The following is a 54,505-nucleotide window of genomic DNA, read 5'->3' as shown; positions in this document are numbered from 1 at the left end:
GACCCTGGCCTCCACCACCTTCCAGAACTACTTCCGCCTGTACACCAAGCTGTCCGGCATGACCGGTACCGCCGATACCGAGGCGTTCGAGTTCGCGCAAATCTATGCCCTGAACGTGATGGTCATCCCGCCGAACAAGCCGCTGGCGCGTAAGGATCACAATGACCTGGTGTACCTGACCGCAGACGAGAAATACGCCGCGATCATCGCCGACATCAAGGAAAGCATGAAGCTGGGGCGCCCGGTGCTGGTGGGTACTGCCACCATCGAGACCTCCGAGCACATGTCCAACCTTCTGCAGAAGGAAGGCATTGACCACAAGGTGCTCAACGCCAAGTACCACGAGAAGGAAGCCGAGATCATCGCCCAGGCCGGTGCGCCGGGCGCCCTGACCATCGCCACCAACATGGCCGGCCGTGGTACCGACATCCTGCTGGGTGGCAACTGGGAAGCTGAAGTGGCTGCGCTGGACAGCCCCACCGCCGAGCAGATCGCCCAGATCAAGGCCGACTGGCAGAAGCGCCACCAGCAGGTGATCGAGTCGGGTGGCCTGCATGTCATCGCCTCCGAGCGCCATGAATCGCGCCGTATCGACAACCAGCTGCGTGGCCGTTCGGGCCGCCAGGGTGACCCGGGCTCCAGCCGCTTCTACCTGTCGCTTGAAGACAGCCTGATGCGCATCTTTGCCTCCGACCGGGTGAAGAACTTCATGAAGGCGCTGGGCATGCAGTCCGGCGAGGCCATCGAACACCGCATGGTCACCAACGCCATCGAGAAGGCCCAGCGCAAGGTAGAAGGGCGCAACTTCGACATCCGTAAACAGCTGCTCGAATACGACGACGTGGCCAACGAACAGCGCAAGGTGATCTACCACATGCGCAACAGCCTGCTGGCGGCCGAGAACGTGGGCGACACCATCGTCGAATTCCGCAAGGAAGTGCTGGACGCTACCATCAGCCAGCATATCCCGCCGCAATCGCTGCCCGAGCAGTGGGACGTGGCTGGCCTGGAGGCGTCGCTTGCCAGTGATTTCGCCATGAAGCTGCCCATCCAGCAGTGGCTCGACGAGGACGACCACCTCTACGAAGAAACCCTGCGCGAGAAGTTGCTCAACGAGATCACCACCGCCTACACCGAGAAGGAAGACCAGGCGGGTATCGACGCACTGCGTACCTTCGAGAAGCAGATTCTGCTGCGTGTACTGGACGACCTGTGGAAGGACCATCTGTCCACCATGGATCACCTGCGCCACGGTATCCACCTGCGTGGCTATGCCCAGAAAAACCCCAAGCAGGAGTACAAGCGCGAGTCGTTCACCCTGTTCCAGGAACTGCTCGAGTCGATCAAGCGCGACGCCATCCGCGTACTGTCGCACGTTCAGGTTCGCCGCGAAGACCCGGAAGAAGAAGAGGCGCGTCTGCGTCGCGATGCCGAAGAGCTGGCCAGCCGCATGCAGTTCGAACATGCACCGGCGCCAGGCCTGGAAAGCGAGCAGTTGAGCGAAGAGGGTGCTGAGGTGGCCGTGGCCACTGCCCCTGTGCGCAATGACCAGAAGCTGGGCCGCAACGAGCCATGCTGGTGTGGCTCGGGCAAGAAGTTCAAGCACTGCCACGGCCAGATCGAGTGACCTGACCGGTTCGCTGCAGGCTGAAACATCCGGGGGCCGCTTTGCGGCCCTCTCGCAACACAAGGCCGCTGCTACAGGAACCGCGACAATCCTGTAGCAGCGGCCTCGTCTTTCGATATCAACTCTATTGTCTAGGAGCGCTCTAATGGCTGTTGGTCTTGGTCCTCTGCCCACCCTGCACCCGGTTCCGGGTTTTGAACTCGGTATCGCTTCTGCCGGCATCAAGCGCCCAGGGCGCAAGGATGTGGTGGTCATGCGCTGCGCCGAAGGCTCCAGCGTAGCGGGCGTGTTTACCCTCAACGCGTTTTGCGCAGCCCCGGTGATCCTGTCCAAGCAACGCGTGCAGGGCACCGTGCGCTACCTGTTGACCAACACCGGCAATGCCAACGCCGGCACCGGCGCGCCGGGCCTTGCCGCCGCCGAACGTACCTGCGCCAAGCTGGCCGAGCTGGCGGGTGTGCCGGCCGAGTCGGTGCTGCCATTCTCGACCGGTGTAATCGGTGAGCCGCTGCCTGTAGAGAAGATCGAAGGCGCCTTGCAGGCTGCCCTGGACAACCTGTCGGAAAACAACTGGGCTGAAGCCGCCACCGGCATCATGACCACTGACACCCTGCCTAAGGGCGCCAGCCGCCAGTTCCAGCACGAGGGCGTCACCGTCACCGTGACCGGCATCAGCAAGGGTGCAGGCATGATCCGCCCGAACATGGCGACCATGCTTGGCTACATCGCCACCGATGCCAAAGTGGCACCGGCAGTGCTCAAGGACCTGATGCTGGACGGCGCCAACAAGTCGTTCAACCGCATCACCATCGATGGCGACACCTCGACCAACGACTGCTGCATGCTGATTGCCACTGGCAAGGCCAACCTGCCGGAAGTGACCGAAGCCAGCGGTGCACTGTTCGAAGCGCTGAAGAAGGCCGTGTTCGAGGTGTGCATGGAAGTGGCCCAGGCCATCGTGCGTGACGGCGAGGGTGCCACCAAGTTCGTGACCGTGCAGGTGAATGGCGGCGGCAACCACCAGGAGTGCCTGGACGTCGGTTACGCGGTGGCCCACTCGCCGCTGATCAAGACTGCGTTGTTTGCCTCGGACCCGAACTGGGGCCGTATTCTCGCCGCCGTTGGCCGTGCCGGTGTGCCGGCGCTTGATGTGAGCCTGATCGATGTCTACCTGGACAGCGTGTGCATCGCCAGTCAGGGCTGCCGTAGCCCAAGCTACACCGAGGACCAGGGTGCCAAGGTGATGGCTCAGGAAGAAATCACCATCCGCATCGAACTGGGCCGCGGCCAGTGCAATGAAACCATCTGGACCACCGACCTCTCCCACGAGTACGTGAAGATCAACGCCGAGTACCGTACCTGATACAGCCGGGGCTGCCTGCCGGCCCCGCCATTTCAACGCCAAAAGGAGCCGAACCATGGGCTTTCTTCAACACAGCGTGCCAGCCTTGAACCCGGTGGAGCGTAAGCGGTGAAACGGATTCATGTTGTAGCCGCCGTGATTCGTGGCCTGGATGGCCGCATCCTGATTGCACGCCGCGCCGATACCCAGCACCAAGGTGGCCTTTGGGAGTTTCCGGGTGGCAAGGTGGAGGCGGGTGAAAGCGTCGAGGCGGCGTTGGCCCGTGAGCTCAACGAAGAGCTGGGCATTCGGGTGACGCGTTCGCGCCCCCTGATCAAGGTCAGCCACGACTACCCCGACAAGCACGTGCTGCTGGAGGTTCGCGAAGTCGATGCGTTCGAGGGCGAACCCCATGGCGCCGAGGGCCAGCCGCTGGCCTGGGTGGCACCGCGGGACCTGGCCCAGTACGACTTCCCGCAGGCCAACAGGCCCATTGTTGCCGCTGCACGCTTGCCTGACCAATATCTGATCACCCCCGATGAGCTGGAAGTGCCGCAACTGCTCAAGGGCATTCAGAAAGCGGTGGCCGGTGGCCTGCGCCTGATCCAGTTGCGTGCACCGGACATGTACGACCCCAAGTACCGTGATGTGGCGGTGGATGCGGTCGGGCTGTGCGCCGGCAAGGCACAGTTGATGCTCAAAGGCCCGCTGGAATGGCTGGGCGACTTCCCTGCGGCGGGCTGGCACCTGACGGCGGCGCAGCTGCGCAAATATGCGCCCAAGGGCCGGCCGTTCCCCACCGACCGGTGGCTGGCAGCGTCCTGCCACAACGCCGAAGAGCTGGCCCTGGCGCAGCAGATGGGGGTCGACTTTGTCACGTTGTCCCCTGTACAGGCCACCCAGACCCACCCGGACGCTGCCCCGCTGGGCTGGGAGGAGGCGCAGCGGCTGATCGCGGCGTGCCCGCTGCCGGTGTACCTGCTCGGCGGCTTAGGGCCGGGTGAGCGTGAGCAGGCCTGGCAAGCCGGGGCTCAGGGGGTAGCCGGCATCCGCGCGTTCTGGCCTGTGGCCTGAACGGCGGCTCTCTGGTGTCAGCCTGCAGGCTTTTCGGCAGGCTGCCACAACACTTCGGCGACCCCCTGCCTGCGGCCAATGATTCGCGCTGCGACGAACAACAGGTCTGAAAGGCGGTTGATGTAGGCCAGCCCTACACCCTCCAGAGGCTCCACGGCATTCAAGTGTTGGCAACGGCGCTCGGCACTGCGTGCCAGGCTGCGACACACATGTGCCTGCGCCACCAACGCGGAACCACTGGGCAAAATGAAGTTCTTCAAAGGCCCCAGCTCGTCGTTCCAGGCATCGATGGCGGCCTCAAGGCGCAGCACTTCAGCCTGCGTCAGTGCCTGGTAGCTGGGCATTGCCAGCTCCCCACCCAGGTCGAACAGCCGATGCTGGCAGGGGGCCAGAACGCTGCTCACCTCATCCATCCCCAGCTCGGCCAGGCCCGCGAGCAATACCCCCAGCTGGCTGTTGAGGCTGTCCACTTCGCCGATGGCTTCGATGCGCGGGTGGTCCTTGGGCACCCGTCGGCCATCCCCAAGGCCGGTTTCGCCCTTGTCGCCGGTACGTGTGTAGATCTTCGACAGGCGGTAGCCCATGTCATTGCTCCGTGATGGCCGGCACGGGTGCCGGTTGGCCGAGGGGCAGGCGCAGGGTGAAACAGGTGCCCTGGCCGGGCGTGGAGTGCACCTCCATCTGCCCCTTGTGGTTGTTGGTGATGATGAAATACGACACCGACAGGCCCAGGCCAGTGCCCTGGCCGATTTCCTTGGTGGTGAAGAACGGCTCGAACGTGCGCTTGCGCACCGCCTCGGGCATGCCGACACCGTTGTCCTCCACCTGGATTTCTGCCCAAGGCGGCGCCAGCCGTGTGCGTAGGGTGATGCGCCCTGGCTCGCTGGGCTGCGGGCGCAGGTGGATGGCCTGGGCGGCGTTCTTCAGCAGGTTGAGCAGCACCTGCTCCAGCTCGTTGGCAGTGCAGGGCACCGGGCCGAGCGCCGGGTCGAACTGGCGCACGATGGCCTGGCCCTTGAAGTCGAAACCGATGGCCAGGTCGAAGTCGTTGCCGGCAATGTCTACCGCTTGGTCGATCAACGCTGGCAGGTCGCAGGGCGCCAGTTCGCGGTTGCTGCGGCGGCTGAAACTGAGCATGTGGGTGACGATTTTTGCAGCCCGCGCGCCGGCCTGCTGAATGCCATCGAGCAGCTGCGGCACTTCGCGGCTGTGCAGGTAGCGGTTGACGGTGGTCAGGTCGATGCCCAGTTCGTGCGCTTGTTCGAGGTTGCGCGGCAGCTCGGGCGACAGGCGCCGGCGGATGTTTTGCACGTTATGCAGGATGGCACCCAGGGGGTTGTTGATCTCGTGGGCCATGCCCGCTGCCAGGCCGCCGACCGAGAGCATCTTCTCCGACTGCACCATCATTTCTTCCAACGACAGGCGCTGGGTGATGTCATCGATACGGATGACCACCCCGCGGCCACCGCCCCCGGTCAATGGGTAGAAGGTGAGGGCGTAGTGGCGCGGTTCATCGCCTTTTTGCCAGGTGACACGCTCGATCTTTGCCACGCGGTGTTTTTCGACGGTTTCCTTGAGTTGCGGCAAAAACGGCTTGAGCGGCGCGAAGGCGATGAACACCGCCTGGTTCAGCGCCTCATCCAGGCGGGTGCCGGAAAGCGCGGTGGCTTCCTGGTTCCACTGGGTCACGTACAGCTGTTCGTCCAGGGCAATCAGTGCCGAGGGCATGGAGTCGATGATGCTGTTCAGGTAGTTCTGAAAGCCTGTGAGCTTTTTCTCGATCTTGCTGCGTACCTGAACTTCCAGTTCCAGCTTGCGGTTGGTGTGCCGGGTTTCCTCGGCCAGCCCCTGGGCCTGGTCGTAGGCATCCTGGAATTCGTCGCGGGCACGCTTGAGCTGCTGCTCGCGGGCCTCGATGCGCGAGAGCATGGTGTTGAAGGCGTCGGCCAGGCTGCCGATCTCGTCGTCGTTGCCTCGCCGGGCGCGCAGGGCGTAGCTTTCTTCGCGGGTAACCTGGCGGCTGAGTTCTTCCAACTGGTTGATCGGTTGGGTGATCAGCCGTTTGATCTGCCGGGCGATCACGATCCACAGCAGAATGCTGAACACCAGAATGGCCAGGCTGGCACTGAGCGTGCCGGTGTAGAACGCCATCGGCAGCTCGCTGCTGGCCACCAGCAACAGGTGCGCCGGGGGGCGGGCTTCGCGTGGCATGCGGATCAGCTGGGTGCTGCGAAACTCCATCAGGCGCCAGCCGTCGATGTTGCGGAAGCGTTTGGGCAGCGTCATTGGCTCGCCATGTTGCAGTTGCGCCAGCATGCGCCCGTCACTGCCGTAGACGGCGGCGGCGCGCAGCGGTGTGTAGCTGTCCAGCTCCTTGAGCAGGGCGTTGGCCGACTCGCTGTCGTCCCCTGCCTGGGCCGCGAGCTGTGGGTTGGACACCAGCCGGCCAATGGTCTGCAGCGCCTGCGGGGCCATGCTCTCTTGAGTGATCCAGTAGGCCGCACTGATGAAGGTGAGGTTGGCCACCAGCAGGATGGTTACCAGCAAGACCAGCAGGGCCGCCAGCAGCTTCTGCCCGACGGGCAGGTTTTCTAGACGTTGGCGCAAGGTCATGGGGCAGGCGGTATCCGTGTCAGGTTGAGGGGCTGGGTCAATTGCAGGGCACGCCCCGCGCACGCAAGTTATCGACCAGGCGCTGTTGCAGGTGTTCCAGCAGGGGCAAGGCCAGGCCGTGCCGGCTGGCTGCACGGCACGCGTGGCCGAGCAGGTAGTGCACCTCGGTTCGCCGGCCCGCTTGCACGTCCTGGTACATCGAAGAGTAGTTGGCGGCAGTGGCCAGGATCACGCGCTGCACGTCTTCGCCAAGCCCAAGCGCCGCCTGGGGCTGCCCGCAACGGTGCAGCAACTGCTGCAGTTCGGTACACAGTGCATCCACTTCTTCCAGGTGCCCCAACAGGCCGCCGTTGTTGCAACCGTACAGCACCGTCAGCGGGTTGATGGCGCAGTTCAGCGCCAGTTTGCGCCACAAGCGGGGGAGGATGTCCGGCGTCCATTCGGCCGGGATGCCCGCCCGCTGTACGTCCTCGAACCACGTTGCAGGCCTCGGGTTGCCTGGGTCTCCCAGCCAGTTGAACCCCTGCCCGGCGAAGCGCACCTGCCAGTCCTTTTCGCGGAAGGCGCCTTCGGTGCTGGAGGCGGAAATACAGCGCGCGTGGGGCACCTGCTCGGCGACCTCGTCCTGGCTACCCAGGCCGTTCTGCAGCAACACCACGTCAGCGCCTGGGGCCAGGCGCGCCGCGACGCTGGCCACGGCCGACGCAGCGTCGTAAGCCTTGCAGGCTACGAGCAGGCGGTGGATGGGGCCTGCTGCGTCTGCGGTTTCGCCCGGTATGGCATAACACCTGGCCTGGTCCTGCTCCGCCAGGGTGAGCCCGCCGGCCAGCTGGTAACTGCGCAGACGTTGACCATCACGCAAGACCAGGCGCACGGCAGTGCCAGCCCGCGCCAACCGGCAAGCCCACAGGCTACCCAGGCTGCCTGCGCCGAGAATGTGCCAGGTGCTGCTCATATGCGTTTCGCAACCCGTTATAATGAGCCCGCATTTTAACCATCAAACCCAGCGCGCTCCATCTTCAGCCCGAGCGCGCTTTTATTTCTGGGAGAACAACCATGCCTTCGTTCGACGTGGTATCGGAACTGGACAAGCACGAAGTGCAGAACGCGGTCGACAACGCCATCAAGGAACTGGACCGCCGTTACGACCTCAAGGGCAAGGGCAGCTTCGAGTTCAAGGACAAGGAGCAGACCGTCATGCTCACTGCCGAAGAAGAGTTCCAGCTGGAGGCCATGCTTGAAATCCTGCGCCTGGCCCTGGTCAAGCGCAAGATCGACGTGAAGTGCCTGGAAGCCAAAGACCCCTACCCATCGGGCAAGGAAAAGAAGCAGGAAGCCAAGTTCCGCGAAGGCATCGACAAGGACCTGGCGAAGAAGATCGTGGCCACCATCAAGGATGGCAAGCTCAAGGTTCAGGCTTCCATCCAGGGTGAGCAAGTGCGCGTCACCGGCAAGAAGCGTGACGACCTGCAGGAGGCCATTGCCCTGCTGCGTACCAAGGAATTCGACATGCCGCTGCAGTTCAACAACTTCCGCGACTGACTTCCCTTGCTGGAACCCCTGGCCGGTTGTGGCTGTCCATGGGGGCCGGGGCCGCTGAAAGGCTGGCGGCCCGGTGTATTGTGCAATCGCCGCTCGGCGTCAGGAGATGACTATGGATTTGAACGCTGAGGTCGATCAGCTCGTCCGCCAAACCGCCACCTGGATCCCGATGGTCATGGAGTACGGCAGCCGCCTGTTATTGGCGCTGGTGACCCTGGCCATTGGCTGGTGGGTTACCAACAAGGTCAGCGACCGGCTGGCCAAGCTCGTGGGCCTGCGGGTACACGACCCGGCACTGCAGAACTTCATCCGCACCTTGGCCAACATCGTGCTGAAGATCCTGCTGGCCATCAGCGTGGCGTCGATGATCGGCATCGAAACCACCTCGTTCGTCGCTGCCATCGGTGGTGCCACCCTGGCCATCGGCCTTGCGCTGCAGGGCAGCCTGGCCAACTTTGCCGGTGGCGTGCTGATTCTGCTGTTCCGCCCGTTCCGCATCGGCGACTGGATCGAGGCGCAGGGGGTGAGCGGTACCGTGGACAGCATCCAGATCTTCCACACCGTGCTGCGTACCGGTGACAACAAGACCGTGATCCTGCCCAACGGCACCCTGTCCAACGGCATCATCACCAACACCAACCGCCAGCCGACGCGCAAGGTGGTGTTCGACGTTGGCGTGGACTACGAGGCCGATTTGCAGAAGGCTCGCAATGTGCTGCTGGAGCTGGCCCAGGACCCGCGCGTGCTGGCCGACCCGGCACCTGTGGCTGTGGTATCCACCCTGGGTGACAGCTCCATCACTGTGTCGCTGCGCCTGTGGACCAAGACCTCGGACTACTGGGACGTGATTTTCATGCTCAACGAGCAGGCCCGTGACCGCCTCAAGGCCGAGGGCATCGACATTCCGTTCCCGCAACGGGTCATCCGCGTGGTGCAGGAAACAGCTGCGCAGTAACCCGGCATCGAGGGTGGGGCGCGCAATGGCCCCATCCTTTTACACTTGTTCACAGCAACATACGGGTATTTCTGGCATATAGCCTGACCCTTGCTGCCTACCTGATGCGCCATCATGAAGCCACTGCTCTATATAACCCCCCTGCGTGCCCTGTTGTTCGGCCTGACGCTGGCCCTGTTCGAGTTGCTGACGTACCTGGCCAGTGACGCCGTGATGCCGGCCATGCCGGTGGTGGTGGGCGAACTGAACGCCAGCCCTGAATACATCCCCCACGCCCTCAACCTGTATCTGCTGGGTGGGGTGGTGCTGCAATGGCTGATTGGCCCGCTGGCCGACCGCTATGGGCGCAGGCCGTTGCTGCTGGTTGGCTGTGCGTTCTTTGGCCTGGCCTGCCTGGGTACGTTCTGGGTGCATGACATCGGCCTGTTCAACCTGCTGCGGTTGCTGCAGGGCATTGGCCTTGGCTTTGTGGTGACGGTCAGTTACCCCGCCCTGAACGAGGCTTTCAGTGAGGCGGATGCGGTGCGCATGATGGCCTTGCTGGCCAATATCGCCTTGCTGTCACCGCTGCTTGGGCCTCTGGTGGGCACGCTGATGTTGCAGTGGCTGGACTGGCGCTGGCTGTTCGTAGCATTCGCCGTCGGTGCGGTGGTGGCGTGGTTGCTGCTGTATCGCCTGATGCCGGAAACCCTCGGGGTGGAGCGCCGCGACGGCTCGCGATTGGCGTTCACCCCCATTCACCTGTTGCCCCTGCTGGCAGGCTACGGCCAGTTGCTGGCCAACCGCCGCTTTGTCGCTGGTAGTGCTGCGCTGGGCCTGGTCGGCCTGCCGCTAATCGGCTGGATCGGGCTGTCCCCGGTGCTGCTGATTCATGACGAAGGGCTGAGCACCCTGGCCTATGCGCTGTGGCAGCTACCGGTGTTCGGTGGGCTGATTGCAGGCAACCTGATCATCAACCACATTGCCGATCGCTACCCGTTGCCTGCGCTGGTGCGCGGGGCGCTATGGCCGTACCTGGCAGGGTTGGGCCTGATGGTGCTGGCGACCTGGTACTGGCCGAGCGTGCCGAGCGTGGTGGCGGGGATGTCGTTGTATGCCCTGGGGTTGGGTGTGGCGAACGCGGTGCTGTACCGCATGACGTTGTTTTCCAGCGTGCAGAGCAAGGGGCTGGTATCGGCCATGCTGGGCATGATCACCATTGCCTTGCTGGGGCTGGGTGGCGCTGTGTTGGCAATGATCGGAGCGGGTGCCAGCCTGCTGCATTTTGCCGTGGCAGCCGGCGTAGCAGGGGGGCTGGCACTGTGGCCGCTCTGGTGGGTGATCGGGCGCGATTGAAACCACCCGATCTCACAGGCGGAAACCCCTCAAGCCGAACACCTGTATGCCCTCACTGCTCGGCTGGCTGTTTACCGCGGGCACTGTCCTGACGCCACTGCAGGGCGATCAGGATCAGGGTGGGTACCCCCAGCAGTGCGGTGATCAGGAAGAAATCGTGGTAGCCGAACTTCTCCACCATCACCCCTGAATAACCGCCGATCAACCGCGGCAACAGCAGCATGATCGAGCTGAGCAGCGCGTACTGCGTGGCGGAGAATTTCAGGTTGGTCAGGCTGGACAGGTAGGCGACGAAGGCCGATGTGGCCATGCCGGAACTGAAGTTGTCCAGCGAGATGGTCACCACCAGCATTTCGAGGTTGGGGCCCATGTCTGCCAGCATCACGAACAGGATGTTGGTCGCCGCCGAGGCCACGCCACCGATGAACAGGATCGGCATGATGCCGAAACGCACGATCAGCAACCCGCCAACACCCGCGCCCACCAGCGTCATGATCAGGCCGAAGATCTTGCTGACGCTCGCGATCTGGTCCTTGGTGAAGCCCATGTCGATGTAGAACACGTTGGCCATCACACCCATGACCGTGTCCGACATGCGGTACGTGGCGATCAGCCCCAACAGCAGCAGTGCCTGCCAGCGGTAGCGGGTGATGAAGTCGTTGACCGGGGTGAGCACAGGCGCAAGGCCTCGACGCCCCAGGCTCGACAGGCAGGCCCAGCTCAGCAGCACGTACAGGATCAGGCGCAGGAATGCCCGGTCTTCAAGCAGCAGGTCGAGCGGGCTGGTTTCGCCCGATATCACGCTTGACCAGCCGGTATTGAACATCTGCGTGAAACTGGCCGGCACCGACACCAGCAGGATGATCAGTACGAACACCGATGCCAGCTGGTGAGCCAGGCCGTAGCGCGCCGCCGACAGTTGGGTACGCATGGGCACAGGCGGCTCACGCATGACCAGGGTGGTGAACAGGGCCGGCAGCATCATCACTGCAAACATCACGTAGGTACCGGCCCAGGCTTTGTGCAGGTAGCTGAACCCGGTGGAGCCGAACCATTCGGCAAAAAACAGGGCGCCGGCCGTGGCAAGCAAGGCCGCTACGCGGTAGCCGGCCATGTAGCTGGCCGCCAGGGCCGCCTGGCGTTGGTCATCAGCGATTTCCAGGCGATAGGCATCCACGGCAATGTCCTGGGTGGCAGATGCAAATGCCACCAGCACCGCCAGCGCGATCAGCCACGACAGGTGCTGCTGTGGGTCGCACAAGCTCATGCCAACCAGCCCGATCACCACCAGTATCTGTGACAGCAGTAACCATGAGCGACGGCGGCCCAGGCCACCGAGCAGTGGCAGGCGCCATTGGTCGAGCAAGGGCGACCACACCCATTTGAAGGCGTAGGCCAGGCCGATCAGGCTGGCATAACCAATGGTCTCCCGGGCCACGCCCGCTTCACGCAGCCATACCGAGAGAGTCGAGAAAACCAGCATGTAAGGCAGGCCGGCGGCAAAGCCGAGCAGCAAAAGCACCAGGGTTGACGGGCTGGCATAGGCAGCGAGCGCAGCGCGCCAGGTTTTACGGGGCATGGACCAACATCTGCCTCAAGTTTTCCAGAACAAAGCGCGCACTCTAACCGCTGTGCTCCATCGGGCGCCAGCCATGGCGCGTCATATCCACACGATTGTTGGCCACATTCACGCCCTCGGCACGCAGCCTGGCCCGCTGTTCATCCCCCGAAGGCGTACCGGACGCCAGGCTAAGGCGCCCGCCTGCGCCCAGTACACGATGCCAGGGCAGGCGTGTGCCCTCGGGCAACTGCGACAGCGTGCGGCCCACCCAGCGCGCCGCGCGCCCCAGCCCAGCCAGCTCGGCCAACTGGCCGTAGCTCACCACCTTGCCCGGTGGCACTTGGCCCAGCACTGAATAGAGTGCCGTTCGTCGGTGTTCTGCAGTTTCAGTCATAAGTGCAGGGCTATCAGACATCGCGCCTTCTCTGGGCTGTAGATGAAACCGGACCGGCGGCATTACAAATGAGAGTGGAACTCAATGGCAAGCGTCGGGTCTGTCCTTGCTCCGGCCGGCGGTATCTGGATAATGCCCGGCTTTTCTCGCCAAATCGAACCCGTAGCCCGCTTATGTCTCTTAGATCCCTGTTGCCCTTGCTCGCCGCCTCACTTTGCGCCTCGCCCGCGTTGGCCGATACCGTCTGGATGAAGAACGGTGACCGCTTGAGCGGCAAGATCAAAGTTTTCGATGGCGGCAAGTTGCTGCTCGAAACGCCTTACGGCGGCGCCATCGCCCTGGACTGGAAGCAAGTAAAAACCCTGGAAAGCGACCAGGAACTGCTGGTCAAACAGGACGCCTACACCGGCGAGAAGGCCAAGTCACTCAAGGCCGCCGAGCCTGGCAAGGTGACCTTGGCCAATGGCGAGGCCCCGAAAACGGTGGAGCTTGCCAGTATCGAGCAGATCATGAAGCCCAAGCCGGTGGTCGAGGACCTGGTCTGGAAGGGTAACGTCGACGTCGCGCTGGATTACAAACGCGCCGAAAAAGACACCGACGATTACGACGTAGGTTTCAAGACCACCGCCCGCCACGGTCGCTGGCGGCATACGGCCGAAGGTGAATACAACCGTGAGACCAAGGACGACGTTACCACCACGGACAACTGGAGCGCCGAATATGCGCTGGACCGTTTCCTGACCGAGAAGTGGTTCTGGCAAGGGCGCCTGGAATACAAGCGTGACCATATCGAAGACTTGGCCCGTCAGCGCACCGTTGGTACCGGCCCGGGTTACCAGTTCTGGGACGACGAACTGGGTGCCTTCTCGCTGGGCTCGCTGCTCAACCGCACCGATTACGAGTACCAGGACGGTGGCAAGGACAACTTCTATTCCGCTGCCGTGAAGTGGGACTACACCCGCTACCTGATCGGCAAACGGGTGCAGTTCTTCACCAATGGCGAGCTGGCCAAACCCCTGGGCAACGTGGCCGACTACTCGCTGGATGCCGAGATGGGCCTGCGCTACAAGGTTACCGAATGGGCATCGCTCAACCTCAAGGCTGAAAAAGACATCATCACCGGCACCCGCGACAGCGACCTGGACAAGACCCGCTACACCGCAGGCTTCGGCGTTACTTGGTAAAGCGCCGTACGCTGCAGACCTGAAGGGAAGGGGCCATGCGATGGCCCTTTTTCTTGCTGCCCGAAGCTTGTAGCGTGTAAGGCTCCAACCCAGAGGAGTTAGCCGTGAGCCAGAATGCCATCCGTCCCGCCCGGGAATTGCTGCTCAAGGAATACCGTGGCGTGTTGTCGACCCATTCCAAGTCGATGCCCGGTTACCCCTTCGGTTCGGTGGTGCCGTATTGCCTGGACGCCCAGGGCAACCCCCTGATTCTGATCAGCCGCATCGCGCAGCACACCCACAACTTGCAGAAAGACCCCAAGTGCTCGTTGCTGGTGGGTGAGCGGGAGGCGCAAGACGTGCAGGCGGTTGGGCGCCTGACGGTAATGGCCCAGGCCCACAAGCTGCTCGACCAGGCTGCTATCGACGCCGCCGCACAGCGCTACTACCGCTACTTCCCGGATGCGGCCGATTACCACAGCGCCCATGACTTCGACTTCTGGACCCTGGTGCCAGTACGGCACCGCTATATCGGCGGCTTCGGTGCCATTCACTGGCTCGACCAGGTAACCCTCGCCAACCCGTTTGCCGGCCAGGCGGAGGCGGGCATGGTCGCGCACATGAACAGCGACCACGCCAACGCCCTTGCGCATTACGTGCAGCTTACCGGTTTGCCCAACGATGCCCCGGCCTGCATGGCCGGAGTGGACAGCGAAGGCATGCACTTGCGCATCGGCCAGGCGGTTCACTGGCTGCCTTTCCCGAGTATTTGCAATACGCCGACACAAGTGCGCGAGGCCTTGGTTTTGCTGGCCCGCGCCGACCAATGGCCAATCGCCTGCGATGCGCCTGCTTGAAAAACGGAGCACACGCATCCATCTGTTGGTCTTACTGGAAGGGTGTCTTCCGACGAGGAATGCTTTGATGCGTGTTTTTCTATTGCTGCTGCTTCTGTTCCCGGTGCTGGAACTGTTTGTTTTCGTGAAAGTCAGCGCTGCCATCGGCTTTTTCCCGGCCTTGCTGCTGATCATCGCCGGCTCCGCCCTGGGCGTACTGGTGATGCGCGTGGCGGGCTTGGCCACGGCGTTGCGTGCCCGTGAGAGCCTACAGCGTGGCGAGTTGCCAGCCGAGGACATGTTCCAGGGCATGATGCTGGCGGTGGGCGGTGGCCTGCTGCTCATCCCCGGTTTTATCAGCGACGTGCTCGGCCTGCTGTGCCTGCTGCCGTTCACCCGTCACCTGGCGGCGCGCAAGATGCGCGAACGCGCCGAGGCCCAGGCCATGCGCCAGCGAGCCTTTCAGGACGACCCGTTCCAGGCCCAGCCCCCCCGTGACGGCGGCCATCGGCCGAACGTGATCGAGGGCGAGTATGAGCGCCGCGATAAATAACCTGCCCCGGTGACACCGCTGTGAAGGGGTTGCGCAGCAGCCCCATGCCTGAACCTGCCTTGTACCGCCCCCCGGTAAAAAAATTTCCAACCCAAGCCTTGTAATCGAATTGGCCGACCTCATGTAGTGGACACCGCAAGGTTTCTGGTGGCAACACCAGACATTACTCAGGCGGTTCGCCCCGTGCGAGCGGCCTTCCGGCAACGCCGGACAGCATCAACCCGCCGGTGTCGACACCGGCCGATGAAAACCACAATTTGGGAGAGATCGACAATGAAGCTTCGTCCTCTGCATGACCGCGTCGTCATCCGTCGCAGCGAAGAAGAATCGAAAACCGCTGGCGGTATCGTCCTGCCGGGTTCGGCCGCTGAAAAACCCAACCGCGGCGAAGTCGTCGCTGTCGGCACCGGCCGCGTCCTGGACAACGGCGAAGTACGTGCGCTGGCCGTCAAAGTAGGTGACAAAGTGGTTTTCGGCCCGTACTCGGGTAGCAACACCGTGAAAGTCGACGGCGAAGACCTGCTGGTCATGGCCGAAAACGAAATCCTGGCCGTTGTCGAAGGCTGATTTCCCCCGACTTCCCGTTACTCCAAAGATTTTCAAGGATTAAACGATCATGGCTGCTAAAGACGTAAAATTCGGTGATTCCGCTCGCAAGAAAATGCTGGTGGGTGTCAACGTTCTGGCTGACGCGGTAAAAGCGACCCTCGGCCCGAAAGGCCGTAACGTGGTACTGGCCAAGAGCTTCGGTGCGCCGACCATCACCAAGGACGGCGTTTCCGTTGCCAAAGAAATCGAGCTGAAAGACGCCTTCGAGAACATGGGCGCCCAGCTGGTCAAGGAAGTCGCTTCCAAGGCCAACGATGCTGCCGGTGACGGCACCACCACCGCCACCGTTCTGGCCCAGTCGATCGTCAACGAAGGCCTGAAAGCCGTCGCTGCCGGCATGAACCCGATGGACCTCAAGCGCGGTATCGACAAGGCCACTGCTGCCATCGTTGCCGAGCTGAAAAACCTGTCCAAGCCTTGCGCCGACTCCAAGGCCATCGCTCAGGTAGGTACCATCTCCGCCAACTCCGACAGCTCCATCGGTGAGATCATCGCCGAAGCCATGGAAAAAGTCGGCAAGGAAGGCGTTATCACCGTTGAAGAAGGCTCGGGCCTGGAAAACGAACTGTCTGTGGTAGAAGGCATGCAGTTTGACCGCGGCTACCTGTCGCCGTACTTCATCAACAAGCCAGACACCATGGTTGCCGAGCTGGAAAGCCCGCTGCTGCTGCTGGTCGACAAGAAAATCTCCAACATCCGCGAGCTGCTGCCTGTTCTGGAAGCCGTTGCCAAGGCCGGTCGCCCACTGCTGATCGTTGCCGAAGATGTTGAAGGCGAAGCGCTGGCGACCCTGGTCGTCAACAACATGCGTGGCATCGTCAAGGTAGCTGCGGTCAAGGCACCTGGCTTCGGCGACCGCCGCAAGGCCATGCTGCAGGACATCGCTGTGCTGACCGGCGGCCAGGTTATTTCCGAAGAAATCGGCCTGTCCCTGGAAACCGCTACCCTGGAGCACCTAGGTAACGCCAAGCGCGTGATCCTGTCCAAGGAAAACACCACCATCATCGACGGCGCTGGCGCCGACGGCGAGATCGAAGCACGCGTCAAGCAGATCCGTGCTCAGATCGAAGAGACTTCCTCGGACTACGACCGTGAGAAGCTGCAAGAGCGCCTGGCCAAGCTGGCCGGCGGTGTTGCCGTGATCAAGGTCGGTGCCGGCACCGAAGTTGAAATGAAAGAGAAGAAAGCCCGCGTTGAAGACGCCCTGCACGCTACCCGTGCAGCCGTTGAAGAAGGCGTGGTACCTGGCGGTGGCGTTGCCCTGGTGCGCGCCTTGGCTGCCATCGTTGACCTGAAAGGCGACAACGAAGACCAGAACGTCGGTATCGCCCTGCTGCGTCGCGCTGTCGAATCGCCGCTGCGTCAGATCACTGCCAACGCCGGCGACGAGCCAAGCGTTGTGGCTGACAAGGTCAAGCAAGGTTCGGGTAACTACGGCTACAACGCGGCTACCGGCGAATACGGCGACATGATCGAGATGGGCATCCTGGACCCAGCCAAGGTCACCCGTTCGGCCCTGCAAGCAGCTGCTTCGATCGGCGGTCTGATGATCACCACCGAAGCCATGGTTGCAGACCTGCCGGAAGACAAGCCGGCAGCTGGCGGCATGCCTGACATGGGCGGCATGGGTGGCATGGGCGGCATGATGTAAGCCAGCCTTACCCCCAGCGGCACCCAATGCCCCGGCTCGCGAGAGCCGGGGCATTTTTTTGCGCGTTCAAAGGTGGGCTTACGCCGCGCCGCGCCCAATGGCTGGTACGTTGACGGGCCGGTGGCGGTAGAGAATCAGGTAGTACGACCCCAGGCCGATCAGCCAGCAGAACACGGCGGTCCACAGGTTGTGTGAGAGAAAGTGCGCGCCCTGCATCATTCGCCCGAGGGACAGCACCGACCCCGCCACGAACGCTACCGCCAGTGCCGCCCGTGCCAAGCGCGGTTTGCGGTCACGCAAGGCGAAGAACAGGGCGAACAGGCAGAAGCCGGTCGTGGCGTGACCGCCTGGCCAGCACAGCCCCGGCTTGTCGGTGGCAGGGCGGGGTTCCAGCAGTTTGCTGTAGGTTTCCGTGCCGCCGAATTGCGTGAGGCTCCACGGGCACTGTACCTGGGTGATCTTTTTAAGCGGTGTGACGAATGCGGTGGAAAGCCCCAGGGCCAGCACCAGGCAACCGAGTTCACGCCGCCAGCCGAACAGCCGCTTGATGAAGAAGCTGGCAGTGAACACAACCAGTGCCATTATCCCCATCACCATGACGCCCTGCTTTACCCGGTCATGCAGGATGTTCTCCAGCAGGTAGCTGTGGCGGCCGATGAACTGGCCCGAAGCGTTATCGAAAAACAACGTGGCCAGGTCCATGTCCACTGACGTCAATTCGAGCAGGATCAGCCCCAGCGCGGTGGCCACCGGGATGCCCAGGTACAGCCAGAAATTGATGGGACGGGGTACGGTTGCATGCTGCATGGCGGCTCCAGGGCGCGAGAAGGTCGCGCATTGTCTGCTGTCCGCTATCCTGCGTTCGTGAAGGATCGGTGAAAAAACCGTCAAGCAGCCTGAATGTGCGCCGGGGGTGGCACCGCCGCATCAGAGGCCGTAAGCTGCGCCTGCCGCGCACTACAGCGAGAAGCGCCGCACAGGAGACCCCAATGCGCATCCTTTTGGTTGAAGACAACCGCGATATCCTGGCCAACCTTGCCGATTACCTGGGCATGAAGGGCTACACCGTCGACTGCGCCCAGGATGGGCTGTCCGGCCTGCACCTGGCCGCCACCGAGCACTATGACCTGATCGTGCTCGACATCATGCTGCCTGGCATTGATGGCTATACCCTGTGCAAGCGTCTGCGTGAGGATGCCCGCCGCGACACGCCGGTCATCATGCTCACGGCCCGCGACCAGCTGGACGACCGCCTGCAAGGCTTCCGTTCCGGTGCTGACGACTATCTGCTCAAGCCTTTCGCACTCTCAGAATTGTCGGCGCGCATCGAGGCCGTGCTGCGTCGGGCCCAGGGAGGCGGGCGCCGTACCTTGCAGGTGGCAGACCTGAGCTACGACCTGGACACCCTCGAAGTCAGCCGCCAGGGCCGCTTGCTCAAGCTCAACCCGGTTGGCCTGAAACTGCTCGCTGTACTCATGCAGAAAAGCCCCCATGTGCTGCGCCGTGAAGTGCTGGAAGAAGCCCTGTGGGGCGACGATTGCCCCGACAGCGACAGCCTGCGCAGCCACGTGCACCAGCTGCGCCAGGTGATCGACAAGCCTTTCGAGAAACCCCTGTTGCATACCGTCCATGGCGTCGGCTATCGCCTCGCCGAGGGCCGCGATGGAGTTTAAGCAAAGTCTTGCCCAACGCATCATCATCGCCTTCGCGCTGATGAGCGCGCTGGTGGCCGGGGCGTTCGCCTTCGGTATCGTCTCCACCGTGCACCTGGTGGAGGAGCGGCTGATTTCCTCGGTGCTGGGGGGCGACCTGCAGCGCCTGCTGCGCATGGACAGTGTCAGTGACTGGAGCCACCGGCCCAGGCCTGACCAGCTGTTCTATTTCAGCGGCGGGCGTGACGACTTCGAGCTGCCCAAGGACCTGCGCCACCTGGACCGTGGTTTCCACGAGGTGTTTCGCGACCAGTTGTCCTATCACGCCATGGTCGAGATAGTCGACGGCCGCCGCTACGTGCTGTTGCAGGACCAGAGCGACTTCGAGGAGCGCGAGCGGGTGCTGTTCGCGGTGGTGGTGGTGGGCTTCGTGCTCAGCCTCGTGCTTGCAGTGATACTGGGCTGGTTGCTGGCCCGTCGGGTGATGGCGCCCGTGATCCGCCTGGCACGCCAGGTACGCCACCGGGACCAGTTGCTGGGGTTGGCACCGCCGCTGGCGCCAGACTACGCCGCCGACGAGGTGGGCCAACTGGCGGTGGCATTCGATGACACCCTGGGCCGCCTGCGCGATGCGCTGACCCGTGAACGGCTGTTTACCAGTGACGTCAGCCATGAGTTGCGTACCCCCTTGATGGTGCTAGCAACCTCGTGCGAACTGCTGATGGAGAACCCGGCGCTGGATGCCCGCTCACGCAGCCAGGTCGAGCGCGTGGCCCGGGCCACCGAAGAAATGCGCGAACTGGTCAAGACCTTCCTGATGCTGGCCCGTGCGCAGCGCGACGAAGGCGCGGTGGCATCCAGGGCGACCCTGCGCGAAGTGGGTGACGAGCTGATCGGGGTATGGCGCGACACCATTGAGCAGAAGGGCCTGACCCTGCACTACGAAGGCCGTAGCAGTGCCGGCCCGGTGCTGTATAACGCCACCTTCCTGCAATCGGTGATGGGCAACCTGTTGCGTAATGCGGCGCACTACACCGACGGCGGCTACATTCGCCTTACCCTCGAAGCCAGCGGGTTCACCGTTGAAGACAGCGGCGTGGGTATACCGGAAGAGCAGCGCGAGGCAATGTTCAAGCCATTCGTGCGTGGCGACGAGCGGCGTGGCGAGGGCCTGGGGCTGGGGCTGTCGCTGGTGCAGCGGATCTGCGACGACCAAGGCTGGCACGTGACCCTGACCTCGGCCCAGCCCCATGGCTGCCGGTTCCACGTTGACCTCAGCAGCACGGTAGCGAAAGGCGACCCTGATGTACTTTCGTAATAACCTGTAAGAAAGGTATTGGTCTACGACATAATTTTCACACCGGCATGACCTGATTCCTACGCTTGGCTGCCTAAGCTCGCGGCATTGGAATCAGGAGATGCCCGATGCGTAGCCCCATCAACCTCGAGTTTTCCCAGAAGTACGACAAGACCCACGCCCACGCGTACTTCTTGAAGCACCAGGACGGCCTTGCCCGCCGCTTGTCCCACAAGCGCGACGAGCAGCTGGCGCGCCGTGCACTGGCCCTGGCGGGTGAGCCTGGCCTGGTGTTGGACTTACCTTGTGGGGCGGGGCGCTTCTGGCCGCTGCTGGCCGAAAAAAACAACCGAATCATCATCGGCGCGGATAACTCCCAGGCGATGATCGACACTGCGTGCGCAGCACAGCCCCCTGAAGTGGTCGCGCGGGTACGGCCTTTGCAGACATCAGCATTCGCGATTGACCTGCCTGACAATTCGGTGGACAGCATTTTTTGCATGCGGCTGTTCCACCACATTGGCGAGGCATCTCACAGAAAGGTCATTCTCAAAGAGTTTCAACGTGTTACGCGTGACAGCGTGATCGTTTCACTCTGGGTTGACGGTAATTTCAAGGCTTGGCGGCGCAAGAAACTGGAGCGTCGTCGCAGCGCTGAAGTGACGCAGGACAATTATCAAAATCGTTTTGTGTTACCCGCTGAAACAGTAGAAGCAGAATTCGAGGCTGCCGGGTTCCGCATTCAGGAGCGTCTCGACTTCCTGCCGTTCTATGCGATGTGGCGCGTGTATGTATTGCGCAAGGGGTAGCTGCCAACGGGCAGCGGCCACCGACCTGCGCCAATTGGGCCGCCACTCGTCGCTGAACGATGCAGAATGGCAGACGTTGCTCTACTTTTACCAAGTGGCGTTTGGCAGCGCTGTCAAAGGGTTAGAGCAATGAAACTAGAAATAGCTCGAGCTTTGTTCCTGGTAGCGGGCCTGGCGGTGACCACCGTTGCAGTGGCTGCCTGGGAGCAGCCAAAGCTTGTGGTGTTCAGCAAGGCCGAGATGGCCGACCAATGCGCATTGCCGCGGCTGGTCAAGCCGCAGCAGGCGAGGGTGCAGCCGGATCACGACCTGTTGCTGTTCCTGTTCGGCATGCGGCAGGGGTTGCGGCCGTTTGGATGAGCCGGCGCCCTGTACTTACCCTGCCCCGCCGAGGGGGCATTTGAGGGGTGAGGCGTCGTTAGACCAGGTGCAGGTGGTTGTCCCAGAACCCCGACGGCAGGTTCATCGGCTGCGCCAGCGGCTCGGGCTTGCGGCAATCGTAGAAGCGGCAGCGTCCCTGCCCGGAAGTCACCACGAAACCGTCGTCGACCGCCCCGACCCCTGCGCAATCCGGCATAGGGGCATCCAGGCGCACTGCACCGCTGTCCAGGTCCCACACGAACAGGCGGTTGGCCCGCGGCGCGGTCAACGCCACCAGGCGCAGTTCGCTGTGGATGGCCACGCTGGCGGTGTACTGGGCCATGGCCTGCAGTTGCCGCTCTGGTACCGGAAAAGCCTGGAATGGCTGGCCCGGGCGCTTGATCGCCAGCAACTCGGCCGTTTCGGTAGCGTCGCCCATGAACTGCTGGCAGACGGCAATAGTGCCATCGCTGCCCACCGCCAAGTGGCGAACGCTGTTCATTTGCTGGGCCAAGGTTTCCTTGCTCAGCAAGGTACCGTCACGCTGCATCAGTACCAGGCTCGGCTGCATGGCGTCGAGGTTCATCTCCACCCGGCTTTCTGCCTCGGTCCGAATGCCGCCGTTGGCCACCACCAGGGTCTCGCCGTCTGGTAGCCAGGCCACCTCGTGGGGGCCAATGCCATGGGTGCTGAGTTCACCCGTGTGCACCAGGCGCTCGCCTTCGAAGCGGTACACACCCAGCACGCCACGCCCTGGGTCGGTGGTGTCGTTTTCGGTGGCGTACAGCCATTCACCTTCCTTGTGCACCACGGCATGGCCATAGAAGTGGCGGTTGGGCTGAGAGGCCACAGTTTGCAGCAAGCGCCCATCGCGCAGGTCGATCAGGTAGCTTTCGGTGCCAGGGCGCCGGGCAACGAACAAGGCAACTGGCTGCTTGGGATGGTGAACAATGGCATGGCAACGCTGGGCCACCTGGGTGCTGAACACCTGGGTCCCGTCCAGGCGAAACCCGACGGCATAGTGCTTGCCGTCGCCATCATCACGCGCCGAGAGCAGCAGGGGTTCGCTACCTTTATGGCGCGAAAGGCTCCAGCCGCCCAAGGTCAGGGCGCTGAGCAGAACGCTACCGAGTTTCAGGGCCTGGCGTCGCAGCATGATCAGTCACCGTCGTTGGCATTGAAGCCCAGCTGAATGTTCAACGCCTTGGCCAGCTCGCCTTCGTGCAGGCGGTGGACGACGTTCAGGCTGTCGTAGATCTGGTTGAGGGCCTGCTGGCCTGCGTCATCGGCCAGCAGCTCGCCCAGGGTCTTCTGGTTGTCGGCCAGCAGCTTGAGCGAGGTGGCGTAGGCATCGTCGATTTTGCCTGCCAGGGCTTTCTGGTCGCTTGGCAGCAGCCCTCGCAACCCTTGGTTGTCGACCCCCACCCACACAGCCTGGGCGGCCTTGAGGCTGGCTTGCAGGCTGTTCATGGAGTTGTGGCTGCGCCAGGCCTCGGCCTGCAGTGGCTGGGCGATGCCCTTGCTCTGCCGGCCCATGGGGGCGCCGAGTTTCTTCTTGAGCGTGTCCAGGGCCGTGACCTGGGCACGCAGCAGGTCGGCGATGGCCTCGTGGGAGTCGGCATAGCGCTGGTTGGGGAACTTGGTCATCTGCGAGAGCATGCCATCAGTGCTGTTCCAGCCTTTGAGGATTTCCTCGGCCAGCGCCTTCTGGTGCTCGGCAATGGCAACCAGCAACGGGCAGTAGCGGGCTTTCTGTTCGGCATTGGCCACATCCGGCTTGCTGTCGAACAGGATGTATTCATAGGCCGACAGGCCGCGCACCACCACACTGGCCTTGCCCAGGGTGGCTGCGTCGACGGGCTTGTCGCCGTTGACCAGTTGCTCGACCTGGCGGCCGACCAGGTTCTTCTTGTCTGGCCAGAACTGTACCTGCCACGCACGGTTGCCCTCGGCCAGTGGGCCGACCAGCAGCGGCTGCAGCTCGGCCCAGGCCTTTTGCGCATCGAGGAAGTCGGCCCGGGCCTTTTCCAGTGTTTCCTTGCCTTCGCAGTAGGCCAGGGCACTGGCAGCCAGGGTACGGTCGGCTTCGACCCAGCGGCTGTAGGTGGGCAGGATCACCTGCTTGGCGATTGCAGCAGAGGTGACGGCCTGCGGGTCCTGCGGGGAGCAGGCGCCCAGAGCGATTGCGGCGAGGCTGGTGAACAACAGTTTGGGTCGGAACATGCCCGGCTCCTATGCGCGTTTAAAGGGAATTCAGAAACGCCAGCAGCGCAGCGCGCTGGTCGGCATCGAAAGCAAGTACGAAATCGCGGGCGGCCTGGGCTTCGCCGCCGTGCCATAGCACCGCCTCGAGCAGGTTGCGGGCGCGCCCGTCATGCAGGAACTGGCTGTGGCCGGTGACGGTTTCGCTCAGGCCAACGCCCCACAACGGCGGGGTACGCCAGTCCTGGCCATTGGCGGCGAACTCGGTACGCTCGTCGGCCAGGCCCGGGCCCATGTCATGCAACAGCAGGTCGCTGTAGGGGCGGATCACCTGGTTGGCCAGCTCAGGCTCGGCGGCGTCGGCGGCGGTGGTGAACTGCGGGGTGTGACACCCCTGGCAACCCGCCTGGAAGAACAGGTTCTTGCCCGCCAGCACCGCTGGCGAACCCACGTCACGGCGCGCCGGGACGGCCAGGTTACGGGCATAGAAGGTGACCAGGCGCAGGATGTTGTCGCTGACCTCCTTCTCACCGTCGGCGCCATCACCGTTAGGCGCCGCCAGGCAGTCGACCTGGGTTGGCGTGCAATCGTCGTGGGGCAGCAGGGTAGTGGTCAGGCCCATGTCACCGGCGAAAGCATGCACGTTTTGCTGGTTGACGTTGGGCTGGCCGGCCTTCCAGCCAAAGCGGCCGATCACGGTCTTGCCCTGGGCGTCGTCCCACACCCGGTTGGCCCGCCCACGGATGCCATTGCGGTTGCGATCATCAGGGTCTTCATTGGCCAGCAGATCGGCCTCGGGAATCGCCTCCAGCAGGCCGAGGCCGATCATGGGCGGGGCTACCCGGGCGGAGAACCGCGTATCGGGGTGCATCACGCCGTAGCCGAGCTGGGTGATCTGCAAGGTCGGCTTGCGCAGCTCAACCTGATGGCCGTCCTTGAACGTCACGGTGCTGGTGGTATAGGTGACCCGCACTTTACCCTCAGGGGCTACCCCGGGGATCGCCATATCCTGCAACTGGGTGCCATAGACCGGCTCTGGTACTACGCCCAGGCGCTCGATCACTTTGGCAAGGTAGGGCTGGTCGGGGATCGACAGGCGCACCAGCATGCCGACCGCGTTGCTGGCGTCCGGCTCCGGTGGGCGGCCGCGGCCGTCGCGAACGTGGCAGTTCTGGCAGGCGTTGGTGTTGAACAGCGGGCCCAGGCCGTCGCGTGCGGTGGTGGTGGACGGCGCGATGACCCAAGGGTTGCGGAAGAAGCTGTTGCCCACGGCAAAGTCCAGGCGCCGCTCACGGGACAGGTTGGCCGCGGGCATGGAGTAGGCATTGCGGTCACTGCGCAGTACGGTCGTCTTGCCACCCGACAGCGCTTCGCCGGGCTCGGCCTGGGTGAAACGCGGGGCGTCGTCACAGGCGGCAAGGGCAAAGGCCAGCAGCAAAGGGGCGCAACGGAACAGCGACAAGGACATGCAAGATCCTGGGCTTGAGCGAAAAACCGGCGTGCAAGCTTATCAGGCCCAGGATCATTGAATAAGAGCAATTTGCGTTTGCTCGATGAAATCCTTGTTCAGCCGGTCAGGCCATGAACAGCTGGAACTGCCTGCTCACCAGGCTGACGATCAGGTTCTTGTTGCCGCCGTTGCGGTTGTCGCCGGCGATTTCGATGATGTCGTTGCTCGAGTAGTCCATGGCGGCTGCGCTGATGCACTTTATTGCATCCTTGTGGGCCGGCTGCCAGTAGTCCTGGAATACCCACACACTGGTTTCGGCGGCCGGGCCGAGGATCAACCGCAAGGCCTTGTGGTTTTCATCGGTGTTACCGACCCAGGGCACGGCAAGGGCACCGTTCCAGACATGCTGGGCGCCGATGGCCAGGCTCTGGCTGCGGTTTTCACCGTCGATCAGGGTAAGGGTGTAGGGGGTGTTGTTGGCGATGGAGCGCAGGTAGGTGACGCTGGCCATGAGGCGTTTTCCTTCTACGGTTTTGGGTTGGGGCGGGGCAGGGGCGGTTCGGGGGCGCGGTAGACGTAGGCGGCAAGCAGTGTGATTTCGTTGAAAGGTGGGGCCAGGTCGGCGGGTGCATAGCGCCCCATGGGTTGCAGGCCGAGGGTGAAGGCCACGGCTTCGAACATTCGCCGGTCGGTTTCATTGGGGTCGTAGAGGTAGATCTTGCCGGGCCTTGCGACTACGCGGCACATCTCCTCTGCTACAGCGTGTGTAATCGGGGCGCCCATCAGGGTCACGTGGGGCACGCTATGGTCGTCGATGGGAAACCTGGGGGCGTCGTATTCGTAGACCAGGATGAGGTTGGGGATGGGCTTGCCGGCAAACAGGCCGTTGGAGATGCGCTGGCCTGCCTTGTTAAGGTTGTAGGCGTTATGGAACCCGGTTATCAGGTCTTTGCCTTGAACGCGCTGAACGATGCGGCCTTCCCCCCAGACATCGAGAATCTGCAGCACAGTGCCTCCTGGTAGGCGATTCGTGGACCTTGTGCAGCATGGGCCCTCGCCACCGTGGCAGGCATCGGGAAGCATTGCCGCCGCCAACGAAAACGCCCGGCACATGGCCGGGCGTAGAGGTGAAGCACTGTTACCGGATCAGAATTCGTGGTCAGCGGTGTCCGGGTTCAGGTTGGCGATGCCCAGCTTGCCTGCAGCCTGCTCGATGGCGCCGGTCTGCTTGACCAGGGCAGCGATGGCGTCACGCACGATCTGGTTGCCGGCGGTGTTGTCGGCAGCGATCAGCTGGTCATAGTGCTCGCCCTTGAGGGCATGGTCGACAATGACCTGGATCTTGGCTTCGGTGGCTTCCAGGTCGGCCTTGAGGGTGGCGTCGGTTGCCGGGTCGACCTTGGCGACCAGCGACGACAGGCTCGGGCCGGTGACCTTGGTGCCGTCCGGGCGGGTGTACTCGCCCAGGTAGACGTTACGGATGCCCTTGGCGTCGTAGAAGTGCGAGTAGTGGGTGTTGTCGCTGAAGCAATCATGCTCGTCTTCCGGCGAGTTGGCTTCCAGCGAAACCTTCATGCGTTCGCCTGCCAGTTCACCCAGCGACAGGCTGCCCATGCCGAACAGCATCTTGCGCAGGCCGTCGTTGGCGGGCTCTGCCTCAAGCTTGGCGCGGTAGTTGTCGGCCACGTTCGGTGCCCAGTTGCCGACCATTTCTTCAAGGTCGGTGACCAGCAGGTCGGTGACTGCCTTGAGGTAGGCACGGCGGCGCTCGTTGTGGCCGCCGGTAGCGCCCTGGCCTTCCAGGTAGTCGGAAGCCGGACGGTTGCCGGCGCCCGGGCCGGTCCCGTTCAGGTCCTGGCCCCAGAGCAGGAATTCGATGGCGTGGTAACCGGTGGCAACGTTGGCTTCGGACCCGCCCAGCTCGTTGAGGCTGGCCAGCTTCTCGGGGGTGATGTCCTTGACGTCGATCTTCTCTTCGCCCACCTGGATTTCAGTGTTGGCGATGATGTTGGCACTGGCAGCCGGGTTACCCAGGGCATGCTCGTAGCTCTTGTCGACGTAGTCGATCAGGCCTTCGTCCAGGGGCCAGGCGTTCACCTGGCCTTCCCAGTCGTCGATGATGGTGTTGCCGAAGCGGAAGGCTTCGCTTTGCAGGTAAGGGACGCGCGATGCAACCCAGGCATCCTTGGCGGCCTTGAGGGTGTCATCGTTCGGGGTGGCCAGGAATGCGTCCACGGCGCCCTGCAAGGTTTTGGCAGTGCTCAGCGAGTCGCTGTACACGGCGTACACCAGTTCGGCGTAATGCTTGACCACGGCCTTGCCGGCGGCTTCGTCGACAGCCCCTGGCGCGCTGGCAGAAGGGGTGGCGGCCGCGGGTGCCTGGGCTTGCGGCGCGGCGGCCTTGTTGTCCTTGCTTTCACCGCAACCGGCGAGAGCGATGGCAATGGCCAGCAGACTGGCAGAGGCCAGAGGCATTCGAATCATTATTGGTTTCCTGCGTCGTGTGGTTGGACCAGTGGGTGGGCCGTGCGCCGTGGCACGCGAAACCGCAACATCATGCGAAAGATTTGCATTTGCTGTAAAGGGCCAAGCGCGCAATTCATGTAAATGCGGGTCATGGGGTGTAACCGGCAGGCTCAGAGCACCGATACCTGGTTGCGCTGAGCCTGTTTGAGGAAGTTGGTCAACTCGCGGGCCGACAGTGGCTTGCTGTAGTGGTAGCCCTGGCCCTCGTGGCAGCCCTGCGCCACGATGTAGGTCTCCTGCTCGGCGGTTTCCACCCCTTCGGCAATGACCTGCATGCCCAGGCTCTTGCCCAGCTGGATGATGGCCCGCACGATGGTGGCGTCGTCATCGTCGTCCAGCAGGTCCTGAACGAAGCTCTTGTCGATCTTGATCTTGTCCAGCGGCAGGGATTTCAGGTAACTGAGCGACGAGTAGCCCGTGCCGAAATCGTCGATGGCGATCAGCGCCCCGGAGCGGCGCAGGCTGAGCAGATGTTGGGCGGCGGTGCTGATATCTTCCATCAGGCCGGTCTCGGTCACTTCGAGCTCCAGGCTGCGCGGCGGCAGGCGGTAGGCTTGCAGCAGGTTATTGACAACCCTGGGCAGCTCGCTGTGGTGCAACTGCACGGTGGACAGGTTTACCGCCATGCGCAGGTCGCCGAAGCCCAGGTCATGCCATTCGCGCAGTTGGCGGCAGGCTTGGTCGAGCACCCATTCGCCAATGCCGATGATGCTGCCATTTTGCTCGGCCAGCGGAATGAACTGGTCCGGCGGCACCATGCCCAGTTCCGGGTGCTGCCAGCGCAGCAGGGCCTCGACACCGACCACGCGGTGGTCGCGGTAGCTGATCTGCGGCTGGTACACCAGGTACAGCTGGTTGCGTGGCAGGGCCTCGCGCAGGTCCTTCTCCAGTTCGCGGCGCCGGCGCATCTCGCTGTCGACGCTGGCGATGTAGAACTGGTAACGGCTGCGTGAACGGGCCTTGGCCAGGGTCATGGTCTGTTCGGCTTTTTGCAGCAGCTTCTCGGTGCTGTCGCCGTCTTCCGGGAACAAGGTGATGCCGATGGTGGCACGCAGGCGGATCTGCTGATGGTGATCGAGGTCGAACGGCACTTCGAGGTCGTCCAGGATGCTCTGCGCCAGTTCGGCCGCTTCGTAGGGCTGCTCGATGTTGGCCTGTACCAGGGCGAACTGGTCACCGCCAAGGCGGGCGAGGGCGCCCAGGCGGCCGCTGTGGGCGCGAAGGCGGTCAGCCAGGGCCAGCAGCAGCTGGTCGCCTACCTGGTAGCTGAACTGCTCGTTGATGCCCTTGAAATCGTCCAGCCCCACGCACAGCACGGCTACCCGGTGCTGTAGGCGCCCGCCATCGACCAGGATCTTATCCAGCTGCTGTTGCAACTGCTGGCGGTTGGGCAGGCCGGTGAGGAAGTCGTACTGGGCCATGCGTTGCAGGCTGTTTTCTGCCTCATGGCGCAGGTGGGTATTGCGTTCGATCGACGCCAGTAACTGGTTGGCGGTGTTCACCCACAGCCCCAGTTCGTTCTTTTCATGCCCCTTGATCAGTGGGATCTGGTGCTGGCTAGGGCGGTCGGGGTTGATCTGGGTGAGGTGCTCGATGATCTTCGACAGTGGCTTGGTCAGCAGCCAGTGGTAGACCAGGTACAGCACCAGCCCCATGGCCAGTGCGCGCAGCACCCCCGAGATGAAGATGATCACGGCGTTGAGCAGGAAGTCCCGGCCATACGACGAGGTATCGAGGGTGATGTTCAGGTCGCCGTAGTATTCGCTGTAGGGGCCGCGGCCGACCAGTTGCGTGGTGTAGGTGCGCTCCTGGCCAAGAATCAGGTCGGTCAGCCAGCGCATGGGCGTGTCCTGCAGGGGGCGGGACTTTTCTGCCAGCATGGTTTCATTGGGGTGGCCGATGGAGGCCATGCGCACGGACTCGTCCTGGAACAGCCCCTCCATGACCTGCATGCCCATCTCCCGGTCAAGGCTGTATACCGCCTGGGTGGAGGGGTCGCGGAACATGTCGAGGATGCGCTGGGCATCATTGTTGACGGCCTGGCGGGTCTTGTAGGTGTCGTAGACGATCTGCGCGCAACTGAGCACGACGCCGACCGCTAGCGCCGACAGCAGCACGACCCTGAGCAACTTGACCGACAAGCTGTTCCGCAATTCCAGCTTCAATGGAGGTTATCCTTAATTCATGCGAATGGCATCATTTTGCCATCAACGATGACCATACACTACCGCGTGGCCACGAGCAGTGTATCGGTTGCCAGACCCTGCAACTTGAATGCGCTGTATCAATAATCCGGTGGTTTGATGTTAGCGTGCAATACGGCCTGAGCAAGCACAACCCTGCGTTGCAGCCGGCATGAAAAAACCCGGCGCAGGGCCGGGTTTCTTGTTCAAGGCTGAGGGGCTCAGGCCTTGAAGGTTTTACCTTCGAACTGCTCGGCAACGAATGCCCAGTTGACCAGGTTCCAGAACGCCTCGACGTACTTGGGACGCAGGTTGCGGTAGTCGATGTAGTAGGCGTGTTCCCATACGTCGCAGGTCAGCAGCGGGGTGTCGCCGCTGGTCAGCGGGCAGCCGGCGCCGATGGTGCTGGCCAGGGCCAGGGAGCCGTCAGCTTTCTTGACCAGCCAGCCCCAGCCGGAACCGAATGTGCCAACCGACGTCTTGGTGAACTCTTCCTTGAACTTGTCGAAGGAACCGAAAGCGGTATTGATGGCCTCGGCCAGAGCACCGGTTGGCTGGCCGCCGCCGTTTGGCGACAGGCAGTTCCAGTAGAAGGTGTGGTTCCAGACCTGCGCGGCGTTGTTGAAGATGCCGCCCGAAGAGCTCTTGACGATCTCTTCCAGGGTCTTGCCTTCGAATTCGGTGCCTGGGACCAGATTGTTCAGGTTCACGACATAGGTGTTGTGGTGCTTGTCGTGGTGATACTCCAGGGTTTCCTTGGAGATGTGCGGCTGCAGGGCATCATGGGCGTAAGGCAGCGGCGGCAATTCAAAAGCCATGGTGGATCTCCTGATTCAGGTCTAGTTCGCGGTTTGCGCAGGGCCGATCACGGGCGGCCCTATGAGCGTCGGCGAGTTTGTACTCTTTGCGACGCAAGGGCTGGATCATAGCACCAGCCCTGGCGCATAACCACGCAACAAACATAGGGATAAGAGGTTCCTGGGCGGTCACCGGCTGGCGACCAGCGGTGAGCCTGCCGCTGGCAAGCCCACACACGTATGGGCTCGGCTTGCCGGCAACAGGGCCGTGGAAATCAGCTGAAGATCAACTGCGCGGCCACTGCGAACATCATCACCGCCACCATCAGGTCGAGCATGCGCCAGGTGGCCGGCCGCGCCAGCCACGGCGCCAGCCAGGCCGCGCCCACGGCCAAGGTCGAAAACCACAGCAGTGATGCGCTGGCTGCCCCGGCGACATAGGCGCCGGGGGCGGCCTGCTGTGCGCCCAGTGAGCCGATCAGCAACACGGTGTCCAGGTAAACGTGGGGGTTCAGCAGGGTGACCGCCAGGGCACTGAGCAGTACGGCGCGACGTGAGCGCATGCCCTGGCCCTGCTGGTGCTGCAGGCTCTGTTTCGAGCAGGCGCTGCGCAGTGCCTTGGCCCCGTACCACAACAGGAACAGCGCACCGCCCCAGCGGGCGACGGCCAGCAAGGTCGGGTTATGCGCCAGCACCGTCGCCAGGCCGAATACCCCGGCGGCCACCAGCAGTGCGTCGCAGACAATGCACAGCGCGGCCACTGGCAGGTGGTGTTCGCGGCGCAGGCTTTGTGCCAGGACGAATGCATTCTGCGCGCCAATGGCCATGATCAGGCCGAAGGCCACCAGCATGCCATTGAGGTAGCTTTGCCACATGGTGATTACTCCGTAAAAGATGCTGGCTATTGTGATTTGCCACGCTGTATAAGAAAAACCAATAAAGCTCATCACTCATTAGGAAAATCGATGTTCGACTACAAGCTGCTTGCCGCGCTGGCTGCGGTGATCGAACAGGGCGGTTTCGAGCGCGCAGCCAGCGTGCTTGGGTTGTCGCAGTCTGCGGTGTCCCAGCGCATCAAGCTGCTGGAGGCGCGGGTCGGGCAGCCGGTACTGGTGCGCGCAGCACCGCCCAGCCCCACCGAGGTCGGCCGCCAGTTGCTGAACCACGTGCAGCAAGTGCGCCTGCTGGAGCGTGACCTTCAGCGCGAAGTGCCGGCGCTGGACGAAGGCGGCGTGCCGGAACGCCTGCGCATCGCGCTCAATGCCGACAGCCTTGCCACCTGGTGGGCCGGCGCGGTCGGCGACTTCTGCGCCCGGCACAATGTGTTGACTGACCTGGTGGTGGAAGACCAAGAGGTGGGCCTGAAACGCATGCGCGCCGGTGAGGTGGCTGCCTGCCTGTGTGGCAGCGAACGCCCGGTGGCCGGTGCCCGTAGCTTGGCATTGGGCGCCATGCGCTACCGTGCGCTGGCCAGCCCTGCGTTCATGGCGCAACACTTCCCGCAGGGTTTCGACACCGGTCGCCTGGCCCGCACCCCCGCCATCGTCTACGGCCCCGATGACTTCCTGCAGCACCGGTACCTGGCTTCCCTGGGCATCGAGGACGGTTTCCTGCACCACCTGTGCCCATCGTCGGAGGGTTTTCTGCGCATGACCGAGGCCGGCCTGGGCTGGGGGCTGGTGCCTGAGCTGCAGGCCCGTGAACAACTGGCTGCTGGGCAACTGGTGGAAATTTGCCGCGATACCCCCATCGATGTGCCGCTGTACTGGCATCATTGGCGCACGGGCGGGCAATTGCTCGCGCAACTGACTGACCACCTGCGGCACACCGCCCGGCAATGGTTGGTGCCCTTGTAGCGGCGGCTGGCGTCAGTTGCTTCTGAAATCTGGCAAGACGGAGTGTTACATGCGAATTCTGGTCACTGGCGCGAGTGGCTTCATCGGCGGTCGTTTCGCGCGCCACGCTCTGGAGCAGGGCCTGGACGTACGGGTCAGTGGCCGGCGCGCCGAAGGGGTGGAGCACCTGGTCAGGCGGGGTGCGCAGTTCATCCCCGGCGACCTGGGCGATGCCGAACTTGCCCGCCGCCTGTGCCAGGGCGTGGAGGCCGTGGTGCACTGCGCCGGCGCGGTGGGTAACTGGGGGCGTTACCAGGACTTCCACCAGGGCAACGTGGTGGTGACCGAGAACGTGGTCGAGGGCTGCCTGAAGGAACATGTGCGGCGCCTGGTGCACCTGTCGTCACCGTCGATCTATTTCAATGGCCGCTCGCGCCTGGACATCCGCGAAGACCAGGTACCACGACGCTTCCATGATCACTACGGGCGCACCAAGTACCTGGCCGAACAAAAGGTGTTCGGCGCGCAGGAGTTTGGCCTGGAGGTCCTGGCGCTGCGGCCGCGCTTTGTCACCGGCGCGGGTGATGCCAGTATTTTCCCACGGCTGATGCAGATGCAGCGCAAGGGCCGCGTCGCCATTATCGGCAATGGCCTGAACAAGGTGGACTTCACCAGCGTGCACAACCTCAACGAGGCATTGTTGAGCGCGCTGTTTGCCGATGGCCGGGCGCTGGGCCAAGCCTACAACATCAGCAATGGCCACCCGCTGCCGCTGTGGGACGTGATCAACTACGTGATGCGCCAGATGCAGCTGCCGCCGGTGACGCGCTACCGCAGCTACGGGCTGGCCTACAGCATGGCCGCGTTGAACGAGGCTGCTTGCCTGCTCTGGCCCGGGCGCCCGCAACCCACGCTGTCGCGCCTGGGCATGGAGGTGATGAGCCGTGATTTCACTCTGGACATCAGCCGCGCCCGCCAGTACCTGGATTACCAGCCAAAGGTGAGCCTGTGGACGGCATTGGATGAATTCTGCACCTGGTGGAAGCACCAGCCGCCCGGCCAGTGAACCGGGCGCTGTGATGATGGTCATCAGAGCGCCGTGCGAGCGGTTTATACTTCTGTCTCTTAGCTATCTGTTTGGTTGAAGCCCCATGCGCAACGATGCCCACGACGATTTCGATGATGTGCCCCCTTTGCGTGCCGGCACGCCGGATGATGATGAACTGCTGCCAGCACATGTTTCACGCAGCCGCCAAAAGGCCGCGAAGCCTGCGAGCAACGCGCCGTTGTGGGCGTTGCTGGGGGCTGCGTTCATTGCCCTGGGTTGCCTGGGCTGGTGGAGTTTCCAGCAGATCTCGCTGATGGAGCAGCAACTGGTGGCTACCCAGGAAAGCTTTGCCCGTATCAGCGAAGAGGCTGCTGGGCGCTTGCAAGCCATCAGTGGCAAGGTCGAGGCCAGTGAGTCCTCCAGCTCCAGCGGCAGCGAAGCGCTGAAGCTGCAGATTCGTCAATTGCAGGCAAGCCTTGCCGAACAGGGTAAACAGCAACAGGGGGTGGCGGGCCAGGCAGGTGACCTGGGCAAGCGCCTGGAGCAGGTGCTGGCCGATACCCGTGAGCAGCAAAAGGCGGTGAGTGACCTGCAAACCCAGTTGCAGGCGCAACTCAAGGCGGTGAACGGCGAGTTGGCGGCGTTGAAGTCCGGGCAGCTGGATGGCGGCAAGGTCGACGGGCAACTCAAGAGCTTGAGTGACGAGGTTGCGGCGCTCAAGAAGCAAGGCAACCCGAAAGCCGCCATCGAGAGCCTTGAGCAGGATGTACTGGTGCTCAAGAGCCAGCTGGACAGCCGCGCGAATTCAAGCGCGGGCGCTGGGGCTTCGGTACAGGAGTTCGATGCATTTCGTGGCCAGATGACCCGCAATTTCAACAACGTGCAAAGCCAGTTGCAGAACCTTCAACAGCAAATCAACGCTACCGCCCGGTAGGGCCGATCGCGACGGGCTGCAACGCAGCCCCAGCGGTATCAGCTTCGATCATAGAATGCCGGGGGCGCTGCGCACCCCATCGCGAGCTTCGCTAGCTCCTACAGGAGGATATGTACGCCCCCCGTAGGAGCGACCGCAGGTCGCGATGGGCTGCAGCGCAGCCCCAGCGGTATCAGCTTCGATCACAGAATGCCGGGGGCGCTGCGCACCCCATCGCGAGCTTCGCTAGCGCCTACGGGGGAATATGTACGCCCCTGTAGGAGCGACCGCAGGTCGCGATGGGCTGCAACGCAGCCCCAGCGGTATCAGCATTCAATCACAGAGTGCCGGGGGCGCTGCTCACCCCATCGTGAGCGTCGTGCCTACAGACGGGGATAATCGATGTAACCAACCGCACCGTTGCCATAAAAGGTTTCCGGGTGGGCTTCGTTCAACGGTGCATCGGCCGCCAGCCGCGCCGGCAGGTCCGGGTTGGCAATGAACGGCACGCCAAACGCCACTGCATCTGCCTTGCCGTTGGCCAGGGCTGCGTTGGCACTGGCTTTGTCGAAACGCTCGTTGACGATATAGGGGCCGCCGAATGCCTGCTTGATCAGCGGGCCCAGGCTGTCGTCGGCTTCGCGCTCGCGCGAGCAGATGAAGGCAATGCCGCGTTTGCCCAGCTGCTGGGCGACGTAGGTGAAGGTTTCTGCGCGGTTGGCATCGCCCATGTCGTGGGCGTCGGCACGGGGTGCCAGGTGCATGCCCACGCGCTCGGCGCCCCACACCTCGATAACCGCATCGGTCACCTCCAGCAGCAGGCGCGCACGGTTTTCGAGTGAGCCGCCGTAACGGTCGCTGCGCTGGTTGGTGCTGCTCTGCAGGAACTGATCCAGCAGGTAGCCGTTGGCACCGTGTATCTCCACCCCGTCAAAACCTGCGGCCTTGGCGTTTTCGGCGCCGCTGCGGTAGGCCTCGACGATGTCGCGAATTTCTTCGGTTTCCAGCGCGCGCGGGGTGGGGTAGTCGCTGAGGGGCCGCACCAGGCTTACGTGGCCTTTGGGCTGGATGGCGCTCGGGGCCACCGGCAGTTCGCCGTTCAGGTAGCTGGGGTGGGAAATGCGGCCCACATGCCACAGCTGCAGGAAGATGCGCCCGCCAGCAGCGTGCACCGCCTTGGTGACATTGTTCCAGCCGCGTACCTGCTCATCGTTCCAGATGCCGGGCGTGTCCGGGTAGCCGACGCCCATGGCGCTGACCGAGGTGGCCTCGCTGAGGATGAGCCCGGCACTGGCCCGTTGCACGTAGTACTCGGCCATCAGGGCGGTAGGTACGCGGTCGGCGTCTGCCCGGCAGCGGGTGAGCGGGGCCATGATGATGCGGTTGGGCAGTTCCAGGTCGCCCAGGGTCATTGGATCGAAAAGCGTGGTCATAGCGGTTACCTGCTGGTCAGAGGGCTTGGCGCAGTTGTTCGAGAAACGCCTTGATGGTGACTTCGTTGCGCTTGAAGAAGTGCCATTGGCCAATCTTCTGGCTGGTGATCAGCCCGGCACGCTGCAACGTGGCCAGGTGGGCAGAAACGGTGGACTGCGACAGTGCGCAGCGCTGGTCTATCTGCCCGGCACACACACCGTTGTCGGTGCTGTGGTACTGGTCCGGGAAGTGCGTGGCCGGGTCTTTCAACCAACCGAGGATTTCTCGCCTGGCCGGGTGTGCCAGTGCTTTTATGATGTCGTCGAGATCGAGTGGCATGGTGTGGCTCGTGCTGTAGCGGTCTATCGCGATAGGGCGAAACCTACATCGGTATTTCGCGATATACAAATATGAAAGCGTTATCAGCTGATCGCTGATCGGTATATCGCCCTCCAGCGATATACGTGTGCCGGGGTGCTAGACTGCGGCCATGAATTATCTTGCACATCTGCACCTTGGGGGCCCCGAACCCCAGCAAATGCTCGGCAGCCTGTACGGCGACTTCGTCAAGGGCTCGCTGGAAGGGCGTTTTCCACCCACGCTGGAAGCGGCCATTCGCTTGCACCGCCGTATCGACAGCTACACCGACCAGCACCCCTTGGTACTCGCCGCGCTGGCGCGCTTTCCGCGTGAGCGTCGGCGCTTTGCCGGGATTGTGCTGGATGTGTTCTTCGACCATTGCCTGGCGCGGCACTGGCACGATTATGCCAAGCAGCCCCTGGCCGAGTTCACTGCGCAGTTCTATCGGGTCCTGCTGGCCGAGCCTGAACTGCCGGGGCGGCTGGGGCGCATCGCACCTTCCATGGCAGCCGATGACTGGCTGGGGGCATACGGAGATTTTGCGGTGCTTGAGCACGTCTTCAATGGCATCGCCCGGCGGTTGTCGCGTCCGGAAGGGATGGAAGGGGTGATGGGGGAGCTTGAACGATTGTATGAGCCGTTGTTGGCGGACTTCCGAGCGTTTTACCCGCAGCTGCAGGGTTTCGCGGCGCTGCAGTTGGAGGTGGGCAGGTAGGGGGAATGCGCCACGTTTGCGGCGCATCGCGAGCGACGGGGCGATTTGCTTAAGCGGCCTTTGGCTGGCGGCGTGGGGCTGCTGCTACGACTTCGAAGCCGAACAATGCCACCTGGATGGCTTGTTGTGCCTGCAGGGCCAGCACCGCGCGCTCCTTGCCCGCACTCTCAACCGGTGGTAACAGGTGGATGTGTACCTGGCTGCGTGGCTGTGCGAACAGGCGCATGAGGTGGGACACCAGGTCATCATCGCCAACGAACGGGGCAACCGGGTCAGGCTTGCCGTCGCGCAGGTACTCGATGGCAACCGGCTGCACCGCCACGCCCTGGTCAATTGCCCCAGCCAGCAAGCGGCCATGGAAGGTGCGCAATTGGGAACCATCCGTGGTGGTGCCTTCGGGGAAAATCAGCAGCGGCCTGGCCTGACCCAACTGCTCGCTGATCTGCTCGCGCAGGCGCTGGCCATCGCCCCCGCCACGGCGGATGAACAGGGTGCCGGCCTGCTCGGCCAGCCAGCCGGCGACCGGCCAGTGCCGCACTTCGGCCTTGGACAGAAACGACAGCGGCAGCAGCATGCCCAGCAGTGGGATATCGGTCCAGGATACGTGGTTGCTGACCCACAGCATCGGCTGGCGCGGCAGTTGGCCGCGTACCTGCACGTCGAAGGGCAGGGCAGCCACCAGGCGCTTCATGAACATGCAGCTCCAGCGCTGGCGGCGTTCAAGGTTGGCTTTTACGCCAAGGCGTTCGCCCACAGCGATCACGCTTGCCATCAGCATGCCCAGTACTACCACCATCAGCAGCCGGCACAGGCGGGCCAGCACCCGCAGCCTGGTCATCAGACTGCCGCCTTGAAGTGGCGGGCATAACGCGGGCACAACTCGTCGCGTTTGAGCAGGATGAACACATCGGCCACCTGGAAGTCCTGGTCCCAGCATGGTTCACCGCAGATCTTCGCCCCCAGGCGCATGTAGGCCTTGAGCAGGGGTGGCATTTCTGCGATCACGTTGCTGGGCAAGGCCAGTTTGGGCAGCGGGTTACGTGGCTCGGCACGCAGGTGCTCGGTGCACAGGTAGCGCTCGCGCAGGCGCTGCATCACCGCGTGAGCCTGGATACCGCCGTCCTGCATCGGAATGCTGGCGCAGCCCATCAGGTAGCTGTAGCGCCCCTCGTTGAGCACTTCGGCCAGTTCGCCCCACAACACGGCGATGGTGCCGCCGTTGCGGTAGTCGGGGGCAACGCAGGTACGGCCCAGTTCCAGGATCGGGCCTTGCAACTGCACCAGACCATGCAGGCTGAACTCTTCTTCGCTGTAGAAGCGGCCCAGGCTGCTGGCGGCCTGGTGGTCGAGCAGGCGAGTGGTAGCCACCAGCTTGCCGGTATTCAGGTCACGCACACCAATGTGGCGGCAGTGAACGTCGTAGTCATCCCTGTCCAGGCCGTGCTCGGCACCTTTGAGCTTGGCTTTGAACTCCGCGCTGAATACTTGATAGCGCAAGGCCTGGGCTTCTTGAAGGGCCGCTTCGCCAACCAGGCGTTCGGCTTGCAGACGGCGTTCGGTGCTGTTGTCGCCAGTGTGAGCGATCCGAGTCATTGCGAGTCTCCATAAGCCAGCCATGGAAGAGCGGCCGGTCGGCTTTGTTGTGCAAGGTCAGCCTAGGTAGACCCGGTGTCACCCCCATGAACCTTTGGTGATGCTTGCATGACACCCGCCAGCACTGCGCAACTGTCACGAAAGGGCCGTAGCCTGCTGCGCACGCCATCGATGCCTGCTACAGAGAGCCCGAACCGCAATGCTCAAAGGCCTGTTGCTGTTTCTAAGCCTCACCACCGCCCAGGCAGAGCCGTGGCCTGATGGGCACTGGCAGCGCGCACCCGATACGCTGGACTGGCAAGCGGTGGACGCCTATGCGTTCCCATCGCGCACCGGCGCCGGGCGTGATGGCATCCGCACCGATGCCCTGCTGATCGTCCGCGACGGGCGTATCGTTCACGAACGCTACGCAGCGCCAACCACCGCCAGCACTGCACACCTCACCTGGTCGGTGAGTAAAAGCGTGCTCGCCACCGTGCTTGGGGTGGCTTACGGGCAAGGCCGCTTCCATTTGCAGGACCCGCTGGCACGCTTCTATCCCGCCATGGCCGCGCACCCGGATGTGCGCATGTTGGACCTGCTGCATTGGGCCAGTGGGTTGCAATGGCAGGAGGATTACGAATACGCGCCGCTCAAGTCTTCGGTGGTGGCCATGCTGTACACCCGAGGCCGCCGCGATATGGCGGCCTATGCGGCCAGCCACGAGGCGGCGGCGCCGGCTGGCCAGCAATTTGTGTACTCCAGCGGTGACAGCAACCTGTTGGCCGCCGGCCTGCGCGGCATGCTGGGCACCGCGCAGTACCCGGATTACCCCTGGCAGGCCTTGTTTACGCCGCTGGGCATCGACAGCGCGGTGTGGGAGCGTGACGCTACCGGCACCTTCGTTGGCTCCTCTTACCTGTACCTGACTGCCCGCGACCTGGCCCGTATCGGCCTGCTGATGCTGCGCGATGGCCGCTGGCATGGCCGGCAGTTGCTGCCCGCTGACTGGGTGGCGTTCAACCGCACGCCATTTGCCAATGCCCGCCGTGAGCCCGGTGAGCCCAGCCCCGGCGGCCACTGGTGGCTTAACCAGCCAGACGCCGATGGCCAACGGCCCTGGCCGAGTGCACCGGCAGGCACCTACGCCGCCTTGGGGCACTGGGGCCAGGCGCTGTATGTGGTACCGGAGCAGAACCTGGTCATCGTGCGCTATGCCGATGACCGTGACGCCAGCTACCGGCATGACGCGTTGCTCAAGCGCGTGCTGGCGGCGTTGGCAGGGGCGGGCGGATGAAGCGGGTAGCATGGCTGTTGGTAGTGGCGCTGTGCGGGTGGGCCTGGAGTGAGCGCCAGGCGCTGGGCGATTTCCCGGGTATCCTTGCCGCCTACTCGGCCAAGGAGTACTGCTCGTGTCGCTTCGTCATGGGGTTCACGCCTGAATACTGCGGCGCCTATGTCAAACAGTGGTTGCCCTTGAGCCATCTACAGGAAAGCACCCTGCAGCGGCAGATCACTGCCGAGGGCCTGGGCCAACGTGCACAGGCGCGCTGGCAGGGCCCACGTGCAGGCTGCCGCTTGCTGCCATGAAGAGCGGCGCGGTAAGGTTGGCGGCCTGGTTTTACGAGATCCGTCATGTTCAAACTGCCCCGCCTGCTGCCGGCCTTGCTGCTGGCATTCTGCCTACCTGTACAGGCCAACTGGCACCTCGACGGTGAATCGTCACGGTTGTCCTTCATTACCGGCAAGAATGGCGATACGGCTGAAGTGCACCGTTTTCTCGTGTTGCATGGGGCGGTCGACCGCAAGGGTGTTGCAGGGCTGCGCATCGAGATGGATTCGGTCAGCAGCGGCATCCCGTTGAGGGATGAGCGCATGCGTGACGACCTGTTCGACGTCGGCCGCTTTGCCGAGGCGCAGGTACAGGCGCAACTGGACCTGCGGCCCATCAACGACCTGGCCGACGGTGCGCAGATCGAACTGCGCCTGCCGGTGACGGTGACCTTGCGTGGCCAGTCGCACAACTACGATGCCCTGTTGCTGGCAACGCGCCTGGACCAGCGGCGTTTTCAGGTGGTGACCCTGGAGCCGCTGGTGCTGCGTGCCGAAGACTTCGGCCTGCTGCCAGGGCTGGAAACCCTGCGCAAGTTCGCCAAGCTCAAATCCATCAACCCCTCGGTGCCGGTCAATGCGGTGCTGATCTTTACCGCCCGCTGACATGTCGGGGCCAGTCTTCCCCTGGCGGGATGGCAACCAGTTCGAACTGCTGATCGATGGCCCCGAATTTTTCCCGCGCATGCTCGCGGCCATCAGCGGCGCCCAGACCCAGGTCGACCTTGAGTTGTACCTGGTCGAAGCAGGCGCCTGCGCCGAGGCCGTGGTCCAGGCCCTTGAACACACTGCCCGGCGCGGTGTGCGGGTCCGCTGCCTGTTCGATGACTACGGCTCCCTGGCCTTCAACAGCGTGTTGCGCCAGCGCCTGGTGGATGCCGGTGTGTACCTGCGCTGGTACAACCGCCTGCACTGGAAGCGTGGCTTGCGCAACCTCTACCGCGATCATCGCAAGTTGCTGTTGGTGGACGAGCGCTGGGCGGTGGTGGGCGGCACGGGTGTGACCGACGAATTCTGGCGGCCAGACGCTGCCGCCAGCGATTGGCATGAAGTGATGGTGCAGATACAGGGCCCGGTGGTGAGCGACTGGCAGTTGCTGTTCGACCGCCAGTGGCAGGCCAACCACCGTCGCACGGCCTGGCGCCCTGCCGAAGGGTTTGGCCTGCCGCGCTTGCCCAAAGTGCCGGCGAAGGGGCAGGGTCTGGGCCGGGTGGCCTATGCCGACGCCCGCCAGCACCAGGACATTCTGCACGCACTGGTGCGCGCGCTTAACAGCGGCACCCAGCGTGTGTGGCTGGCCACGCCTTATTTTCTACCCACCTGGAGCGTGCGCCGTTCGTTGCGCCGCGCCGCTGGCAAGGGGGTGGATGTGCGCCTGCTGCTGACCGGCCCGCGTACCGATCACCCGTCCGTCCGCTATGCCGGGCACCGCTATTACCCCCGCCTGTTGCGTGCCGGCGTGCGGATCTTCGAATACCAGCCGTGTTTCCTGCACCTGAAAATGGTGGTGGTGGATGACTGGGTAAGCATCGGTTCGTGCAACTTCGACCACTGGAACCTGCGCTTCAACCTCGAAGCCAACATCGAGGCACTGGACCCGGCGCTGACGGCCGCCGTGGTCGCCAGCTTCGAGCGCGATTTTGCGCAAAGCCAGGAAGTCGACCTGGACCACTGGAATGCGCGGCCGCTGTGGCGACGGGTGAAGCAGCGCGTCTGGGGCTGGCTGGACCGGCTGGTGGCCAACCTGCTCGACCGCCGCGACTGAGAGCGGCTATGGTGGGATCACAGTTCACAGGCAATGGATGGAGCGGATGCGATGACGGCGAAGAAGATTCTCATGCTGGTGGGCGATTATGTGGAAGATTACGAGGCCATGGTGCCGTTCCAGGCGCTGAGCATGGTCGGCCATACGGTGCATGCGGTGTGCCCGGAAAAGGTCGCGGGGCAGACCGTGCGCACAGCCATCCACGACTTCGAGGGCGAGCAGACCTACAGCGAAAAGCCCGGGCACCATTTTGCCCTGAACCACGACTTTGTGCGGGCTCGCCCCGAAAGCTATGACGCCCTGCTGATCCCCGGCGGCCGGGCCCCTGAATACCTGCGCCTGAACGAGAAGGTGCTGGACCTGGTACGCGCCTTCGACCAGGCCGGCAAGCCGATTGCCGCCGTGTGCCATGGTGCGCAACTGCTGGCGGCCGCGGGCGTGCTCAAAGGCCGCGAGTGCAGCGCATACCCGGCGTGCGCGCCGGAAGTGCGCCTGGCGGGGGGCACATTCATCGACATCGCGGTCGACCAGGCCCATGTGGATGGCAACCTGGTCACCGCGCCTGCCTGGCCTGCGCACCCGGCGTGGCTGGCGGCCTTCCTGAAAGTACTGGGCACCCGCATCTCGTAAGCGCGTGGCTCAGGCGACCTGCTCTACCCAGTCGTTGAGGTTGTAGTAGTTGGTGACGCGGGCAATCTTGCCACAATGGATGTAGAAGAAGGCTCCGGCCGGTAGCACGTAGGTCTGCCCCTTGGCGGCCGGCAGGCCTTCATCGGCTTCCAGGTACTGGCCGTGCACGGTGAACTCGGCGGCGGCGCGGCTGCCGTCGGCGTTCTGCATGACCACGATGTCGGCCAGGCGCTCGCGGTAGCAGCGGTTCATCTTGCCCATGAAGGCCGCGAAGCTGGCCTTGCCCATCTGCCGCTCACCCTGGTTGATGTCGTGGATCACGTCTTCGCTGAGCAGCGCGAGAAAGGCTGGCATGTCGCCCGCATTGAAAGCGGCGTAGTAAGCATTTACCAGTTCGGTAGCGGTCATGGAACAATACCTGTCGTGTAGGGAAAAGGCGCGTCGTTGGCCCGGATGATAGGGTTTCCCCTCAAGCCCGGCTTAGCCGAGCGCGTCATCCACATCGACAAAACGACCGCCAAGCATGGAAATACGCCTGTTGCACGGCGCCGCTATCGCGCCTTACATCGATGACCTCGCTCGTCTGCGCCTGAACGTGTTCCGCGAGTTTCCCTACCTCTACGACGGCTCGCCCGAGTACGAAGCCGACTACCTCGCCACCTATGCCCGCTCTGGGCGCAGCCTTGTGGTGCTGGCACTGGACGACGGCAAGGTGGTGGGCGCCTCCACCGGCCTGCCGCTGGTGGATGTGGCACCCGAGCTGCAGCAGCCGTTTCTCGCCCAGGGGCGTGACCCGGCCAGCGTCTATTACTTCGGTGAATCGGTGGTGCTGCCCGAGTACCGGGGGCAGGGCCTGGGTGTGCGCTTTTTCATCGAGCGTGAGTCTTACGCGCACAAGCTGGCCGAGTTCGACTACTGCGCGTTTTGCGCCGTCGAACGGCCTGGGGTGCACCCACGAAGGCCGGCTGACTACAAGCCACTGCATGGCTTCTGGCGCAACCGGGGGTTTCTGCACGACCCGTCGTTGCGCACCCGTTACGCATGGCGTGACCTGGATGAACCGGAAAGCTCCGACAAACTGATGTCGTTCTGGCTCAAGGAATTGCCACTGTGATCCGCGTTGCGGCTTGCCAGTATGCAATCGAGCTGCATGAAACCTGGGACGCCTACGCCGACCACTTGCAGGCGCTGTGCTCCGAGGCCGTGGACGCTGGCGCCCGCCTGCTGCTGTTACCGGAATACGCCGGGCTGGTACTCAGTGGCCAGCTTTCGGCGCGGCAGCGGGGCGACCTGGGCACATCGATTGCTGCCATGCAGCCGCTGATCGAACCGTGGAAGGCGCTGTGCGCGGGCATCGCCAAGCGCTTGAATGTGTACCTGCAGCCGGGCACGCTGCCGGTGCTGGACGATGACGGGTTGTACCGCAACCGCGCCTGGCTGTTCGGCCCGCAGGGCTGCCTGGGGTATCAGGACAAACTGATGATGACCCGCTTCGAGCGGGAGCAGTGGGGGATTGCCGCCGGGCAGGGTTTGCAGGTGTTCGATACCGAGCTGGGGCGCCTGGGCATTCTGGTCTGCTACGACAACGAGTTCCCCCTGCTGGCCCGTCGGCTCGCTGAACAGGGGGCCGACCTGATCCTGGCGCCGAGCTGCACCGACACCGAGGCGGGTTACCACCGGGTGCGCATCGGTGCCCAGGCGCGTGCGCTGGAAAACCAGATTGCCGTGTTGCAGAGCCCCACGGTGGGCCGTGCGCCGTGGTCGCCGGCACTGGACGAAAACATCGGCCGGGCAGGGCTGTTCGTACCGCCGGATCACGGCATGCCGGGTGATGGGGTGATGGCTTTGAGTGAAGGGCTCGACCCGGTCGGCAGCCAGTGGCTGGTGTGTGACCTGGACCTGGAAGAGGTGCGGCGGGTGCGGCGGGAAGGGCAGGTTTTTACCTGGCGGGACTGGCCGGAGCAGTTTGAAAGAATGCGGTGATGACCGTGATGCTTGCATCGCAGTCAGGCCCGCTCCCACAGGCGTAACGCAGTGGGAGCGGGCTTGCGCGCGAGGCAGTTTTACTTCACTTCGACTGCCAGGCTCTGGGCAATCTTGCTCTGCCACAGGGCAGGGCCCGTGATGTGCACAGACTCACCGTTACTGTCTACCGCGACGGTAACCGGCATGTCCTTGACCTCGAACTCGTAGATCGCTTCCATGCCCAGCTCGGCGAAGGCCAGCACCTTCGACTTGCGGATGGCCTGGGCCACCAGGTAGGCAGCGCCACCCACGGCCATCAGGTACACGGCCTTGTTGTCCTTGATCGCCTCGATGGCGGTCGGGCCGCGCTCGGACTTGCCGATCATGCCCAGCAGGCCGGTCTGCTCGAGGATTTGACGGGTGAATTTGTCCATGCGCGTGGCGGTGGTCGGGCCGGCTGGGCCAACGACTTCGTCACCCACCGGGTCGACCGGGCCTACGTAGTAGATGAAGCGGCCTTTCAAGTCGACCGGCAGCGCTTCGCCGCGGTTGAGCATTTCGACCATGCGCTTGTGGGCAGCGTCGCGGCCGGTGAGCATCTTGCCGTTGAGCAGGATGGTTTCGCCCGGCTTCCAGCTGGCGACTTCTTCCGGGGTGATGTCATCGAGGTTGACGCGGCGAGCGCTAGGGCCGGCTTCCCAGACGATTTCCGGGTAGGCGTCCAGCGACGGGGCTTCCAGCTCAGCTGGGCCCGAGCCATCGAGCACGAAGTGGGCGTGGCGGGTGGCGGCGCAGTTGGGGATCATGCAGACCGGCAGCGAAGCGGCGTGGGTCGGGTAGTCCATGATCTTGACGTCGAGCACGGTGGTGAGGCCACCCAGGCCCTGGGCACCGATGCCCAGTTGGTTGACCTTTTCGAACAGCTCCAGGCGGATTTCTTCCAGGCGGTTCTGCGGGCCACGGGCCTTGAGCTCGTGGATGTCGATGGATTCCATCAACACTTCCTTGGCCATGACGGCGGCCTTCTCGGCGGTGCCGCCGATACCGATGCCGAGCATGCCAGGCGGGCACCAGCCGGCGCCCATGGTCGGCACGGTCTTGAGGACCCAGTCGACGATGGAGTCGGATGGGTTGAGCATGGCCATCTTCGACTTGTTCTCCGAACCGCCACCCTTGGCGGCCACGTCCACTTCAACCTTGTCGCCGGGGACGATGGAGTAATGGATAACGGCCGGGGTGTTGTCCTTGGTGTTCTTGCGAGCACCGGCCGGGTCGGCCAGGATCGATGCACGCAGCACGTTTTCAGGCAGGTTGTAGGCGCGGCGCACACCTTCGTTGATCATGTCGTCGACGCTCAGGGTGGCGCCATCCCAGCGCACGTCCATGCCCACGCGCACGAACACGGTGACGATACCGGTGTCCTGGCAGATCGGGCGGTGGCCGGTGGCGCACATGCGCGAGTTGATCAGGATCTGGGCGATGGAATCGCGTGCAGCCGGCGACTCTTCGCGCAGGTAGGCCTCGTGCATGGCCTGGATGAAATCGACGGGGTGGTAGTACGAAATGAATTGCAGGGCATCGGCGACGCTCTGAATCAGGTCGTCTTGCTTGATCACGGTCATGCAGCGCGCTCCTCTTGAAGACGGGAACATTCATTACGGCGCTCGACGGTGCCGACCAGCGTGTCGAAGCGCCTTGCAGGCGCCGGCAGGTCAGGCCGACGTAAAAAGGCGCGGCAGTATAGCGCGCATCAGGGCCTGGCACACCTGCAGCCGATGCGGACATTGGTCGGTCGCTGGCCGGCATCCTTTTTGCTGCCGTAGAATCGGCCCACACCACCCCATTCACCGGAGACTGTACCGAACATGCCCGAACTCTGCGTGGGTGAGCAGCGCTGGACAGTACCGAACGGCAGCAACCTGCTGGATGCCCTGAACGACGCTGGCCTGAACGTGCCCTACAGCTGCAGGGCTGGTAGCTGCCATGCCTGCCTTGTGCAATGCCTGGCCGGGCAACCGCTGGATGCGCTGCCCGAGGCCCTGGCCCTGGACAAGCATGCCCAGGGCTGGCGGCTGGCCTGCCAGTGCCGGGTAGTCGAGAACCTGCAGGTGGCGTTGTTCGACCCGCGCCAGCATGGCGTGATGGCCACGGTGGCCGCGCTGGGCTGGGCAGGCACGGTGCTGCGCCTGCAACTGCGGCCGGAGCGGCCGGTGCGCTACCAGGCCGGGCAGCACGTGGTGTTGTGGCTGGGCGGCGTGGCACGGCCCTATTCCCTCGCCAGTTTGCCGGGTGAGGACGAATGCCTTGAGTTTCATATCGACTGCCGTCACCCCGGCGCATTTTGTGACCTTGCCCGCGCTGTGCAGGTGGGTGACCCGGTGCGCTTGGGCGAGCTGCGCGGCGGAGCCCTGCATTACGACCCGGACTGGCAGGCGCGGCCGTTGTGGCTGCTGGCAGCAGGCACGGGCCTGGCCCCGCTGTGGGGTATCTTGCGCGAGGCGCTGCGCCAGGGGCATCAGGGCGAGATCAGGCTCGTGCATGTGGCGCACGACGGTGCCGGGCATTATCTGGCTGATGCACTGCGCAAGGTGCAGGGGGTGAGTGTGGAGTTGGTGCTGGCAGAGCACATGGACGAGGCGCTTGCCGGCTTGCGCCTGCCGTCGCGGCAGACTGTGGCGCTGGTGTGCGGTGGGCAGGCGCGCGTGGAGCGCTTTGCCCGCCGGCTGTTCATCGCCGGTGTGCCACGAGGGCAGGTGTACGCCGATGTGTTTGTGGGGCATGCCTGACGGACGGGCTTGCCTGCGATAGGGCCGCGAAGCGGCCCCTGACGCGTTGCTGGATCAACCGACCAGCGGATCACCCACATGCAGGATCTTCATGCCATTGGTGCCACCGATGGTGTGGTAGCTGTCGCCTTTGGTCAGGATCACCCAGTCACCCTGTTCCACCAGGCCACGCTTGAGCAGTTCGTCGACCGCTGCCTGGCTGACCTTGTCGGCCGGCAACGATGCCGGGTCGAAGTCGATCGGGTACACACCGCGGAACATCGAGGCGCGAGCCTGGGTGGCACGGTGTGGCGACAGGGCGAAGATCGGCACATGCGAGCGCAGGCGCGACATGATCAACGGGGTGTAGCCACTTTCGGTCAGGGCGATGATCGCCTTTACCCCAGGGAAGTGGTTGGCGGTGTACATGGCCGCCAGCGCGATGCTTTCGTCACAGCGCTCGAAGGTGGTGTGCAGGCGGTGGCTGGAGCGCTGGCTGGTCGGGTGCTTCTCGGCGCCCAGGCAGATGCGCGCCATGGCTTGCACGGCCTCGATCGGGTAAGCACCGGCGGCACTTTCGGCCGACAGCATGACCGCGTCGGTGTTGTCGAGCACGGCGTTGGCCACGTCGGACACTTCGGCACGGGTGGGCATCGGGTTCTGGATCATCGACTCCATCATCTGGGTCGCCACGATCACCGCTTTGTTGTTGCGGCGTGCGTGCTGGATGATCTTCTTCTGGATGGCGATCAGTTCGGCGTCGCCGATTTCCACACCCAGGTCACCGCGGGCAACCATCACCGCATCGGAGGCAGCGATCAGCTTGTCGAGGGTTTCGTCGTCGGCAACCGCCTCGGCGCGCTCGATCTTGGCGACCAGCCAGGCGCTGCCGCCCGCTTCGTCACGCAGTTTGCGGGCGTATTCCATATCGCTGGCATCGCGTGGGAAGGAAACGGCCAGGTAATCCAGGTCCATTTCGGCTGCCAGCTTGATGTCGGCCTTGTCCTTCTCGGTCAGGGCCGGGGCGGTCAGGCCACCGCCTTTGCGGTTGATGCCCTTGTGGTCCGACAGCGGGCCACCAATGATCACCACGCAGTGCAGGGCGTCTGCGGTGGCGGTTTCAACGCGCATGACCACACGGCCGTCGTCGAGCAGCAGTTCGTCACCTACGCCGCAGTCCTTGACCAGGTCGGGGTAGTCGATACCGACGATATCCTGGTTGCCTTCGGTCAGCGGGTGAGCGGTGGAGAAGGTGAACTTGTCACCGATCTTCAATTCGATGCGCTTGTTGGCGAACTTGGCGATGCGGATCTTCGGGCCTTGCAGGTCGCCCAGCAGTGCGACATGGCGGCCGTTCTTGGCGGCGATGTCACGAATCAGGCGGGCGCGGGCCTTGTGCTCGTCCGGGGTGCCGTGAGAGAAGTTCAGGCGTGCCACGTCCAGGCCGGCGTGGATCAGTTGTTCGATCACTTCCGGCGAATTGCTGGCTGGGCCAAGGGTGGCGACGATTTTGGTGCGGCGGATGGTCATGCACAGACTCCTGTATTGAAGCGCAGCGAAAGGCTACTCCTGAATCTTGCTGTAGTCATTTTTCCGTTTCACTACCTGATGCTCTACCCACAGCCCGTCGCGCCATGGCTGAAGAAACGTCGGCAGCGGCCGATAAGCTGGACAGCAAAGGAGACACCCATGCGCACCCTGATCGTTTTAGCCCTGGCCGCCAGCGCCGTCGGTTGTACCCGCTGGTCGATGGACCATCACCTGAACAACGCCTACCGCGCCTACGACCGTGGCGACTGCCAGCGGGTCATGCTCGAGTTGTCCCAGGTCGACCGTGCCAGCCGAGCCCGCCCGTTCATCCACCCCGAGGTTGCATTGCTGCGTGGCCAGTGCCTGGAGCGTCAGGCGCTGTATGTGGATGCTGCACAAACCTACCAGTACCTGATTCAGCGCTACCCCGGCAACGAATACGCCTATCGGGCGCAAGCGCGCCTGCAGACACTGGAGCGGCTCGGCCATTATCGCAGTGGCGAACCCGCCATCGCCAAGCCGGCGACGACTGCACCTTGGCGATAATGCCAAGGTGTGTTCTATTTTGTGAGAGTTACCAGGCGCCCTGCGCTAATCTGTAACTCAGCTGTTACAAAAACCGCCAGTTCCACGCATTCCTGGCCAGGAACGGACTGCATCAACCGCCATGTTCAACAAGCGCAATATACAACGCCATCAATTACCCTTCGTTCTTCAGGTGTTCAACCGATTTACCGGTCAGGAGATCGGCCTGTTGGGGAACGCGTCGGAGGCCGGGTTGATGGTCATCAGTGAGCTGCCCGTGCTGGTAGGCCCTGATTACGAACTGCAATTACGCTTGCCGTTGCAGGGCGGCGGGCATCAGTTCGTCAATCTGACCGCCAGTTGCCTGTGGTGCCGTGAGGACCAGACCCCAGGGCACTACGATTCTGGCTTCATGCTGCTGCAGGCGCCGCGCGAATTCGACGACTTTGTGAAGTCACTGCAGGAATACTTCAGCTTTCGCGCCGCCAACGCCCCCGTCTGACCTGCCGTAGGTGCCCTTGAGCCTCGACATGGGGGAATCGCGTTAGAATCGGGTCGACCCCGCTACAGGACGACCCCGTGACCGCAAGCATTTTCTGGCACGACTACGAAACCACCGGTATCAACCCGCGCTGCGACCGCCCTTTGCAGATGGCCGGGCTGCGCACCGATTTCGAGCTGAACGAAATCGACGAACCCATCAACTTTTACTGTCGGCCGTCCGATGACATCCTGCCGCACCCAGCGGCCTGTCTGGTGACCGGTATTACCCCGCAGCAGCTCGTCGAGCAGGGCCTGTGCGAAGCTGAATTCATGTCCCGGGTGTATGCACAGCTGGCTCAGCCCGGCACCTGTGGGGCCGGCTACAACACCCTGCGGTTCGACGATGAAGTGACGCGCTATAGCCTTTACCGCAACTTCTTCGACCCCTACGCCCGTGAATGGCAGGGGGGTAACAGCCGTTGGGACCTGATCGACGTGGTGCGCACCGCTTATGCGCTCAGGCCTGAGGGGATTGAATGGCCGCAACAGGAGGGGCGTACCAGCCTGCGCCTCGAGTTACTGACCAAGGCAAACGGGATTGACCATGGCCATGCCCACGAAGCGCTTTCCGACGTACGGGCCACCATCGCCCTGGCGCGCTTGATTCGCCAGCAACAGCCAAAGTTATATGAATGGCTTTTCCAGCTACGCAGCAAGCACAAGGTGATGGAGCAGATACGCTTGTTGCAGCCGCTGGTGCATATATCGGGTCGCTTTTCTGCCGCCCGTAATTATTTGGGGGTGGTGTTGCCACTGGCGTGGCATCCGCACAACCGCAATGCACTGATTGTGTGCGACCTGCATCAGGAAACCTCACCGCTTGTGTGGGAAACTGCTGAAACTTTGCGCCAGCGTTTGTACACCCGGCGTGATGAATTGGCAGAGGGTGAATTACCGGTCCCGCTCAAACTAATACAGATCAACCGTTGCCCAGTAGTGGCGCCGCTTTCGGTGTTGCGCCCTCAGGATCAACTACGGCTGGGCCTGGATGTGCCAATGTTGCAACGGCGTGGCGAAGACTTGGCCAGCCAGCAGGCGCAATGGCAGGACAAGCTTCAACTCATTTATGGCAAGGAAGCGTTTGCGCCGAGTGCCGACCCTGAGCAGCAATTGTACGAAGGTTTCCTGGGCGAGCGTGATCGCCGCTTGTGCGAACACGTGCGTACCTCGGACCCTGCCCAGTTGGGGCATGGGCAGTGGATGTTCGATGACCCACGGTTGCCCGAACTGTTGTTCCGTTACCGGGCACGTAATTTTCCAGATACCTTGAATGGGCAGGAACAGCAACGCTGGCAGGATTTCTGCCGACAGCGCCTGCTTGACCCGCAGTGGGGCGCGCCGAACACCCTCGGCGATTTCGCCAAGGCCCTGGAGCTCGCATGGCCTGGGGCAGACCCAGCAGGGCAGCAGGTGTTGCAAGCCTGGCAGCTTCACACCCGGCACTTGCAAGCGAAATTAGCCATCGCTTAAAACCGGCCAATAAAAAACGCCGGTAATACGCCGGCGTTTTTTATTGGGCAACCCTGCGGTGCAGGACAATCAGTCCAGCAAGGTGGCCCAGCTTTCAACCACATCACCACCCCAATTGGCTTTCCACTCTTTCAGGGTTTTGTGGTTGCCGCCTTTGGTTTCGATGACTTCACCGTTGTGCGGGTTTTTGTATTGCTTGACCTTGCGGGCACGCTTGGTAGCGGTTGGCTTGACGGCGCCACGGGGTGCTTTGCTCAGTTTGGAATCCGGGTCGAGCAGGGCAATGATGTCACGCAGCGACTTGGAATATTCACCCATCAAGGTGCGCAGTTTGCCTTCGAACTCCAGTTCTTTTTTCAGCTTGTCATCCTGGGACAGGTTGGCCAGGCGGGCCTGAAGTTCCTTGATGGCTTCTTCGGTGGCGCGGTACTCGTTGATCAGGGACATGGAGTGTTCCTTAATGCGTGTTCGGAAATGTGTGGGGCAATAATAGACAGGCGATACTCGCAAGTAAACATGTTATTGCGGCATTAACTGTTAATTAAGCTGTGACAACATATCTCTGGGTGAACAAAAATTTACATTAAGCGACGGTCTCGTCTGTCCGTCTTGTCAGACAATGCCTTGATTCACGTGGTCAACGATTCGCGCCCGCCCCCTCAATCATTACTGCGTTTTTTCTGGCGGGCCGCTAGAATGTGCGCCTTTGCGAAGTTCTGGAGTCTTATTCATGCGCACCTACCGTCTGGTGATCGCTTGCCCCGACCGCGTCGGCATCGTGGCGAAAGTCAGTAATTTCCTGGCGTTGTACAACGGCTGGATCAACGAAGCCAGCCACCACTCTGACGTGCAGAGCGGTTGGTTCTTCATGCGTCATGAAATCCGCGCAGAATCCTTGCCCTTTGGTATTGAAGCCTTCCGCGAAGCCTTTGCGCCGATTGCCGAAGAGTTTTCCATGATGTGGCGCATCACCGATTCGGCGCAAAAGAAGCGCGTTGTGTTGATGGCCAGCCGTGAGTCCCATTGCCTGGCCGATTTGCTGCACCGCTGGCACACGGATGAACTCGATTGCGATATCCCCTGTGTCATCTCCAACCATAACGACCTGCGCAGCATGGTCGAGTGGCACGGTATTCCATTCTTCCATGTGCCTGTAGACCCTGCGGACAAGGCGCCAGCGTTCGCCGAAGTGTCGCGCCTGGTTCAGGAGCACGCGGCCGATGTGGTGGTGCTGGCCCGCTATATGCAAATCCTGCCGCCACAGCTGTGCCAGGATTACGCCGAGAAGGTCATCAACATCCACCACAGCTTCCTGCCGTCCTTCGTGGGTGCCAAGCCGTATCATCAGGCTGCTTTGCGTGGTGTGAAGCTGATCGGCGCCACCTGCCACTACGTCACCCAAGAGCTGGACGCCGGCCCGATCATCGAACAGGACGTGGTGCGGGTGAACCATGCCGACAGCATCGAAGACATGGTCCGCTTCGGCCGGGACGTAGAAAAGATGGTGCTGGCCCGCGGCCTGCGTTATCACCTGGAAGACCGGGTACTGGTGCACGGCAACAAGACTGTCGTGTTCGATTGAGTCTGGCAGGGGAGCGGTGACACATGGCCCGGCAGCGCAATGCCCCGACCGCCTCGTTACCGCCCACACTGGGTGAGGGTTGCCTTGCCCGTTTTGACCCCGAGGCCCTGGAGCCTACCGACGGCACCGATTTCCCCGGCGCCGCGGCGCTCTGGCAGCAGCTCAACCCGCCTGGCGGCGCCAGCGTTCCAGCAGCGGGCGAGCCAGTAGAGCCACAAACACCGGCCCACCCGCCAACAGGTAAAAGTAGTACGTGACAGCCCGCCACAGCAGGATGGCCGCTGCTGCCGTCGAGCTGCCCAGCATCGGCGTCAGCAGGCTGGCCGACGTCAGTTCGGCTGCCCCGGCACCACCGGGCATCATGCTGAACTGGCCGGCACTGAGTGACAGCATCTGCACCAGAAAACTGGGGATCCAGCCCAGGTCCGTGCCCAGGCCCCTCACCACCAGGTACAGCACACTGTAACGCAGGCCCCAGTGGGCGCAGGTGAGGGTGAATACCAGCGCAAGGGTGCGCTTGGGCAACTGCCAGGTCTGCGTCAGGGCCTGCGTGAAGCGCAGCAGCTTGCGGGCCCAGCGCCGCTTGCGTGGGGCACTGACGCCCAGCCGCTGTATCAGCCTGCCATTGGCGCGCATTACCGGGCGCCTGTAGCGCAACAGCACTACCACAGCGGCCAGCGCCGCACATAGCAGCGCAGCGCTGCCCAACAGCATGCTCAGCTGGCTGCGGCCCAGGCTGTGGAACAGTGCATAGCCGGCAATCGCCAGCATGGCGCAGAAGAAGAACACCAGGTCGTTCAGTTGGTCGGTGGCGAAGACTGCGCCGCTGCGTGCAGGGCTGATGCGGTCCCGGGCGAGCAGGGCCATCAGCGTCAACGGGCCGCCACTGCCCCCGGGTGTGGTGCAAATGGCAAATTCGGTGGCCATCACCACGCCCAGGGTGCGCACAGGGGTAACGTGCCGGGCTTGCTCGCCCAATAGCAGGCGCAGGCGTAGTGCATTCAGCACCCAGCACAGCACGATCATGCCAAACAAGGTCAGCAGCAATTGCGGGTCGAAACGGCTGAGCCTGGGCAGCAGTTCGGTGCCGCCCAGCACTGCCGGCACCAGCGCTGCGCCCAGCAACGCCAGCGCCAGCCAGACCCAGCGGTTCATGCGGCTACCTGGCGCTCCAGCCAGGCGGATTTGGTCAAGGGCTGGCGCCCGTCTTCAAGCAGCTTCTGCAACGTGCGCAGCCAGTACTCGCGGGACGAACGGTGGCGCATGTCCACCGGGTGCAGCCCCAGCCGCAGCGTGTTGGCGCCTTGCCAACGGCGGCACTGCCAGTTGCAGAGCACGCGTGAAAATTCCCGGCGCCAGGCACTGCGGGCGCTCCACACCAGGCCGGGTGCATCTATCGCGGTGAAGTCTGGCAGCCGGTAGAGGTGCTGCGGCGTGCTGGTGTACTTGAGGGGCAACCGACGCAGTGCCTGGCGCGTGCCTTCACTCATGAGCCACGCCGGCGCAACGAACCCCGCCACTGGCCAGCCCTGCTGCGCAAACAGTGCCAGGCCATCTTGCAGGCGGGCCAGGGCCTGCTGCTCGTCCAGCCCATAGAACTCACCCTCGTGGGTATAGATACGGCGCATGAAGTACTCGACGGGCGTGCGCGGCAGTGGCCCTTCGTCGGCATGTGCATAACCGTGCAAGGCCAGTTCGTCGCCCGCCGCCAGGCGGTGTTCAAGCATCTGGC

56 protein-coding genes and 1 pseudogene (1 of these 57 cut by a window edge) are annotated in these 54,505 nt (G+C 63.2%); 32 read left to right on the top strand and 25 right to left on the bottom strand.

Annotated elements, in window-relative coordinates:
- From secA to APH25_RS15355, 3 genes are all read left to right on the top strand, one after another.
- Positions 1-1,627 carry the 3' portion of a preprotein translocase subunit SecA gene (gene secA / locus APH25_RS15365; RefSeq protein WP_028635175.1) on the top strand. 1,109 nt of this gene lie to the left of the window's left edge, so 1,627 of the gene's 2,736 nt are visible here — the last part of the coding sequence; its start codon lies beyond the left edge, outside the window; its stop codon occupies positions 1,625-1,627.
- A 145-nt stretch (positions 1,628-1,772) separates the two neighbouring features.
- Positions 1,773-2,990: a bifunctional glutamate N-acetyltransferase/amino-acid acetyltransferase ArgJ gene (gene argJ / locus APH25_RS15360; protein ID WP_028635174.1), complete on the top strand. Its 1,218-nt coding sequence runs from the start codon at positions 1,773-1,775 to the stop codon at positions 2,988-2,990.
- A gap of 108 nt (positions 2,991-3,098) precedes the next feature.
- Entirely contained in the window at positions 3,099-4,043 is a 945-nt protein-coding gene (locus tag APH25_RS15355) for a Nudix family hydrolase (protein ID WP_060482499.1), read from the top strand.
- A 17-nt stretch (positions 4,044-4,060) separates the two neighbouring features.
- Here APH25_RS15355 and APH25_RS15350 read toward each other — a convergent pair whose 3' ends face one another.
- From APH25_RS15350 to APH25_RS15340, 3 genes are read right to left on the bottom strand one after another with little or no spacing between them, the layout of a single operon-like run.
- On the bottom strand, positions 4,061-4,627 hold the full coding sequence (locus APH25_RS15350; protein ID WP_060482498.1) for a cob(I)yrinic acid a,c-diamide adenosyltransferase: 567 nt from the start codon (positions 4,625-4,627) through the stop codon (positions 4,061-4,063).
- Between the two features lies 1 nt (position 4,628).
- A complete protein-coding gene (locus APH25_RS15345; protein ID WP_060482497.1) occupies positions 4,629-6,656 on the bottom strand; it encodes an ATP-binding protein in 2,028 nt (675 codons plus the stop codon).
- A 37-nt stretch (positions 6,657-6,693) separates the two neighbouring features.
- The gene (locus APH25_RS15340; protein WP_060482496.1) at positions 6,694-7,611 is read right to left on the bottom strand and encodes a putative 2-dehydropantoate 2-reductase; all 918 of its coding nucleotides are present in this window, start codon (positions 7,609-7,611) and stop codon (positions 6,694-6,696) included.
- A gap of 101 nt (positions 7,612-7,712) precedes the next feature.
- Between APH25_RS15340 and APH25_RS15335 the strand changes: the two genes are divergently transcribed.
- From APH25_RS15335 to APH25_RS15325, 3 genes are all read left to right on the top strand, one after another.
- Positions 7,713-8,198, top strand: coding sequence for a YajQ family cyclic di-GMP-binding protein (locus tag APH25_RS15335; protein ID WP_028635169.1), 486 nt, complete (start codon positions 7,713-7,715; stop codon positions 8,196-8,198).
- 112 nt (positions 8,199-8,310) lie between these two features.
- Entirely contained in the window at positions 8,311-9,153 is an 843-nt protein-coding gene (locus APH25_RS15330; RefSeq protein WP_028635168.1) for a mechanosensitive ion channel family protein, read from the top strand.
- 114 nt (positions 9,154-9,267) lie between these two features.
- Complete coding sequence (locus APH25_RS15325) at positions 9,268-10,488, top strand: MFS transporter (protein WP_060482495.1); 1,221 nt, start codon at positions 9,268-9,270, stop codon at positions 10,486-10,488.
- A 52-nt stretch (positions 10,489-10,540) separates the two neighbouring features.
- Here the strand turns inward: APH25_RS15325 and APH25_RS15320 are convergent, their stop codons facing one another.
- Together APH25_RS15320 and APH25_RS15315 are read right to left on the bottom strand one after the other, a co-directional pair.
- A complete protein-coding gene (locus APH25_RS15320) occupies positions 10,541-12,067 on the bottom strand; it encodes an AmpG family muropeptide MFS transporter (RefSeq protein WP_060482494.1) in 1,527 nt (508 codons plus the stop codon).
- A 43-nt stretch (positions 12,068-12,110) separates the two neighbouring features.
- Positions 12,111-12,464 carry an MGMT family protein gene (locus tag APH25_RS15315; RefSeq protein WP_028635165.1) on the bottom strand — a complete coding sequence of 118 codons (354 nt, stop codon included), beginning with the start codon at positions 12,462-12,464 and terminating at the stop codon, positions 12,111-12,113.
- A gap of 152 nt (positions 12,465-12,616) precedes the next feature.
- On the opposite strand from APH25_RS15315, the gene APH25_RS15310 reads away from it, so the two are divergent.
- The 5 genes from APH25_RS15310 to groL all read left to right on the top strand — a co-directional run bounded on the left by APH25_RS15310 (position 12,617) and on the right by groL (position 17,255).
- On the top strand, positions 12,617-13,627 hold the full coding sequence (locus APH25_RS15310; RefSeq protein ID WP_060482493.1) for a DUF481 domain-containing protein: 1,011 nt from the start codon (positions 12,617-12,619) through the stop codon (positions 13,625-13,627).
- A 104-nt stretch (positions 13,628-13,731) separates the two neighbouring features.
- Positions 13,732-14,463, top strand: a complete 732-nt coding sequence (locus APH25_RS15305) for a HugZ family protein (protein ID WP_028635163.1) — start codon at positions 13,732-13,734, stop codon at positions 14,461-14,463.
- Between the two features lie 67 nt (positions 14,464-14,530).
- Complete coding sequence (locus APH25_RS15300; protein WP_028635162.1) at positions 14,531-14,995, top strand: FxsA family protein; 465 nt, start codon at positions 14,531-14,533, stop codon at positions 14,993-14,995.
- A 273-nt stretch (positions 14,996-15,268) separates the two neighbouring features.
- Entirely contained in the window at positions 15,269-15,562 is a 294-nt protein-coding gene (locus APH25_RS15295; RefSeq protein WP_003251905.1) for a co-chaperone GroES, read from the top strand.
- A gap of 49 nt (positions 15,563-15,611) precedes the next feature.
- Positions 15,612-17,255, top strand: a complete 1,644-nt coding sequence (groL, locus tag APH25_RS15290; RefSeq protein ID WP_028635161.1) for a chaperonin GroEL — start codon at positions 15,612-15,614, stop codon at positions 17,253-17,255.
- 78 nt (positions 17,256-17,333) lie between these two features.
- On the opposite strand, the gene APH25_RS15285 is transcribed toward groL, so the two are convergent.
- Positions 17,334-18,062 (bottom strand): phosphatase PAP2 family protein, encoded by a 729-nt coding sequence (locus tag APH25_RS15285; RefSeq protein ID WP_060482492.1) that lies wholly within the window; start codon positions 18,060-18,062, stop codon positions 17,334-17,336.
- Positions 18,063-18,244: 182 nt separating this feature from the next.
- Here APH25_RS15285 and colR point away from each other — a divergent pair, with 182 nt between their 5' ends.
- The 5 genes and pseudogenes from colR (at position 18,245) to APH25_RS15265 (ending at position 21,373) form a co-directional block, all read left to right on the top strand.
- A complete protein-coding gene (colR, locus tag APH25_RS15280; protein ID WP_023534349.1) occupies positions 18,245-18,928 on the top strand; it encodes a two-component system response regulator ColR in 684 nt (227 codons plus the stop codon).
- The gene (locus APH25_RS15275; RefSeq protein WP_028635159.1) at positions 18,918-20,225 is read left to right on the top strand and encodes a HAMP domain-containing sensor histidine kinase; all 1,308 of its coding nucleotides are present in this window, start codon (positions 18,918-18,920) and stop codon (positions 20,223-20,225) included. Before colR ends, APH25_RS15275 begins: the two co-directional genes overlap by 11 nt.
- A 107-nt stretch (positions 20,226-20,332) precedes the next feature.
- Positions 20,333-21,013 (top strand): class I SAM-dependent methyltransferase, encoded by a 681-nt coding sequence (locus tag APH25_RS15270; protein ID WP_060482491.1) that lies wholly within the window; start codon positions 20,333-20,335, stop codon positions 21,011-21,013.
- Positions 21,006-21,146: pseudogene (locus tag APH25_RS25015) on the top strand (InaA protein); the annotation flags it as partial. The gene APH25_RS15270 and the pseudogene APH25_RS25015, both read left to right, overlap by 8 nt.
- The gene (locus APH25_RS15265) at positions 21,143-21,373 is read left to right on the top strand and encodes a hypothetical protein (RefSeq protein ID WP_060482490.1); all 231 of its coding nucleotides are present in this window, start codon (positions 21,143-21,145) and stop codon (positions 21,371-21,373) included. The pseudogene APH25_RS25015 and the gene APH25_RS15265, both read left to right, overlap by 4 nt.
- 58 nt (positions 21,374-21,431) lie before the next feature.
- Here the strand turns inward: APH25_RS15265 and APH25_RS15260 are convergent, their stop codons facing one another.
- The 9 genes from APH25_RS15260 to APH25_RS15220 all read right to left on the bottom strand — a co-directional run bounded on the left by APH25_RS15260 (position 21,432) and on the right by APH25_RS15220 (position 31,406).
- Entirely contained in the window at positions 21,432-22,529 is a 1,098-nt protein-coding gene (locus tag APH25_RS15260; RefSeq protein ID WP_060482489.1) for a DUF1513 domain-containing protein, read from the bottom strand.
- A 2-nt stretch (positions 22,530-22,531) separates the two neighbouring features.
- The gene (locus APH25_RS15255) at positions 22,532-23,596 is read right to left on the bottom strand and encodes an imelysin family protein (RefSeq protein WP_028635155.1); all 1,065 of its coding nucleotides are present in this window, start codon (positions 23,594-23,596) and stop codon (positions 22,532-22,534) included.
- A 19-nt stretch (positions 23,597-23,615) separates the two neighbouring features.
- Positions 23,616-25,043 (bottom strand): di-heme oxidoredictase family protein, encoded by a 1,428-nt coding sequence (locus APH25_RS15250; protein ID WP_028635154.1) that lies wholly within the window; start codon positions 25,041-25,043, stop codon positions 23,616-23,618.
- A 106-nt stretch (positions 25,044-25,149) separates the two neighbouring features.
- Positions 25,150-25,536, bottom strand: coding sequence for a hypothetical protein (locus tag APH25_RS15245; RefSeq protein ID WP_028635153.1), 387 nt, complete (start codon positions 25,534-25,536; stop codon positions 25,150-25,152).
- Positions 25,537-25,550: 14 nt separating this feature from the next.
- A complete protein-coding gene (locus tag APH25_RS15240) occupies positions 25,551-26,033 on the bottom strand; it encodes a hypothetical protein (protein WP_060482488.1) in 483 nt (160 codons plus the stop codon).
- A 138-nt stretch (positions 26,034-26,171) separates the two neighbouring features.
- Positions 26,172-27,509 (bottom strand): imelysin family protein, encoded by a 1,338-nt coding sequence (locus APH25_RS15235; protein WP_060482487.1) that lies wholly within the window; start codon positions 27,507-27,509, stop codon positions 26,172-26,174.
- Between the two features lie 152 nt (positions 27,510-27,661).
- Positions 27,662-29,716 (bottom strand): bifunctional diguanylate cyclase/phosphodiesterase, encoded by a 2,055-nt coding sequence (locus tag APH25_RS15230; RefSeq protein WP_028635150.1) that lies wholly within the window; start codon positions 29,714-29,716, stop codon positions 27,662-27,664.
- Positions 29,717-29,955: 239 nt separating this feature from the next.
- On the bottom strand, positions 29,956-30,552 hold the full coding sequence (locus APH25_RS15225; RefSeq protein WP_028635149.1) for a superoxide dismutase: 597 nt from the start codon (positions 30,550-30,552) through the stop codon (positions 29,956-29,958).
- A gap of 254 nt (positions 30,553-30,806) precedes the next feature.
- Positions 30,807-31,406: a LysE/ArgO family amino acid transporter gene (locus APH25_RS15220; RefSeq protein WP_060482486.1), complete on the bottom strand. Its 600-nt coding sequence runs from the start codon at positions 31,404-31,406 to the stop codon at positions 30,807-30,809.
- A gap of 90 nt (positions 31,407-31,496) precedes the next feature.
- Here APH25_RS15220 and APH25_RS15215 point away from each other — a divergent pair, with 90 nt between their 5' ends.
- The 3 genes from APH25_RS15215 (at position 31,497) to APH25_RS15205 (ending at position 34,348) form a co-directional block, all read left to right on the top strand.
- Positions 31,497-32,387: a LysR family transcriptional regulator ArgP gene (locus APH25_RS15215; RefSeq protein WP_028635147.1), complete on the top strand. Its 891-nt coding sequence runs from the start codon at positions 31,497-31,499 to the stop codon at positions 32,385-32,387.
- Positions 32,388-32,436: 49 nt separating this feature from the next.
- The gene (locus tag APH25_RS15210; protein ID WP_060482485.1) at positions 32,437-33,432 is read left to right on the top strand and encodes an NAD(P)-dependent oxidoreductase; all 996 of its coding nucleotides are present in this window, start codon (positions 32,437-32,439) and stop codon (positions 33,430-33,432) included.
- 85 nt (positions 33,433-33,517) lie between these two features.
- Positions 33,518-34,348, top strand: coding sequence for a hypothetical protein (locus APH25_RS15205; RefSeq protein WP_060482484.1), 831 nt, complete (start codon positions 33,518-33,520; stop codon positions 34,346-34,348).
- Between the two features lie 362 nt (positions 34,349-34,710).
- On the opposite strand, the gene APH25_RS15200 is transcribed toward APH25_RS15205, so the two are convergent.
- Together APH25_RS15200 and APH25_RS15195 are read right to left on the bottom strand one after the other, a co-directional pair.
- A complete protein-coding gene (locus tag APH25_RS15200) occupies positions 34,711-35,760 on the bottom strand; it encodes an alkene reductase (protein ID WP_060482483.1) in 1,050 nt (349 codons plus the stop codon).
- 16 nt (positions 35,761-35,776) lie between these two features.
- On the bottom strand, positions 35,777-36,079 hold the full coding sequence (locus tag APH25_RS15195; RefSeq protein WP_028635143.1) for a helix-turn-helix transcriptional regulator: 303 nt from the start codon (positions 36,077-36,079) through the stop codon (positions 35,777-35,779).
- 151 nt (positions 36,080-36,230) lie between these two features.
- Here APH25_RS15195 and APH25_RS15190 point away from each other — a divergent pair, with 151 nt between their 5' ends.
- Positions 36,231-36,815 (top strand): ACP phosphodiesterase, encoded by a 585-nt coding sequence (locus tag APH25_RS15190; protein WP_028635142.1) that lies wholly within the window; start codon positions 36,231-36,233, stop codon positions 36,813-36,815.
- Positions 36,816-36,864: 49 nt separating this feature from the next.
- Here APH25_RS15190 and APH25_RS15185 read toward each other — a convergent pair whose 3' ends face one another.
- The gene (locus APH25_RS15185; protein ID WP_028635141.1) at positions 36,865-37,653 is read right to left on the bottom strand and encodes a lysophospholipid acyltransferase family protein; all 789 of its coding nucleotides are present in this window, start codon (positions 37,651-37,653) and stop codon (positions 36,865-36,867) included.
- A complete protein-coding gene (gene olsB / locus APH25_RS15180; RefSeq protein WP_028635140.1) occupies positions 37,653-38,408 on the bottom strand; it encodes an L-ornithine N(alpha)-acyltransferase in 756 nt (251 codons plus the stop codon). Before olsB ends, APH25_RS15185 begins: the two co-directional genes overlap by 1 nt.
- 199 nt (positions 38,409-38,607) lie before the next feature.
- On the opposite strand from olsB, the gene APH25_RS15175 reads away from it, so the two are divergent.
- Genes APH25_RS15175 through APH25_RS15155 form a run of 5 tightly spaced genes read left to right on the top strand, consistent with a single transcriptional unit; the run spans position 38,608 to position 42,393 of the window.
- Positions 38,608-39,684, top strand: coding sequence for a serine hydrolase (locus APH25_RS15175; protein WP_060482482.1), 1,077 nt, complete (start codon positions 38,608-38,610; stop codon positions 39,682-39,684).
- Entirely contained in the window at positions 39,681-39,977 is a 297-nt protein-coding gene (locus APH25_RS15170; protein ID WP_028635138.1) for a hypothetical protein, read from the top strand. The genes APH25_RS15175 and APH25_RS15170 overlap by 4 nt, the downstream gene beginning before the upstream one ends.
- Positions 39,978-40,022: 45 nt before the next feature.
- The gene (locus tag APH25_RS15165) at positions 40,023-40,604 is read left to right on the top strand and encodes a YceI family protein (protein WP_060482481.1); all 582 of its coding nucleotides are present in this window, start codon (positions 40,023-40,025) and stop codon (positions 40,602-40,604) included.
- 1 nt (position 40,605) lies between these two features.
- Positions 40,606-41,763, top strand: a complete 1,158-nt coding sequence (locus tag APH25_RS15160) for a phosphatidylserine/phosphatidylglycerophosphate/cardiolipin synthase family protein (RefSeq protein WP_060482480.1) — start codon at positions 40,606-40,608, stop codon at positions 41,761-41,763.
- 51 nt (positions 41,764-41,814) lie between these two features.
- Positions 41,815-42,393 (top strand): DJ-1/PfpI family protein, encoded by a 579-nt coding sequence (locus APH25_RS15155; RefSeq protein WP_060482479.1) that lies wholly within the window; start codon positions 41,815-41,817, stop codon positions 42,391-42,393.
- Between the two features lie 9 nt (positions 42,394-42,402).
- On the opposite strand, the gene APH25_RS15150 is transcribed toward APH25_RS15155, so the two are convergent.
- Positions 42,403-42,801, bottom strand: a complete 399-nt coding sequence (locus APH25_RS15150) for a nuclear transport factor 2 family protein (RefSeq protein ID WP_028635134.1) — start codon at positions 42,799-42,801, stop codon at positions 42,403-42,405.
- Between the two features lie 115 nt (positions 42,802-42,916).
- Between APH25_RS15150 and APH25_RS15145 the strand changes: the two genes are divergently transcribed.
- Both APH25_RS15145 and APH25_RS15140 read left to right on the top strand, forming a co-directional pair.
- Entirely contained in the window at positions 42,917-43,507 is a 591-nt protein-coding gene (locus APH25_RS15145; protein ID WP_028635133.1) for a GNAT family N-acetyltransferase, read from the top strand.
- The gene (locus APH25_RS15140; protein ID WP_060482478.1) at positions 43,504-44,376 is read left to right on the top strand and encodes a carbon-nitrogen hydrolase family protein; all 873 of its coding nucleotides are present in this window, start codon (positions 43,504-43,506) and stop codon (positions 44,374-44,376) included. The genes APH25_RS15145 and APH25_RS15140 overlap by 4 nt, the downstream gene beginning before the upstream one ends.
- 80 nt (positions 44,377-44,456) lie before the next feature.
- On the opposite strand, the gene APH25_RS15135 is transcribed toward APH25_RS15140, so the two are convergent.
- Positions 44,457-45,980 carry a fumarate hydratase gene (locus APH25_RS15135; RefSeq protein WP_009685641.1) on the bottom strand — a complete coding sequence of 508 codons (1,524 nt, stop codon included), beginning with the start codon at positions 45,978-45,980 and terminating at the stop codon, positions 44,457-44,459.
- Positions 45,981-46,223: 243 nt separating this feature from the next.
- Between APH25_RS15135 and APH25_RS15130 the strand changes: the two genes are divergently transcribed.
- On the top strand, positions 46,224-47,144 hold the full coding sequence (locus APH25_RS15130) for an iron-sulfur-binding ferredoxin reductase (RefSeq protein ID WP_060482477.1): 921 nt from the start codon (positions 46,224-46,226) through the stop codon (positions 47,142-47,144).
- Between the two features lie 54 nt (positions 47,145-47,198).
- Here the strand turns inward: APH25_RS15130 and pyk are convergent, their stop codons facing one another.
- Positions 47,199-48,653, bottom strand: coding sequence for a pyruvate kinase (gene pyk, locus APH25_RS15125; protein ID WP_028635130.1), 1,455 nt, complete (start codon positions 48,651-48,653; stop codon positions 47,199-47,201).
- A gap of 159 nt (positions 48,654-48,812) precedes the next feature.
- On the opposite strand from pyk, the gene APH25_RS15120 reads away from it, so the two are divergent.
- From APH25_RS15120 to sbcB, 3 genes are all read left to right on the top strand, one after another.
- Positions 48,813-49,199: a tol-pal system YbgF family protein gene (locus APH25_RS15120; protein WP_028635129.1), complete on the top strand. Its 387-nt coding sequence runs from the start codon at positions 48,813-48,815 to the stop codon at positions 49,197-49,199.
- Positions 49,200-49,320: 121 nt separating this feature from the next.
- A complete protein-coding gene (locus APH25_RS15115; RefSeq protein ID WP_028635128.1) occupies positions 49,321-49,680 on the top strand; it encodes a PilZ domain-containing protein in 360 nt (119 codons plus the stop codon).
- A gap of 77 nt (positions 49,681-49,757) precedes the next feature.
- On the top strand, positions 49,758-51,191 hold the full coding sequence (sbcB, locus tag APH25_RS15110) for an exodeoxyribonuclease I (RefSeq protein WP_060482476.1): 1,434 nt from the start codon (positions 49,758-49,760) through the stop codon (positions 51,189-51,191).
- A 69-nt stretch (positions 51,192-51,260) separates the two neighbouring features.
- Here sbcB and mvaT read toward each other — a convergent pair whose 3' ends face one another.
- Positions 51,261-51,638 (bottom strand): histone-like nucleoid-structuring protein MvaT, encoded by a 378-nt coding sequence (gene mvaT, locus APH25_RS15105; RefSeq protein ID WP_028635126.1) that lies wholly within the window; start codon positions 51,636-51,638, stop codon positions 51,261-51,263.
- A gap of 283 nt (positions 51,639-51,921) precedes the next feature.
- Here mvaT and purU point away from each other — a divergent pair, with 283 nt between their 5' ends.
- Entirely contained in the window at positions 51,922-52,773 is an 852-nt protein-coding gene (purU, locus tag APH25_RS15100) for a formyltetrahydrofolate deformylase (protein WP_028635125.1), read from the top strand.
- A 162-nt stretch (positions 52,774-52,935) separates the two neighbouring features.
- Here purU and APH25_RS15095 read toward each other — a convergent pair whose 3' ends face one another.
- Positions 52,936-53,928, bottom strand: a complete 993-nt coding sequence (locus APH25_RS15095) for a lysylphosphatidylglycerol synthase transmembrane domain-containing protein (RefSeq protein ID WP_060482475.1) — start codon at positions 53,926-53,928, stop codon at positions 52,936-52,938.
- Positions 53,925-54,505: DUF2334 domain-containing protein (locus APH25_RS15090; protein WP_060482474.1), on the bottom strand; the 581-nt coding region annotated here is incomplete at its 5' end. The genes APH25_RS15095 and APH25_RS15090, both read right to left, overlap by 4 nt.

This window comes from Pseudomonas sp. NBRC 111119 (assembly GCF_001320125.1).
GTDB classification, from domain to species: domain Bacteria; phylum Pseudomonadota; class Gammaproteobacteria; order Pseudomonadales; family Pseudomonadaceae; genus Aquipseudomonas; species Aquipseudomonas parafulva.
The sequence above is the reverse complement of the archived record's forward strand: the minus strand, read 5'-3'. Positions and strand labels throughout refer to the sequence as shown.

What these genes read in the sequence shown, in the direction of transcription:
- APH25_RS15205 (WP_060482484.1), top strand. Translation starts at nt 33,518, where the DNA reads ATGCGCAACGATGCCCACGACGATTTCGATGATGTGCCCCCTTTGCGT.
- APH25_RS15330 (WP_028635168.1), top strand. Translation starts at nt 8,311, where the DNA reads ATGGATTTGAACGCTGAGGTCGATCAGCTCGTCCGCCAAACCGCCACC.
- pyk (WP_028635130.1), bottom strand. Translation starts at nt 48,653, where the DNA reads ATGACCATCCGCCGCACCAAAATCGTCGCCACCCTTGGCCCAGCCAGC.
- APH25_RS15270 (WP_060482491.1), top strand. Translation starts at nt 20,333, where the DNA reads ATGCGTAGCCCCATCAACCTCGAGTTTTCCCAGAAGTACGACAAGACC.
- APH25_RS15300 (WP_028635162.1), top strand. Translation starts at nt 14,531, where the DNA reads ATGCGTGTTTTTCTATTGCTGCTGCTTCTGTTCCCGGTGCTGGAACTG.
- olsB (WP_028635140.1), bottom strand. Translation starts at nt 38,408, where the DNA reads ATGACTCGGATCGCTCACACTGGCGACAACAGCACCGAACGCCGTCTG.
- colR (WP_023534349.1), top strand. Translation starts at nt 18,245, where the DNA reads ATGCGCATCCTTTTGGTTGAAGACAACCGCGATATCCTGGCCAACCTT.
- APH25_RS15350 (WP_060482498.1), bottom strand. Translation starts at nt 4,627, where the DNA reads ATGGGCTACCGCCTGTCGAAGATCTACACACGTACCGGCGACAAGGGC.
- APH25_RS15120 (WP_028635129.1), top strand. Translation starts at nt 48,813, where the DNA reads ATGCGCACCCTGATCGTTTTAGCCCTGGCCGCCAGCGCCGTCGGTTGT.
- APH25_RS15265 (WP_060482490.1), top strand. Translation starts at nt 21,143, where the DNA reads ATGAAACTAGAAATAGCTCGAGCTTTGTTCCTGGTAGCGGGCCTGGCG.
- APH25_RS15150 (WP_028635134.1), bottom strand. Translation starts at nt 42,801, where the DNA reads ATGACCGCTACCGAACTGGTAAATGCTTACTACGCCGCTTTCAATGCG.
- APH25_RS15250 (WP_028635154.1), bottom strand. Translation starts at nt 25,043, where the DNA reads ATGTCCTTGTCGCTGTTCCGTTGCGCCCCTTTGCTGCTGGCCTTTGCC.
- APH25_RS15160 (WP_060482480.1), top strand. Translation starts at nt 40,606, where the DNA reads ATGTCGGGGCCAGTCTTCCCCTGGCGGGATGGCAACCAGTTCGAACTG.
- APH25_RS15340 (WP_060482496.1), bottom strand. Translation starts at nt 7,611, where the DNA reads ATGAGCAGCACCTGGCACATTCTCGGCGCAGGCAGCCTGGGTAGCCTG.
- APH25_RS15260 (WP_060482489.1), bottom strand. Translation starts at nt 22,529, where the DNA reads ATGCTGCGACGCCAGGCCCTGAAACTCGGTAGCGTTCTGCTCAGCGCC.
- APH25_RS15095 (WP_060482475.1), bottom strand. Translation starts at nt 53,928, where the DNA reads ATGAACCGCTGGGTCTGGCTGGCGCTGGCGTTGCTGGGCGCAGCGCTG.
- APH25_RS15145 (WP_028635133.1), top strand. Translation starts at nt 42,917, where the DNA reads ATGGAAATACGCCTGTTGCACGGCGCCGCTATCGCGCCTTACATCGAT.
- APH25_RS15325 (WP_060482495.1), top strand. Translation starts at nt 9,268, where the DNA reads ATGAAGCCACTGCTCTATATAACCCCCCTGCGTGCCCTGTTGTTCGGC.
- APH25_RS15185 (WP_028635141.1), bottom strand. Translation starts at nt 37,653, where the DNA reads ATGACCAGGCTGCGGGTGCTGGCCCGCCTGTGCCGGCTGCTGATGGTG.
- APH25_RS15245 (WP_028635153.1), bottom strand. Translation starts at nt 25,536, where the DNA reads ATGGCCAGCGTCACCTACCTGCGCTCCATCGCCAACAACACCCCCTAC.
- APH25_RS15200 (WP_060482483.1), bottom strand. Translation starts at nt 35,760, where the DNA reads ATGACCACGCTTTTCGATCCAATGACCCTGGGCGACCTGGAACTGCCC.
- APH25_RS15225 (WP_028635149.1), bottom strand. Translation starts at nt 30,552, where the DNA reads ATGGCTTTTGAATTGCCGCCGCTGCCTTACGCCCATGATGCCCTGCAG.
- APH25_RS15135 (WP_009685641.1), bottom strand. Translation starts at nt 45,980, where the DNA reads ATGACCGTGATCAAGCAAGACGACCTGATTCAGAGCGTCGCCGATGCC.
- APH25_RS15220 (WP_060482486.1), bottom strand. Translation starts at nt 31,406, where the DNA reads ATGTGGCAAAGCTACCTCAATGGCATGCTGGTGGCCTTCGGCCTGATC.
- APH25_RS15155 (WP_060482479.1), top strand. Translation starts at nt 41,815, where the DNA reads ATGACGGCGAAGAAGATTCTCATGCTGGTGGGCGATTATGTGGAAGAT.
- argJ (WP_028635174.1), top strand. Translation starts at nt 1,773, where the DNA reads ATGGCTGTTGGTCTTGGTCCTCTGCCCACCCTGCACCCGGTTCCGGGT.
- groL (WP_028635161.1), top strand. Translation starts at nt 15,612, where the DNA reads ATGGCTGCTAAAGACGTAAAATTCGGTGATTCCGCTCGCAAGAAAATG.
- APH25_RS15310 (WP_060482493.1), top strand. Translation starts at nt 12,617, where the DNA reads ATGTCTCTTAGATCCCTGTTGCCCTTGCTCGCCGCCTCACTTTGCGCC.
- APH25_RS15130 (WP_060482477.1), top strand. Translation starts at nt 46,224, where the DNA reads ATGCCCGAACTCTGCGTGGGTGAGCAGCGCTGGACAGTACCGAACGGC.
- APH25_RS15210 (WP_060482485.1), top strand. Translation starts at nt 32,437, where the DNA reads ATGCGAATTCTGGTCACTGGCGCGAGTGGCTTCATCGGCGGTCGTTTC.
- mvaT (WP_028635126.1), bottom strand. Translation starts at nt 51,638, where the DNA reads ATGTCCCTGATCAACGAGTACCGCGCCACCGAAGAAGCCATCAAGGAA.
- APH25_RS15170 (WP_028635138.1), top strand. Translation starts at nt 39,681, where the DNA reads ATGAAGCGGGTAGCATGGCTGTTGGTAGTGGCGCTGTGCGGGTGGGCC.
- APH25_RS15165 (WP_060482481.1), top strand. Translation starts at nt 40,023, where the DNA reads ATGTTCAAACTGCCCCGCCTGCTGCCGGCCTTGCTGCTGGCATTCTGC.
- APH25_RS15275 (WP_028635159.1), top strand. Translation starts at nt 18,918, where the DNA reads ATGGAGTTTAAGCAAAGTCTTGCCCAACGCATCATCATCGCCTTCGCG.
- APH25_RS15235 (WP_060482487.1), bottom strand. Translation starts at nt 27,509, where the DNA reads ATGATTCGAATGCCTCTGGCCTCTGCCAGTCTGCTGGCCATTGCCATC.
- APH25_RS15345 (WP_060482497.1), bottom strand. Translation starts at nt 6,656, where the DNA reads ATGACCTTGCGCCAACGTCTAGAAAACCTGCCCGTCGGGCAGAAGCTG.
- APH25_RS15295 (WP_003251905.1), top strand. Translation starts at nt 15,269, where the DNA reads ATGAAGCTTCGTCCTCTGCATGACCGCGTCGTCATCCGTCGCAGCGAA.
- APH25_RS15195 (WP_028635143.1), bottom strand. Translation starts at nt 36,079, where the DNA reads ATGCCACTCGATCTCGACGACATCATAAAAGCACTGGCACACCCGGCC.
- APH25_RS15175 (WP_060482482.1), top strand. Translation starts at nt 38,608, where the DNA reads ATGCTCAAAGGCCTGTTGCTGTTTCTAAGCCTCACCACCGCCCAGGCA.
- APH25_RS15320 (WP_060482494.1), bottom strand. Translation starts at nt 12,067, where the DNA reads ATGCCCCGTAAAACCTGGCGCGCTGCGCTCGCTGCCTATGCCAGCCCG.
- APH25_RS15335 (WP_028635169.1), top strand. Translation starts at nt 7,713, where the DNA reads ATGCCTTCGTTCGACGTGGTATCGGAACTGGACAAGCACGAAGTGCAG.
- APH25_RS15215 (WP_028635147.1), top strand. Translation starts at nt 31,497, where the DNA reads ATGTTCGACTACAAGCTGCTTGCCGCGCTGGCTGCGGTGATCGAACAG.
- APH25_RS15315 (WP_028635165.1), bottom strand. Translation starts at nt 12,464, where the DNA reads ATGTCTGATAGCCCTGCACTTATGACTGAAACTGCAGAACACCGACGA.
- purU (WP_028635125.1), top strand. Translation starts at nt 51,922, where the DNA reads ATGCGCACCTACCGTCTGGTGATCGCTTGCCCCGACCGCGTCGGCATC.
- APH25_RS15285 (WP_060482492.1), bottom strand. Translation starts at nt 18,062, where the DNA reads ATGCAGCATGCAACCGTACCCCGTCCCATCAATTTCTGGCTGTACCTG.
- APH25_RS15115 (WP_028635128.1), top strand. Translation starts at nt 49,321, where the DNA reads ATGTTCAACAAGCGCAATATACAACGCCATCAATTACCCTTCGTTCTT.
- APH25_RS15255 (WP_028635155.1), bottom strand. Translation starts at nt 23,596, where the DNA reads ATGTTCCGACCCAAACTGTTGTTCACCAGCCTCGCCGCAATCGCTCTG.
- APH25_RS15190 (WP_028635142.1), top strand. Translation starts at nt 36,231, where the DNA reads ATGAATTATCTTGCACATCTGCACCTTGGGGGCCCCGAACCCCAGCAA.